This window comes from uncultured Mucilaginibacter sp. (assembly GCF_937859865.1).
Lineage (GTDB): Bacteria > Bacteroidota > Bacteroidia > Sphingobacteriales > Sphingobacteriaceae > Mucilaginibacter_A.
On the sequence record NZ_CALMAT010000033.1, the window covers coordinates 2,789 to 53,930 of the forward strand.

General features: G+C 39.7%; 45 protein-coding genes and 1 pseudogene (1 of these 46 only partly in view). 17 read left to right on the top strand and 29 right to left on the bottom strand.

Going from position 1 to position 51,142, the window contains the following annotated elements:
• A pseudogene (asnS, locus tag Q0192_RS03810) lies at window positions 1–673 on the top strand (asparagine--tRNA ligase); it begins 785 nt to the left of the window's first position.
• Between the two features lie 36 nt (window positions 674–709).
• The gene (locus tag Q0192_RS03815) at window positions 710–1,228 is read left to right on the top strand and encodes a GNAT family N-acetyltransferase (protein WP_299286315.1); all 519 of its coding nucleotides are present in this window, start codon (window positions 710–712) and stop codon (window positions 1,226–1,228) included.
• Window positions 1,229–1,232: 4 nt separating this feature from the next.
• Here Q0192_RS03815 and Q0192_RS03820 read toward each other — a convergent pair whose 3' ends face one another.
• The 4 genes from Q0192_RS03820 to secA form a co-directional block, all read right to left on the bottom strand.
• Window positions 1,233–2,177, bottom strand: coding sequence for a hypothetical protein (locus Q0192_RS03820; protein WP_299286318.1), 945 nt, complete (start codon window positions 2,175–2,177; stop codon window positions 1,233–1,235).
• Window positions 2,178–2,376: 199 nt separating this feature from the next.
• Window positions 2,377–3,561, bottom strand: coding sequence for a M20 family metallopeptidase (locus Q0192_RS03825; RefSeq protein ID WP_299286321.1), 1,185 nt, complete (start codon window positions 3,559–3,561; stop codon window positions 2,377–2,379).
• A complete protein-coding gene (locus Q0192_RS03830; RefSeq protein ID WP_299286324.1) occupies window positions 3,548–4,030 on the bottom strand; it encodes an SPOR domain-containing protein in 483 nt (160 codons plus the stop codon). The genes Q0192_RS03825 and Q0192_RS03830 overlap by 14 nt, the downstream gene beginning before the upstream one ends.
• A gap of 28 nt (window positions 4,031–4,058) precedes the next feature.
• The gene (secA, locus tag Q0192_RS03835; protein WP_299286327.1) at window positions 4,059–7,367 is read right to left on the bottom strand and encodes a preprotein translocase subunit SecA; all 3,309 of its coding nucleotides are present in this window, start codon (window positions 7,365–7,367) and stop codon (window positions 4,059–4,061) included.
• Between the two features lie 235 nt (window positions 7,368–7,602).
• On the opposite strand from secA, the gene Q0192_RS03840 reads away from it, so the two are divergent.
• Genes Q0192_RS03840 through purD form a run of 3 tightly spaced genes read left to right on the top strand, consistent with a single transcriptional unit; the run spans window position 7,603 to window position 9,492 of the window.
• A complete protein-coding gene (locus tag Q0192_RS03840; protein WP_299286330.1) occupies window positions 7,603–7,845 on the top strand; it encodes a DUF433 domain-containing protein in 243 nt (80 codons plus the stop codon).
• A complete protein-coding gene (locus Q0192_RS03845) occupies window positions 7,826–8,167 on the top strand; it encodes a DUF5615 family PIN-like protein (protein ID WP_299286333.1) in 342 nt (113 codons plus the stop codon). Before Q0192_RS03840 ends, Q0192_RS03845 begins: the two co-directional genes overlap by 20 nt.
• Before the next feature lie 50 nt (window positions 8,168–8,217).
• Window positions 8,218–9,492 carry a phosphoribosylamine--glycine ligase gene (purD, locus tag Q0192_RS03850; RefSeq protein WP_299286336.1) on the top strand — a complete coding sequence of 425 codons (1,275 nt, stop codon included), beginning with the start codon at window positions 8,218–8,220 and terminating at the stop codon, window positions 9,490–9,492.
• A gap of 91 nt (window positions 9,493–9,583) precedes the next feature.
• Here the strand turns inward: purD and Q0192_RS03855 are convergent, their stop codons facing one another.
• From Q0192_RS03855 to Q0192_RS03865, 3 genes are read right to left on the bottom strand one after another with little or no spacing between them, the layout of a single operon-like run.
• Entirely contained in the window at window positions 9,584–10,699 is a 1,116-nt protein-coding gene (locus Q0192_RS03855; protein WP_299286339.1) for a TlpA disulfide reductase family protein, read from the bottom strand.
• A 10-nt stretch (window positions 10,700–10,709) separates the two neighbouring features.
• On the bottom strand, window positions 10,710–10,850 hold the full coding sequence (locus Q0192_RS03860; RefSeq protein WP_299286342.1) for a hypothetical protein: 141 nt from the start codon (window positions 10,848–10,850) through the stop codon (window positions 10,710–10,712).
• Window positions 10,850–12,034 (bottom strand): formimidoylglutamase, encoded by a 1,185-nt coding sequence (locus Q0192_RS03865; RefSeq protein WP_299286345.1) that lies wholly within the window; start codon window positions 12,032–12,034, stop codon window positions 10,850–10,852. The genes Q0192_RS03860 and Q0192_RS03865 overlap by 1 nt, the downstream gene beginning before the upstream one ends.
• Before the next feature lie 127 nt (window positions 12,035–12,161).
• On the opposite strand from Q0192_RS03865, the gene Q0192_RS03870 reads away from it, so the two are divergent.
• Together Q0192_RS03870 and Q0192_RS03875 are read left to right on the top strand one after the other, a co-directional pair.
• On the top strand, window positions 12,162–13,133 hold the full coding sequence (locus Q0192_RS03870; RefSeq protein ID WP_299286348.1) for an NAD-dependent epimerase/dehydratase family protein: 972 nt from the start codon (window positions 12,162–12,164) through the stop codon (window positions 13,131–13,133).
• Window positions 13,134–13,335: 202 nt separating this feature from the next.
• Window positions 13,336–14,409, top strand: coding sequence for an acyltransferase (locus Q0192_RS03875; protein WP_299286352.1), 1,074 nt, complete (start codon window positions 13,336–13,338; stop codon window positions 14,407–14,409).
• A 102-nt stretch (window positions 14,410–14,511) separates the two neighbouring features.
• Here the strand turns inward: Q0192_RS03875 and Q0192_RS03880 are convergent, their stop codons facing one another.
• The 6 genes from Q0192_RS03880 to Q0192_RS03905 form a co-directional block, all read right to left on the bottom strand.
• Window positions 14,512–15,690, bottom strand: a complete 1,179-nt coding sequence (locus Q0192_RS03880; RefSeq protein ID WP_299286355.1) for an acyltransferase — start codon at window positions 15,688–15,690, stop codon at window positions 14,512–14,514.
• 206 nt (window positions 15,691–15,896) lie between these two features.
• Window positions 15,897–16,802, bottom strand: a complete 906-nt coding sequence (locus Q0192_RS03885; RefSeq protein ID WP_299286357.1) for a glycosyltransferase — start codon at window positions 16,800–16,802, stop codon at window positions 15,897–15,899.
• 3 nt (window positions 16,803–16,805) lie between these two features.
• A complete protein-coding gene (locus tag Q0192_RS03890; RefSeq protein WP_299286360.1) occupies window positions 16,806–18,092 on the bottom strand; it encodes a glycosyltransferase family 2 protein in 1,287 nt (428 codons plus the stop codon).
• Window positions 18,093–18,274: 182 nt separating this feature from the next.
• The gene (locus tag Q0192_RS03895; protein ID WP_299286460.1) at window positions 18,275–19,177 is read right to left on the bottom strand and encodes a glycosyltransferase; all 903 of its coding nucleotides are present in this window, start codon (window positions 19,175–19,177) and stop codon (window positions 18,275–18,277) included.
• Between the two features lie 113 nt (window positions 19,178–19,290).
• Entirely contained in the window at window positions 19,291–20,577 is a 1,287-nt protein-coding gene (locus tag Q0192_RS03900; RefSeq protein WP_299286364.1) for an ABC transporter ATP-binding protein, read from the bottom strand.
• A 106-nt stretch (window positions 20,578–20,683) separates the two neighbouring features.
• On the bottom strand, window positions 20,684–21,703 hold the full coding sequence (locus Q0192_RS03905; RefSeq protein WP_299286367.1) for a glycosyltransferase: 1,020 nt from the start codon (window positions 21,701–21,703) through the stop codon (window positions 20,684–20,686).
• Between the two features lie 387 nt (window positions 21,704–22,090).
• Between Q0192_RS03905 and Q0192_RS03910 the strand changes: the two genes are divergently transcribed.
• Complete coding sequence (locus Q0192_RS03910; protein WP_299286463.1) at window positions 22,091–22,477, top strand: acyl-CoA thioesterase; 387 nt, start codon at window positions 22,091–22,093, stop codon at window positions 22,475–22,477.
• Window positions 22,478–22,615: 138 nt separating this feature from the next.
• Complete coding sequence (locus Q0192_RS03915; RefSeq protein ID WP_299286370.1) at window positions 22,616–23,905, top strand: HAD-IB family phosphatase; 1,290 nt, start codon at window positions 22,616–22,618, stop codon at window positions 23,903–23,905.
• A gap of 135 nt (window positions 23,906–24,040) precedes the next feature.
• Here the strand turns inward: Q0192_RS03915 and Q0192_RS03920 are convergent, their stop codons facing one another.
• The 6 genes from Q0192_RS03920 to Q0192_RS03940 form a co-directional block, all read right to left on the bottom strand.
• Window positions 24,041–25,330 (bottom strand): MFS transporter, encoded by a 1,290-nt coding sequence (locus Q0192_RS03920; RefSeq protein ID WP_299286373.1) that lies wholly within the window; start codon window positions 25,328–25,330, stop codon window positions 24,041–24,043.
• Between the two features lie 52 nt (window positions 25,331–25,382).
• Complete coding sequence (locus Q0192_RS03925; protein ID WP_299286377.1) at window positions 25,383–26,768, bottom strand: M20/M25/M40 family metallo-hydrolase; 1,386 nt, start codon at window positions 26,766–26,768, stop codon at window positions 25,383–25,385.
• A gap of 52 nt (window positions 26,769–26,820) precedes the next feature.
• A complete protein-coding gene (gene recG / locus Q0192_RS03930) occupies window positions 26,821–28,926 on the bottom strand; it encodes an ATP-dependent DNA helicase RecG (RefSeq protein ID WP_299286380.1) in 2,106 nt (701 codons plus the stop codon).
• 56 nt (window positions 28,927–28,982) lie between these two features.
• Complete coding sequence (locus Q0192_RS03935; RefSeq protein ID WP_299286383.1) at window positions 28,983–29,366, bottom strand: RidA family protein; 384 nt, start codon at window positions 29,364–29,366, stop codon at window positions 28,983–28,985.
• Window positions 29,363–29,509: a DUF6728 family protein gene (locus tag Q0192_RS18725; protein WP_366518133.1), complete on the bottom strand. Its 147-nt coding sequence runs from the start codon at window positions 29,507–29,509 to the stop codon at window positions 29,363–29,365. The genes Q0192_RS03935 and Q0192_RS18725 overlap by 4 nt, the downstream gene beginning before the upstream one ends.
• 64 nt (window positions 29,510–29,573) lie before the next feature.
• Entirely contained in the window at window positions 29,574–30,950 is a 1,377-nt protein-coding gene (locus Q0192_RS03940; protein ID WP_299286385.1) for an OmpA family protein, read from the bottom strand.
• 150 nt (window positions 30,951–31,100) lie between these two features.
• On the opposite strand from Q0192_RS03940, the gene Q0192_RS03945 reads away from it, so the two are divergent.
• From Q0192_RS03945 to Q0192_RS03970, 6 genes are all read left to right on the top strand, one after another.
• Entirely contained in the window at window positions 31,101–32,390 is a 1,290-nt protein-coding gene (locus tag Q0192_RS03945) for an aminopeptidase P family protein (protein ID WP_299286387.1), read from the top strand.
• Between the two features lie 65 nt (window positions 32,391–32,455).
• The gene (locus tag Q0192_RS03950) at window positions 32,456–32,671 is read left to right on the top strand and encodes a hypothetical protein (protein ID WP_299286390.1); all 216 of its coding nucleotides are present in this window, start codon (window positions 32,456–32,458) and stop codon (window positions 32,669–32,671) included.
• Window positions 32,672–32,821: 150 nt separating this feature from the next.
• Window positions 32,822–32,986, top strand: a complete 165-nt coding sequence (locus Q0192_RS03955; protein WP_299286393.1) for a hypothetical protein — start codon at window positions 32,822–32,824, stop codon at window positions 32,984–32,986.
• 172 nt (window positions 32,987–33,158) lie between these two features.
• Window positions 33,159–34,976 (top strand): ABC transporter ATP-binding protein, encoded by a 1,818-nt coding sequence (locus Q0192_RS03960; protein WP_299286395.1) that lies wholly within the window; start codon window positions 33,159–33,161, stop codon window positions 34,974–34,976.
• A gap of 104 nt (window positions 34,977–35,080) precedes the next feature.
• Window positions 35,081–36,007, top strand: a complete 927-nt coding sequence (locus Q0192_RS03965) for a glycosyltransferase family 2 protein (protein ID WP_299286398.1) — start codon at window positions 35,081–35,083, stop codon at window positions 36,005–36,007.
• A 393-nt stretch (window positions 36,008–36,400) separates the two neighbouring features.
• On the top strand, window positions 36,401–37,366 hold the full coding sequence (locus Q0192_RS03970) for a glycosyltransferase (protein ID WP_366518134.1): 966 nt from the start codon (window positions 36,401–36,403) through the stop codon (window positions 37,364–37,366).
• Window positions 37,367–37,605: 239 nt separating this feature from the next.
• Here the strand turns inward: Q0192_RS03970 and Q0192_RS03975 are convergent, their stop codons facing one another.
• Window positions 37,606–39,054, bottom strand: coding sequence for an MAC/perforin domain-containing protein (locus tag Q0192_RS03975; protein WP_299286402.1), 1,449 nt, complete (start codon window positions 39,052–39,054; stop codon window positions 37,606–37,608).
• A 247-nt stretch (window positions 39,055–39,301) separates the two neighbouring features.
• On the opposite strand from Q0192_RS03975, the gene Q0192_RS03980 reads away from it, so the two are divergent.
• Complete coding sequence (locus Q0192_RS03980) at window positions 39,302–40,408, top strand: glycosyltransferase (protein ID WP_299286404.1); 1,107 nt, start codon at window positions 39,302–39,304, stop codon at window positions 40,406–40,408.
• On the opposite strand, the gene Q0192_RS03985 is transcribed toward Q0192_RS03980, so the two are convergent.
• The 6 genes from Q0192_RS03985 to rimP all read right to left on the bottom strand — a co-directional run bounded on the left by Q0192_RS03985 (window position 40,405) and on the right by rimP (window position 48,011).
• Window positions 40,405–41,202 (bottom strand): glycosyltransferase family 2 protein, encoded by a 798-nt coding sequence (locus Q0192_RS03985; RefSeq protein WP_299286407.1) that lies wholly within the window; start codon window positions 41,200–41,202, stop codon window positions 40,405–40,407. The two genes, Q0192_RS03980 and Q0192_RS03985, sit on opposite strands and share 4 nt — an antisense overlap.
• 207 nt (window positions 41,203–41,409) lie before the next feature.
• Complete coding sequence (locus tag Q0192_RS03990; protein WP_299286410.1) at window positions 41,410–42,498, bottom strand: acyltransferase; 1,089 nt, start codon at window positions 42,496–42,498, stop codon at window positions 41,410–41,412.
• Window positions 42,499–42,832: 334 nt separating this feature from the next.
• Window positions 42,833–43,030 (bottom strand): hypothetical protein, encoded by a 198-nt coding sequence (locus Q0192_RS03995; protein WP_299286413.1) that lies wholly within the window; start codon window positions 43,028–43,030, stop codon window positions 42,833–42,835.
• Window positions 43,031–43,066: 36 nt separating this feature from the next.
• On the bottom strand, window positions 43,067–46,171 hold the full coding sequence (gene infB, locus Q0192_RS04000) for a translation initiation factor IF-2 (RefSeq protein WP_299286416.1): 3,105 nt from the start codon (window positions 46,169–46,171) through the stop codon (window positions 43,067–43,069).
• Between the two features lie 59 nt (window positions 46,172–46,230).
• Window positions 46,231–47,466 (bottom strand): transcription termination factor NusA, encoded by a 1,236-nt coding sequence (gene nusA / locus Q0192_RS04005; protein ID WP_299286419.1) that lies wholly within the window; start codon window positions 47,464–47,466, stop codon window positions 46,231–46,233.
• An 80-nt stretch (window positions 47,467–47,546) separates the two neighbouring features.
• The gene (gene rimP / locus Q0192_RS04010) at window positions 47,547–48,011 is read right to left on the bottom strand and encodes a ribosome assembly cofactor RimP (RefSeq protein ID WP_299286422.1); all 465 of its coding nucleotides are present in this window, start codon (window positions 48,009–48,011) and stop codon (window positions 47,547–47,549) included.
• A gap of 209 nt (window positions 48,012–48,220) precedes the next feature.
• Between rimP and Q0192_RS04015 the strand changes: the two genes are divergently transcribed.
• Complete coding sequence (locus tag Q0192_RS04015; protein WP_299286466.1) at window positions 48,221–48,553, top strand: phage holin family protein; 333 nt, start codon at window positions 48,221–48,223, stop codon at window positions 48,551–48,553.
• 311 nt (window positions 48,554–48,864) lie between these two features.
• Here the strand turns inward: Q0192_RS04015 and Q0192_RS04020 are convergent, their stop codons facing one another.
• The 3 genes from Q0192_RS04020 to panD form a co-directional block, all read right to left on the bottom strand.
• Entirely contained in the window at window positions 48,865–50,109 is a 1,245-nt protein-coding gene (locus Q0192_RS04020) for a TlpA disulfide reductase family protein (RefSeq protein WP_299286425.1), read from the bottom strand.
• A gap of 64 nt (window positions 50,110–50,173) precedes the next feature.
• Window positions 50,174–50,671 carry a D-glycero-beta-D-manno-heptose 1-phosphate adenylyltransferase gene (gene rfaE2, locus Q0192_RS04025; RefSeq protein ID WP_299286428.1) on the bottom strand — a complete coding sequence of 166 codons (498 nt, stop codon included), beginning with the start codon at window positions 50,669–50,671 and terminating at the stop codon, window positions 50,174–50,176.
• 3 nt (window positions 50,672–50,674) lie between these two features.
• Complete coding sequence (gene panD, locus Q0192_RS04030) at window positions 50,675–51,022, bottom strand: aspartate 1-decarboxylase (protein ID WP_299286430.1); 348 nt, start codon at window positions 51,020–51,022, stop codon at window positions 50,675–50,677.
• Window positions 51,023–51,142: the final 120 nt, after the last annotated feature.

Here is a 51,142-nt window from a genome sequence, read left to right on the forward strand (position 1 = left end):
GGCCGAGGACCTGTTAAAATACGTGATAAAAGAAGCATTGGCCAAAAACGCCGACGATCTGGAGTTTTTAGCGCAGCGTTTGGCCGAAGAAGAAAAGCAAAAACCGCAGCAGGAACGCCAGGAATTGGGCTTGCTGGAAAAACTGAACTTTTGTTTGGAAAATGATTTTGAACGTTTGACTTACACCGAAGCGATTGAGATTTTAAAAGAATCAACCCCGAACAAAAAGAAGAAATTTACTTATTTGATTGAAGGCTGGGGCGCGGACCTGCAATCGGAACACGAACGTTTTTTGGTAGAAAAGCATTTTAAAAAACCGGTTATTTTAACGGATTATCCGGCGGCAATCAAAGCATTTTACATGCGCCAAAACGAACCGGATGTCGAAGGACGAAAAACAGTTAGGGCGATGGATATTTTATTTCCGGGCATTGGCGAAATGGTTGGCGGAAGCCAGCGGGAAGAACGTTTGGACAAATTAACACAGCGCATGGACGAAATGAACATCTCAAAAGAAGAATTGGATTGGTATTTGGATACACGCCGTTTTGGTGCCTGCGAACATGCCGGTTTTGGTTTAGGTTTCGAGCGTTTGGTGCTTTTTGTAACCGGTATGACAAACATTCGTGATGTAATTCCTTTTCCAAGGTTTCCAAAAAACGCGGAGTTTTAGGCGAGGTGAAAGGTTGAGGGTAGAAAAAGCGGTAGAATGAATCCAGAAATCAGCATTCGAAGAATAGAACCGGAAGAAGCGGCGCACTTCGCTAAGTTTAGCTCCGAGTTGTTTGCTGAAACTTTTGCTGAATTTAACGATCCGCAGGATATGGAAACTTATTTGACGGAAGCTTTCAACCTAAAAAAAATCGAGGAAGAATTAAGCACTTCGAACATATACTGTTTTTATGCCATTAAAAACAGTATGCCGGTTGGTTGTATCAAAGTGATTATTGCTGATGCTTCTTTTACCGGCATAAAATTGGTAGAAATTTCGCGTTTGTATGTTTCAAAAGCATATCACAGTCAAAAAATTGGCGCGGCTTTAATGGCTTTTGCTGTTGATTTCGCCGTAAAAAACCAGGCTCAAAAATTGTGGCTGGGCGTTTGGGAACACAACCAAAAAGCCATTGATTTTTATTTAAAATGGGGATTTGCAAAAACCGGTGCCCATGATTTTAAGTTGGGAAACGATGTGCAGCAAGACTGGCTGATGGAGAAAACTTTGAGTTGAAAAATTACTTTTCTTCTTTGTAATCTTTGTGCAGCACCAAAAAACTGGCGCGTTCTTCTTTGTGAAAAGGCACGTCCCAATTTCCCTGGTAACTAATTTTGGTTGGCAACAATTCTCCACCAAAATGGTTGAGTTCGATGTCCATTTGCACGTTAAAATCCATCACAAAGTTTTTGAATTTCATGTCCACGTACCGGCCTAAAATCTGGAAATCGCGCCGGTCAAAAATCGTGGTCAGTTCCTTAATCATCACTTCATCTTTCTGGTCGTCTCTCAGGTTTGCCTTTTGGATGATTTTGAAACGGTAAACCGGGATCGAATCCAAATAAGTGCCGCGTGCAAACTCGTAGCGGTAATAAGGCTTCATTTCGGGCGAAAAGATTTCGGTTTTTTTGCTGATAAAAGGGATGCCGCTTACCGGCCTTCCCGGACTAAAAATCAACGTTTTTAGCTTACTTTTATACGATTCATTTTTCCCGCCAGCGTTTTGCGAATCGCCGCCTTTTACAAAATCGGTGTTGTAGGCATTCATAAAAATGTAATCAAACATTTCTGTGGTGTACAACTCGTATTTGCCGTTGCGCTTGTATATTTTACCACTGTCGGCCTTGGCCAAATATTGGATTTTGTGTCCCGAAGTTGTATTGCTGTGCTTCAGTTTCCGGTAGATTTTACCTTCAACCTTGTCATTTTTATCATACGTGTAAACTCGGTTTTCGGCGGTAAAAGCATACTTTTTCATGTTGCGGAAAGCTTCATAAAAGCTGGTATCGCGCAAAATCTGGTCAATAAAATCCTGCACATACAAACCGCCTCTTGCCCGGATATTTGCAACGGCCGAATCTACCACAACCGTTTGTAAACTATCGGGGTTAAACCTGTTGATCTTTTGGGAGAACGAGCCTGAAAAGCACAACGACAGCAGCAACAGCACAAAAGCTTTTTTCATCTTCAATTCAATAGTGGCTGTAAAAGTAAAGGATTTAAACAGAAATAGGGTTCGACAAGGCTCAAGAAGACAAGTGGTATTGTCATTTCGAAACGTAGTGAGAAATCTTCTTCAAAGCGATTAAGCTTGTAAACTTGGAAAGAAGATTTCTCCCTTCGGTCGAAAGGACAATACCAATTTTATGCCGGTAAAAGAAGCATCAGTTGCCCAGTTCTTTCAAAGCCATATACGCCATCAAACCTGTGCTTAATTCTAAGGCACTTTCGTCCACATCAAAAGTTGGTGTGTGGACGGAAGAAGTGATGCCGCGTTCTTCATTCCGCGTTCCTAAACGATAAAAGCAGGCATCGGCAACTTGCGAATAATAGGCGAAATCTTCGGCAGCCATCCAGATATCCAAATCCAAAACGTTTTCTTTTCCCAAATAATCTTCGGCAAAACCACGTATACGGGCCGTCAGTTTTTCTTCGTTGATTAAAAATGGATAACCTTTCCTGATCTCAAAATCACAGCTTCCGCCCATGCTTTCGGCCATGCCTTCGGCCATTTTTTTCATTTTGATATGTGCTTCTTCACGCCATTTTTCATCCATGGTTCGGAAAGTCCCTTCCAGGTAAACTTCGTTCGGGATAACGTTTGTTGCACCGTTTGCAATTACTTTCCCAAAAGATAAAACCGAAGGCGATTTCGGATCGGCAAAACGGCTAACCACTTGTTGCAAAGCGGTTAAAATATGTGCGGTAATAATGACAGGATCAATATTTTGCTGCGGCTGCGCACCGTGTCCGCCTTTTCCTTTCACGGTAACATACAATTCATCGGTAGAAGCCATGTATTTTCCGGAACGAAAACCTACTTTTCCGGCATCAATCAAAGGCATTACATGCTGCCCGATAACGGCTTGTGGTTTCGGGTTTTCCAGCACGCCTTCTTTAATCATCAAACTGGCACCGCCGGGCAATTTTTCTTCCGCAGGCTGAAAAATAAACTTGACCGTTCCGCCAAATTCACTTTTGATTTGGTTTAAAATTTGTGCCGTTCCCAATAATGACGACGTATGCACATCGTGTCCGCAAGCATGCATTACGCCCGGGTTTTGCGATTTATAAGGAACATCGTTTGCTTCAACAATGGGCAAAGCATCCATATCGCCGCGCAAAGCAACTACTTTTTCAGAAGGTTTTTCGCCTTTTAACAAAGCAACTAAACCGTTTCCAGCCATTCTTTCAAAAGAAATCCCAAGCTTTTTTAATTTAGAAGCAACAAACTGATAAGTATTTTCTTCGTGAAAAGACAGCTCAGGATTTTGGTGCAAATGCCTGCGGTTAGCAATTACTTCCTGATGAATATTTTGGGCAAGTTCCTGTATTTTAATTTTTATCATCGGGCGTGGTATCCAGTTTTAGCGGGTTGATTTTTTCGGAAACCAGAAACAAAGTTGGAAACTGTGTCCGCAAATCGTGCATCAGTTTTTGTGCCTCTAACCTCGAACGGAAATCGCCGGCCTTGATCTTATAATTTGGTTCCTGGTAAACGATATAAGTCCTTAAATCAGGGTACATTTGATTAAAAGCCGCTTGTTTAGCGTAGATTTCGTTCCGGTCAGAACTGATAAAAAACTGAACGCGGAAACCATAAGCAGCACCATTTACCGTTTTTCCTGCGGGAGATTTCGTAGCCAGCAAACGGTGCGCAATCAAGGTATCAATCCGCGGGTCTTTAATCACTTCAACCTCACCGCGTGTTTGTGTTTGTGCCGAAGAAATTTCAGCACAAAAAAGTACCGATAAAAAAAGCATCCAGGCCAATAACAGCCGGATGCTTTTTTTAGCACATAAATTTAAGTGAGCCATGTGTGGTTAGGTTTTGTTTGGAAAGCCATTAGGCCATGCCAACACCATGACAATTTTTATATTTTTTGCCGCTTCCGCAAGGGCAAGGATCGTTACGGCCAATCTTTTGCTCTACTTTAACCGGCGTTGGTTTTTGCAGTTCGCGCGTGTCTTCGTCCGGCACGCCGTTGGTTTCGTGAACCAATTGCGGTTTGGTGGTACGCATTTGGCGCAAATCCAATTTTGGTTCCGGCCTTGCTTCGCGGATTTCTTCCGGTTGTTGCTGAACCGGAATGCCTCCCTTAAACAAGAAACTTACAATTTCTTTGTTAACGTTAGAAAGCATCTGACGGAACAACTCAAACGCTTCAAACTTGTAAACCAACAACGGGTCTTTTTGCTCGTAAACTGCGTTTTGTACCGATTGCTTCAGCTCGTCCATTTCGCGCAAATGCTCTTTCCAAGCATCGTCAATAAAGGTTAAAACCACGTTTTTCTCGAACGATTTAACCACTTCATGCCCTTCATTTTCCACCGCTTTTTGCAATGGAACGGCGATTTGGATACCGTGAACGCCATCAGTAAACGGAACAATGATATTTTCGATCATGTTACCGCGCGTATCGTAAACGTCTTTTAAAACCGGATAAGCTTGTTTGGCTATCGCTTCTGATTTGCGTTTGTAATATTCGTTAATTTCGTGGAAAGCAGTTTCTACCAAAACAGGCGTTGTTTTAGCTGCGAAATCATCATGGGTGATTGCAGTATCTACCGAAAACAAACGAATCATTTCCAGTTGGAAACCTTCGTAGTTGTTCGCGTCTTTAAATTCGGTAACTACATCTTCTGTTACATCAAAAATGGTATTGTTTAAATCCACATCCAACCGTTCGCCAAACAAAGCATTTTTACGGCGTGTATAAATGACGGTACGCTGCGAGTTCATCACGTCATCGTATTCCAACAAACGCTTACGGATGCCAAAGTTGTTCTCTTCTACTTTTTTCTGCGCACGTTCAATGGATTTAGTGATCATGGAATGCTGAATTACTTCACCATCTTCAATTCCCATCCGAACCATCAGGCCAGAAATTCGCTCTGAACCGAATAAACGCATCAAATCATCTTCCAGCGATACAAAAAACTGGGAAGAACCCGGATCGCCCTGACGACCGGAACGACCGCGCAATTGCCTGTCAACCCGGCGGGATTCATGGCGTTCTGTACCCACAATGGCCAAACCGCCAACTTCTTTTACGCCTTCGCCCAGTTTAATATCCGTACCGCGGCCAGCCATGTTGGTGGCAATCGTAACGGTGCTTCTTTTACCTGCCTCGGCTACAATTTCCGCTTCCCGTTGGTGCATTTTTGCGTTCAAAACATTGTGTTTGATACCGCGCAGTTTCAACATCCGGCTTAACAATTCAGAAATTTCTACCGAAGTTGTACCCACCAAAACCGGCCTTCCAGCTTGAGTTAAATTCACAATTTCATCAGCAACGGCGTTGTATTTTTCGCGCATCGTGCGATACACCAAATCCTGACGGTCTTCCCGACTTGCAGGTGTATTGGTAGGAATTTCAACTACATCCAACTTGTAAATTTCCCAGAATTCACCAGCTTCTGTAACGGCAGTACCCGTCATACCGCACAATTTGTGGTACATCCGGAAGTAGTTTTGCAGCGTAACGGTAGCAAAAGTTTGCGAAGCATCTTCCACTTTCACGTTTTCTTTGGCTTCGATAGCTTGGTGCAAACCATCCGAATAACGACGGCCATCCAGCACACGGCCGGTTTGCTCATCTACAATTTTTACTTTGCCATCGTCCAGAATGTATTCGGTATCACGCTCAAACAAAGTATAAGCTTTAAGCAATTGATTGACCGAATGGATACGTTCTGATTTGATGGAGAAATCTCGCATCAGCTCATCTTTTTTCGCTACTTTTTCTTCGCCGGATAAGCTTGATTTTTCGATTTCGGCAACTTCTGTCCCTACGTCCGGCATCACAAAAAAGTGTGGGTCTTCGCCGGAAGTGGTAATCAGTTCGATACCTTTTTCCGTCAGTTCTACCTGGTTGTTTTTCTCGTCAATTACAAAAAACAGCTCGGTATCTACATGCGGCATTTCTTTATTCTGGTCCTGCATGTAGTAGTTTTCGGTTTTGTTAAGCACTGTTTTAATGCCTTGCTCACTCAAAAACTTAATCAACGCTTTGCTTTTTGGCAAACCACGATGGGCGCGCAACAAGGCCAAACCACCTTCGTCCACACCGGTTTTGCCTTCGGCAATTTGCTTTTTAGCTTCGTTTAATTTAGTATTTACCAGGCTTTTTTGTGCATTTACCAAACGTTCAATGCGAGGTTTCAGCTCATAAAATTCGTGTTCGTCGCCACGCGGAATCGGGCCGGAAATAATCAACGGCGTACGGGCATCATCAATCAAAACCGAATCCACCTCATCCACCATGGCATAATGCAATTTGCGCTGCACCAATTCTTCCGGGCTGCGTGTCATATTGTCACGCAAATAGTCAAAACCAAACTCATTGTTTGTACCGAAGGTAATATCGGCCAGGTAAGCATTGCGGCGTTCTTCCGAATTCGGTTCGTGCCGGTCAATACAATCTACCGATAAACCATGAAACTCGTACAACGGCCCCATCCATTCGCTATCGCGGCGAGCCAGGTAATCGTTTACCGTTACAATATGTACACCTTGTCCGGCCAATGCGTTTAAGTAAGCCGGCAAGGTAGCAACTAAGGTTTTACCCTCACCTGTTGCCATTTCGGCAATTTTTCCCTCATGTAAAACGATACCGCCAATCAATTGCACATCGTAATGTACCATATTCCAGGTAACTTCATTTCCGGCGGCCATCCAGGTATTATGGTGGATTGCTTTATTGCCCGAAACCACAACATTCTTTTTAAAAGCCGCCAGTTCCTGGTCAAAATCTGTTGCGGTAACTTCCAGTGTTTTGTTGTTGGCCAGGCGGCGCGCGGTTTCTTTTACCACGGCAAAAGCTTCCGGCAAAATTTCCATCAAAACCACTTCCAGTTCTTTGTTACGGTCTTTTTCCAGCTTGTCAATCTCTGTGTAAAGTTCTACTTTGCGGTTCACTTCTAAAGACAGATCGTTTTCTGCTTCGTCTTTAGCGGCTTTTATTTGCGCGTCTGTTTTTTCTAGGGCAGATGCAATGCGTGCTTTAAAATCTAAAGTTTTGGCGCGCAGTTCATCATTGCTGATCTGTTCCAGCTTTGCAAACTCTGCTTTTATTTTTTCTACTAAAGGCTGTACACCTTTAACATCTCTTTCCGATTTATTGCCGAAAAGTTTACTGATAAATCCCAACATGCTGTAATCTTTCTAAGATAAAAAACTCCATTTGCAACAATTACGCCAGCGGTAACCGAAGCCATAATGGCAGGTAAAATTACGGATTTTGATTGAAAAACCGTATGCTTCAACAGAATAGCCTGGTACGAATTGTAAATGCTTCTTTTACCACTATTTTTTTTGCTTTAAGCCGGCTGCGGCGCGATTAGTATAAAGACGAATCTTTGCTGAACATATTATTATATTTGTAACTATGGAGAAGCTTTCAGATTTTATCAATGTTGATCCAAACATCCAATTTGGAAAACCAGTGTTTAAAGGAACGCGTGTACCTGTGCAAAGCTTGTTTTGGCATCTGAAAGAAGGAATTTCTATTAATGAATTTTTAGAAGATTTTCCAAGTGTAAGTTTGGAACAGGCAGAAGGTGTGATTGCCTGGGGCGCCAGTCATTTTGAATTTCCGGAGAGCATTTTAGATGAAACTATTATTAGATGAAAACTTGCCCACAAAGCTAAAATATCGGTTTATTGATCGTGGCTTTGATACCAGGACGATCAGAGATATGCAGTGGCTGGGCAAGCAAAATGGGGAATTGCTGAAGCTAATGCTCGATCACAATTTTGCTGCTTTAATTACGATTGATAATAATTTATCTTCTCAGCAAAACTTTAAAAATTATCCCTTAAAAGTTGTTGTACTTGTTGCGCCTACTAACACTTATCCCAGAATCATGGATTTTTTTGATGCAATAGTTGATAAAATCCATGAAGATTTTACTGGCCCGCAAAGTGTTGTTCATCCAAAGTATAAATTGTAACACCAACAAAACCATCAACATTTCTACAATCAAATTCTATCTTTGGCTTTATGAATATCCTGCTCCTTGGTTCTGGCGGAAGAGAAAGTGCTTTTGCCTGGAAGTTATCGCAAAGCCCAAAATGCGAACGCTTGTTTATTGCGCCCGGCAATGCTGGGACCGGAATTTATGGCCAAAATGTCAACATTAGTGTAAATGATTTTGAAGCGGTCAAAAATTTAGTGCATAAAAACAGTATCACCTTGGTTTTGGTTGGGCCGGAAGAACCTTTGGTAAACGGTATCCACGATTTTTTTCTGGCAGATGAATCGCTTAAAAATATTCCGATAATCGGTCCGCAAAAGCAAGCCGCGCAGTTAGAAGGCAGCAAAGATTTTTCTAAAGAATTTATGTTTAAAAACAGCATCCCGACCGCTGCATCTAAAACATTTACGTTAGAAACTTTAGAAGAAGGCCGCGCTTATCTCGCTACGCATGGTTTGCCCATCGTTTTAAAAGCCGACGGACTGGCAGCCGGAAAAGGCGTTTTAATTTGTACCCGTTGGGAAGAAGCGGAACAGGAATTTACCTCGATGCTCCGCGATGCCAAGTTTGGTCAAGCAAGCGCTAAAGTGGTGGTCGAACAGTTTTTGCAAGGCATCGAACTTTCCGTTTTCGTATTGACCGACGGAAAAAATTACAAAATTTTGCCCGAAGCCAAAGATTACAAACGCATTGGCGAAGGCGATATCGGTTTAAATACCGGCGGAATGGGTTCTGTTTCTCCGGTTCCGTTTGCTAATGCTGCTTTTATGGCTAAAGTTAAGGAACGCATCGTTATTCCAACTATTGAAGGTTTAAAGCGAGAAAACATCCCGTACAAAGGTTTTATTTTTATTGGTTTGATGAATTGCGGCGGCGAACCGTACGTGATCGAGTACAACTGCCGCATGGGCGACCCGGAAACGGAAAGCGTTTTGCCCCGGATTGAAAACGATTTGGTAGAAATTTTACAAGCCGTTGCCGAAGAAAGACTGGACGAAATCAACTTAAAAATTTCCGATCAGGTTGCGGCAACGGTAATGTGTGTTGCTGCCGGTTATCCGGGCGATTATGTAAAAGATAAAACCATCACTGGAATCGAAAATGTACGCGGCTCCTTTGTTTTTCATGCCGGAACGAAGCTGGAGAATGAGGAAGTTAAAACTGCTGGCGGACGGGTTTTGGCGATAACCAGTTTGCAAAACACGTTGTTTGAAGCCGTACAACAAGCAACTTTAGATGCTGCCCGCATTTATTGGGACGGCCGGGTTTTTCGGAAAGATATTGGCTTTGATTTGTTATGATGATTTTTACCGGGTAAAAAAAGCATCAATATAAAAAAGAAGCATCCAAATTTATTCAAAACCTGATGCTTCTTTTATCCCTATATTTTTATTACTTCAGCAGTTTCGCCAAGGTTTGTTCCAACTCTTCGCCGCGTAAATCCCGGGCAACAATCTTTCCGGTTGGGTCAATCAAAAAATTTCCGGGGATAGAACGAACGCCGTAAAGCGCAGCCACTTGGTTGTTCCAAAATTGCAGATCGGAAACGTGGTTCCAGGTTAAACCATCGTCTTTAATGGCTTTTAACCAGGCATCTTTTCCGTTCGGCCGATCTAAAGAAACGCCCAAAACCGTAAAGTTTTTGGTTTTATATTGATTGTAAACTTTAACCACATTCGGGTTTTCCTGGCGGCAAGGCTGGCACCACGAAGCCCAAAAATCCAGCAATACGTATTTTCCTTTAAAGGAAGACAAAGAAACTGGTTTGCCGTCAGGATCGTTTTGCGTAAAATCCGGCGCGATAGAACCAACAGCAGTGGCTTTTAATTGATCTAAAGCCGCTTTATAGGCTGTTCCGTTTTCTGAATTTTGAATAGCGGGTGTCAAAGTGTTAAACAAAGGCATTACTTCACTATAATCCGGAGCCGGGCCAGCAAAAGAGCGCAAAGCATCCAGACTTACAAAAGAAGCCGGGTTTTGCTGGATAAACTTTTTTAGCACTGCTTTTTGTTCGTTTTGCAGCACTGTGTATTTTTCAACCAGTTTCGGTCGGTCAGCTTCCGGTGTTTTTTGGTATTCATTGTTCAACACCACGGCTTTATCCAACACTGGTTTTGTAGCTGCGGCCAGTTTTGCATTGTCATCATTTAATTTTGATCCGCTGATTTTGGCTGTTTTTGCAGAATCTGTTCCGGCAACCAAGATATTACCACTTTCAAGATACAAATTCATTACATCAGCATCGCGCCCTAAGCTGTTAATGCCAATTCCGGTATGGTCGAGCAATAAAAGCGCTTGTGTTGGCAGGTTTGTATTTCCCTTAAACTCGAAAGCACCATTTGCCAAAACAGCAGAATCGGTTACATTTTTATCTTTCTCCCGATGCAATAAATAAACCTTTGCAGGCGCACTTAGCTTACCAATTTTACCTTTTACATCGTAATTGCCGGTTTGCGCATTGGCCAGAAAAGGCGAAGCGGCCAGCATAAAAAACAAAACTTTTTTCATTTAATAATTTTTAGGTGATAAAAGAAGCATCATTATAAAGTTGGAAAGACCGAAAGTAAAACCGCTTAAAAAAATACCTTTCAACTTTCGGGTTAAAACTCTTCACTAATTTTTGGGTGATAAAAGAAGCATCTTCATATTGTAAAACCATTACACTAATTTTTGATAAGTGCGCCACCACAAATCGGGCATTTCGCCGGAAACGGCCAGCAAATAATCATCATAATGGCAAGGCACCAAATGGAACCGCTCGTTTTTTGAACCAGCCGTTGGATATGGGATTTGCATCCACCAACGGTCAGACTTTTTACTTTTTACAAAAACCAACTCGTGTTCTTTATGCTTTAAACTCGTTTTATAGATCAAATATTGTGATTTGGGGTGAAGCGGGAAATCTTTTTTGCGGTTGTAAAAGCCGTCAATAAAATACCAGATCATCTGCGAAAGCAACATCGCCGTTTGTCCGTTGCTATCATAAGCCGGGTTAAATTCGTAAAAACCGATCGAACTTAGCTTATCGTTAAAACCCGCATAACGGCAAATCTGGCAGGCTTCTTCTCCATAAAAACCGTTTGGAACGGCGTTAAAATTGGCCCCGGCATCCGAAGAACGAATGGCGCCGACATCAAAACTAATCATGCTGGCATTGCGGATAATAGGTTCTGTAGATTGGATTTTTCCGCTTAAATTACCTAAACGGTGCGTATCAAAAAACAGCTTGTCCATCATTTGCAAGCGTTCCTGGTTTACCAAATACGTTTGGTAGCCCAGGTTGCTGAAGTTGAACAACATGTCCGGCTCGTGCATCAAAATTTTGTTGAGGTAAGAAGCAGAAGTCGTTTCAATTTGATCCGGAAAAGGATCGTCTTCCATATCCAAATGTGCATCAACAATTACCAAATCAACCTTTTGCTCCAACGCTTCGTAAGCCAAATACTGCGCGTAAGTTAAATCCTGGCTGCCGCCGATGATGATCGGTAAAATGTCTATTTTAATTAATTCGGTAACAACTGTTTTGAGGGCGATGTACGTATCCGTTACCTTTTCGCCGCGCCGGATATTGCCCAAATCGGCAATTTTGGTTTTGTATCCGCCTTCATACAATTGGTACAGCTTTTCGCGGATGTAATCCGGCCCAAGCGCACAACCAATGTTGCCATCAGCGTTGCGGTCTTCCTGTACGCCAATCAAAGCCAGATCAGGCTTCTGCGTATCAAAATCAGGAAAATGTTCAGTAAAAATTTGGATGCAAGTACCCAAACGGCCTTTTATAACAGCACTTTCGGGCAACAAGCGACTTGCCTCAACAGGCGTAAAAAAATCAATTAAAGACATTCGGTAGCATTATTCGCGGCCAAATATCTGGTATTTTTAAGAAAGAAGAGGAAATTAATCAAGCTTAAATCCCTAATCAAACACGAATAGTTAAGTTTGCTTGCAAATAAAATTTCAAAACACTTCTATGGTTTTAGTTACCGGTGCAACAGGTTTTCTCGGGTCGGAAGTTTGCCGGCAACTAATTTTAGCCGGTAAAAACAGTATCCGCTGTACCAAAAGGGCAAGTTCGGTTGTGCCGGAAATACTGCTTCCTTTTCAATCTAAAATTGATTGGGTGGAAGCTGATTTATTGGAAATTGATACGCTAAACGAAGCATTGCAAGGCGTTACACAGGTTTACCATTGCGCTGCGTTGGTTTCTTTTGATCCTTCCCTCAAAAAAAAACTCATCCAAAATAACGTGGAAGGCACGGCCAATTTGGTTAACCTTTGTATGGAAAAAGGGATCCGGCTGTTACATGTCAGTTCGATTGCTGCCGTTGGCGAAGGAAAACCCGGCGAATTGATCAACGAAAACCATCACTTAGAAGAAACGCCAAAAGACAACGCTTACGCCATATCCAAGTACGAAAGCGAGATGGAAGTTTGGCGCGGCATGGCTGAAGGTTTGGATGCGGTAATTGTAAATCCATCTCTAATTATCGGCAAAAATGCTGGTACAGCAGGCACCGGACAAATTTTTGAAACCGTACGCCAGGGTTTAAAATTTTACACTTCCGGTAGTTGTGGTTTGGTGGATGTGGAAGACGTGGCCAAAACAATGATCCTTTTGATGGAAAGCAAGATCAGCAACGAACGCTTTATCATCAACGCCGAAAATTGGAGCTATAAAAGTTTATTTGAGGAAACGACCCATTATTTCGGCATCAAACCTCCAGCTTTTGAAGCCAAACCCTGGATGCTGGAACTGGCCTGGCGCGCCTCGGCTTTAGGTACTCTTTTTACCGGCAAAAAAATGGGCGTTGATAAAATTTCGGCCCAATCGGCCAGCCGCATTCAGGATTATGATAATTGTAAGGTAAAAGAAGCAATTGGTTTTGAATTTAAGCCAGTAAAGGAAACGCTCAAAGCGATTTGTGAAGTATTGAAAGGTTAAAATAATTACTCAAAAACCTTTTAAATACCAATTTCTATTTTGATTTTAAAAAATACTTTCAATGTAATGCCTAATCAAAAATAATGTTGCGACATAAACTGCGGACAGTAGCTTAAAATAATTTGCAAGGATTTAAATGCTTGCATAATTGCTATTTACACAAAACATTTACATTTTTACAATTAAACTTAAAATAAGCCTGATGGGATATATTAAACAATTAGATAGTGTTCGGGCAATTGCTGTTTTATTGGTAATAATATGGCATTGGATTCCTAAAGAAAGCTTTATCAATAAATTTCAAACAGGCCCTTTTGGGGTAAACATTTTTTTTGTTTTAAGTGGATTTCTTATCACCCAGATTTTATTAAAGAATCGAAACGAGGTTGAAGAAAGCTTAGTCAAAGCAAAAACAACTATTCTTAAAAGTTACTATATAAGAAGGGTATTAAGAATTTTCCCTATCTATTATTTAACTATTTTTTTGATGGTTGTTTTACGCCATAAGTTAAATTTAAGTATTACAACCGGTGAGTTAATTTCAAACATCACTTATACCAGTAACTTTTTTATTTATTCAACAAAATCTTGGCCAACAGCCAGTCCTCATTTTTGGTCTTTGGCCGTAGAAGAGCAATTTTATTTGTTTTGGCCTTTGTTGATGTTGTATTTTCCCTCAAAATATTTAATTCACTGTATCCTTTTTTTCATTATCGCAGGTATTGTCAGTCAGTCGTTTATTAAAGATTATAATTTTGGATATTTACCACTAAATACTTGTTTTGATTGTTTAGGAATGGGTGCCTTACTTGCATGGATTGTGGTATATAAACCAGTCTTTTTACCTAAGTTCTACATGATAATTAATGTATCAGCAATATTAAGCGTAGGTATTATTATATTTAACCTTTTAAAAATATCACATATTGTTCAAATCAGGTTTTTCCACTCAATTCTTGGTGTGTGGATCATCACTTATATTCTAAATTTTAGAAACAAAAAAACAATACTTCTTTCGATTTTAGATAACCGATTTCTTATAAATATCGGAAAAGTAAGTTATGGTATTTACTTGTATCATATTCTATATTCTGATTTAGCATTTCATATTTGGAATAAATTTTTATTTAAGTTTTCAATAACCCTTAGCGATAGCTATTATCATTGGCTATTTTTTGTTGTAAACTTTTGGATCCTGCTTTTCATTTGCCGGTTATCTTGGAAGTATGTTGAAAAGCCAATTTTAACCTTAAAGGAAAACTTTAAATATCAATAATTACATAATCAAAATAAGACAACTTATATTAGACTACAAAAGATCAATAATAGCTGTAAGTAACCAAAATCGCTTTAAGTAACTTCTGTTTGATTAAAGCTTTTAAGGATTAGTCAATACAACTTCGGGATATTTGTGCGTTGCCCTTGGTTTCAAAAAATATTTCTCCAAACAATGCCAACTCAAGAATGCTGTAAAATAAACCGCTGGAAAAACACAAAAAAATAACCGGTACGGATCTAAATGCCTTCCTAAAAAATACATAAATAACTGCTGTATCGGCCATGCATAAAGATACATGCCATAAGAAAAATCTCCGTTTTTGGCAAAGTTTGTAAAGCAAATGTTTGGATGATAAGTGATATAAAAAAACAAGTAACTTCCGGCAATTGGCAATGTTAAATTAATAAAAGGCACACCGATACAAGAAACAACAATTGCAATTGCAGCTAATACAACCAATGTTTTTTTTCGCAGAATTTGTTTTCGAAACAGGTAAAAACAAGCACCAGAAAAAAAGTAAACAAAAAGCCTGGGTAAAATATAAGAATCAAGGATTTCAGAAAAAAAATTAATTGGATAGCGGTAAAATATGCTTGTATAAAGCCCTAAGGAAAATTCGGGATATTTCAATTGTAAAAAGAATACAATATAACTTAATAAGAATAAAAATAAGGCTATCCATTTCTTTTTAAAAACGCTTGCCATGGCTGCCAAGGGCACAATTAAATAGCAAACAAACTCATATTGAATAGACCATAACGGTTCATTCATCATTCCAGGCAAAGGATTTAGGGTGAAGGTATTTTGCAAGGGAGGTTTTCGCAGTGTTAAAATATTTATAATAGTTTGCTTTTTATATTGCAAGTTTAAAAAATATTTAGTCCATGATCCAATTATATGATGACGATCAGTTGCGCCCAACATCCCAAAAAACAAAACACTTAAAATAAAGGCAATAAAAAAAGCAGGGCAAATTCTGCGTATTCTTTTTTTCAAATATGATGCGAATGTACTGCTGTATTCAAAACTTCTAAATATTAAAAAACCACTGGTTACAAAGAAAAAATCTACCGCAATTCCACCTAAATCCATTTGATTTCTTGTAAAAATCATTCCGGGTTCTGTGTCAATTACTTTAGCGTAGCAAAGCACATAGCAATGACTGTAAATAACTATGGTGGCCAATAAAAATCTTAAAATATCAAAGTTGTTTTCTTTAATATTTTCAGCAATTAGCAATTCCTTTCTGTTATAAATTTTTGTTGTAAGATTATCCAATTTTAAAAAGTTGTTTATATTGAAAGCCTGTTTAAAATTTACTAACAGGATATCAATGCTTCTTTTATCACCTAAAAATGGGCAAACATTTGATTTTGGGTTTATTTAAATTAATGCGGACACCAATTTTTATACGGTAAAAGAAGCATTGGTAATTTTTTTTGTATAAGTTTAGACAGGCTTTGAGATAACAAATTATTTGTAAGTTATGATTCTGTAATAATATCTACACCATCATTAAACTTGCTTTCGGCAATAAATTTAAAATACAGTTCTTGGTCGTTTTCCTTTAATGCTTCAAGCTCTTCTTTATTAACTTGTAAGTTTGAATCATATAATTGAAAGAGAAGATTATTGTAAATTTTTTCTGAATAATAAGCTTTCCAATTGTTTAAACCCTTTTGCAAACATGCTTCTTCTGATTCATTTAAAATAAAATTTTTCTGTTTATTCAATACCAATAAAGCATATTTCAGCATTTCTACCAGGTTTGAGGAAACACTATCTTCATGAAAATTGTAAACCGCAATCAACTCGGTATGATGAACAACCGGATACTTGCGTGCAATTTGCAAACATAAATCATAGTCTTCGCAATAGTGCAAATTGGTATCAAATTGAAATTCATTAAAAACCCATCTTTGGTACATTCCTACAGCAGGCATACCCATATAATTCCCTTCCAACAAATGGCAATAATGATTTTCGGTTACTTCTTTTTGAACTACCCAGGTTTTGTTTTCGCGCTGATAAAATAATTCGTGGCCGCCAGACACAAAAGCAGCTTCTGGATTTTGTGTTAAGTAATTTATATTGATAAAAAGAGCATCAGGTAAAAGCCAGTCGTCCGCATCCAAAAACACAATCAATTCTCCAATACTATTTTTTATTCCATTATTTCGGGCGGCAGAAACGCCACAATTGGATTGATATATGTACTTTACCGGATGATACTTTTGTACAATTTCTTTTGTTTGATCTGTTGATCCATCATCTACAACAATAATTTCAATATGCCGGTAACTTTGTGATAATACACTTTCTATAGCTTTTCCAAGGTACTTGCCATAATTATAGCATGGAATAATTACAGAAACAAGTTGCTGAAGCATACTTTAAAGTTGGATTGATTTATCATTAATAACTGGCAGCTTTTTTTTGTTTTTGTGATAAAATCTCAATCCTGATATGATCCCTTTAGACTCGCTTAACAAGGTACGAAAACGATGAGAATAAAATGGAAAACCACTTTTAAAAAGGCGTAAGTAATATATGGGCAAACCTTTATATAAATATTTGAGATATCCTGCTTCAGAATTTTGGGTTTGCTGTATTAAAACGGCAACAACATGCCCACGCATGTAGCTAAATAATTGCTTGTTTAAACTGCTTAATTCTCTTCTGTGTTTGTGATATACAATACAGCGAGGATTGTATTGAATAGTAAATCTTTTATCGGCTATTATTCTATACCACATTTCCGAGTCTTCACTACAACCAGAAGCCCCTGCCCCTAAAAGCTCGTTAAAATCCCCTTTTTCTTTAAAAACAGATGCCCTAAAAGCCATATTTGCACCTGCACCAATATCTGATGCCTTAGGCCCAAATGGCAATGTATTATGATAAAACAAACTATCATAGAAATGGTCTTGATAACCGCGGTTAAAGCTCCAGAATTTTTCAAAAATTTGCTGGCTTTCTGTATCCAAACTTGAAGCAATAACTAAACCTGTCATTGCGGTTATGCTGGGTGTCAAAAAAGTTTCCCAAACCCTGTAGGCCCATAGCGGATGTACCTGGACATCATCATCTACCCAGGCAATAATAGGATATTGTGCTTTTTGTATCCCTGTATTGCGTGCTATACTTAAACCCGGTTTTGGCTCTTTACAGTAGGTAACTCCTTTAAATTTTTCTACTACTTTTAAGGTGCTATCATCTGTAGGTGCATTATCAACTATAATAATTTCTTTAGGAATACAAATTTGTTTAAACAAACTTTCTAAACATACTTGCAAATCTGTACTTCTATTGCGCGTGCAGATTATGACTGAAATATCAAGTTTATTTTCAGCAATGATTTTTTCGGACGAATATGTTCCAAATATTTCGTCCATTGTTTTAGTAAAACCAACATAATCTTTTTCCAGAAAAGCCCTTCTGTAAACATCAGTCAGTTCAGGCTTTGCATTATAAAAATTAACGGTAGACGCAATTACAGTCAAGATTTTATAATCGGCATCGCTATTGTTAAAAACTTTATGATGCTCAACAAATAAATGCCCTAATGGAATTTGGCGCCACCAAAAAAAATAGTAACTACTTCCGTCAAGCTTAGAAATGATATTTTTTTCACTAAGTTGATCTAACTGAATATGCTTGATAGTATAAGGTAGTACCATGATGTTAAATTAACAAAATATAATAGCCTGTTTAAATTTATACAAAAGAAAATGTTAATGCTTCTTTTACTTTATAAAAATTCGTGCTTGTATCAATTTAAATAAATGAAAACTAAATGTTCGCCAATTTTTAGGTGATAAAAGAAGCATGGAGAACTTATCAAGTAAATTTTAAATAGGTTTTAATTTTCTTTTAATATCCGCAAACTTAGTTTAATTATTTTTTTAATAACAGTTTCATCTACATAAACTTTTATTATTTCCCTAATTTGGTTATAAACCAATCTTTTATTTCTGGTAAGGTGCCAAAGTTCTACGGTATGATCTAATGCCCAATGAATATAATACTTCCTGGCCAATGTGTTTAACCTTTTCTGATCTTGTTTTGGCAGATAGCTGCTAATTATAGAAATTACTTTTGCCGTATCCCGAATATTTTTACCACTTATAAAGCTATTCCTGGAGATCGAACTATCATGCTCCCGATATTCTGCAAATATTTCGGGTGTGTATGCTGTAGGATAATACTTAGCAATTCTAGCCCACATTTCCCAGTCTTCTCCGTACGTAACAGCATAAAAGCTGCCTAATTTCTCATAAACTTCTCGCTTTACAGATATGGTAACATATTGAAGTCTGCCGTGCTCTGCCAACTTGTATAACCAATCTTTTAAAATCCCGGGTTCTTGTGCTTCTGTTCTGGATGGTCTTAAAATAGTACCATTATTATCAATATAATCCCACGCACTATACGCTGCCCCAGCTTCAGGATAGCGGTCAAACAGTTCTTTTATCCGTTTGTAATAGCCTTTTTTTACACGGTCGTCTCCATGTAACAAATGGATATGATAACCTTTTGCACGATTGATACAAGTTTCAAAATTGCGAAGGCTGCCTACATTTTTTTCTTGCCGATAATACAATACACGCCCTTTGCCAATACTTTTTACCAACGCTTCAACATCGGCATCTGTGCTGCAATCGTCAACAACTTCTATTTGCATCATGCTTTCCCCCGGGTCTTGAACTAACACACTTTGTATGGCATCCAGCAAAAAAACAGAACAATTGTAGGCAGGTATCATTACAGACCAAAAAGGCCGTGTTAAATCTCCCGAAAGAGGTGCAATTTGAGGCGGTGAATCAGGAATTCTTTGCACAAGTTGTTAGTTATGGTTTTTAATACAGAATTATTGCCTTACAAGTCAATAGGTATGTTAGCGGGCTTTAATACGAACGGCAAAACCGGGCGGACAAACCCCGGCCATTTATAAAGCCTATTGTCGTTTTCGCGGTAATCGGCCACTTCAAAGAAAAGACATGCATCAAATTTGTATAGAAAATGAGAAGTATTTTCCATAAAAAAAAGCGAAATAAAATAGGAGCCGTCGTTAAGAAAGTTTGCAGGAATAGTGCATTCCCCTTCGATGACCCCTTTATCAGATAATACAGGTTGTGTTGGAATACTAAAAATACATTCTCCTAATAAAGTATAAAGCGTTAAGTCTGTTGATAAATTGATCTGATCACTAAAATTATAAAATTTAAATTTAACAGTAAGGGCAGTACGAACGGTGATAGGTTCTAAAGGACTTAGCAAATCTGGCACCAGTTCGACCGAAAGGACTTTAATCAACTCGTTTCCGGGTGCTTCTTTTACCGTATCATATTTGTATTTATTTATCGAGTTTTTTTGAAATGCGCCCAGGTAATGGTTAACTACTTCTTTTACGTCGCCTTGCGCATATACCCTTCCTTTATCCAACCAGATTGCTTTTGAACAAAGTTTATTGATTGCATTTATGTTATGGCTAACGAACAGGATTGTACGTCCTTCTTCGGTTGAAACCTGCCCCATCTTGCCCAAACATTTTTTCTGGAACTCGATATCCCCAACCGCCAAAACTTCATCAATAATCATAATGTCTGTTTCTAAATGCGCGGCAACAGCAAACGCCAAACGGACGTACATGCCTGATGAGTATCGCTTTACGGGTGTATCTATATAACGTTCTACACCTGCAAAATCTACGATTTCATCAAAACGTTTTGTAATTTCTTTTTTGCGCATCCCCAAAATTGCGCCGTTTAAGTATATGTTTTCCCTTCCGGTCAATTCAGGGTGAAAGCCCGTACCAACTTCCAGTAAGCTGGCAATTTTACCTTTTATTTTAACATTACCGGATGTTGGAGTGGTTACCCTGCTTAATATTTTTAACAAAGTACTTTTTCCGGCACCGTTGCCGCCAATAATCCCAACTGCTTCGCCATGTTTAATCTCAAAACTTACGTCCTTTAAGCTCCAAACCACATCGCTGCTGCCTTTTTTGGTCCTGTCGTTTACTTCTCCTACCGTTAAAAAAGGGTCTTCTTTGCCACGTACTTTTGCAAACCATCGTTCCAGGTCACGTGAAATCGTACCTGTTCCGACCTCGCCTAAACGGTAAACTTTTGAAAGATTTTCAACTTTAATTACTGTAGACATGTTTTTTTAAATTATGAAGTAGTTTTATCCTGCAAGCATCAAAACTACTTGTACGGCTGAATAGAAATTGTGTATCAAATTTATACACAAGAAACGGCAAAATGAATCAGATACTTGACTTAACCAGTTTTTGTACCTGCTTAAACTTTAATAAATGCATGAGGTAAAAGCGGTACATCCAATAATAAGTCCTTAAATTTTTATGCATTCTAAAAGCCCCTTCTGCCTGCAAAAAAGCAGCCTCTTTATTAGTCAACAATAAACTGTTTGCCACTTTGATACAAAATATAGCATAATATATAAGCGCTTCTTTTTTAAGCTTTCCTTGGTGTGATACCGGAAGGTAACCTTGGATGATATCAACTACTTTAACAATATCATGGATATTTTGGCCGCTTAAAAACGAGCCATGGCTAATCCCCGAGTTGTAAGCAACGCGGTAATGAGCCAAATTTTTGGGCGAGTAAGCTACCGGAAAACGGGATGCAATCCTGGCCCACATTTCCCAATCTTCGCCGTAATGTACGGCATAAAAACTGCCAATAGTTTCGTAAACGCTTCTTTTTACTACAATTGCAGGAGGCTGTATCAACTGACGGCCAGCTATTTTAAACAGAAAATCTTTGATTATTCCCGGCTTTTTTAACAAGATAGGATTATCAATATCTAATTTATTGCTTTGCCCGTCAATAAAAGAAAAGTTGGTAAAAGCAGCGCCCGCATCGGGATTTGCCAAAAACAAATTTTCTATTTCCTGGTAAAAACCCTGTTCTACATTGTCGTCTCCATGCAGCAGATGCACCCAATGCCCGTTTGCCCGGTTTAAACAGGTTTCAAAATTCCGTAAACTGCCCCTGTTTTGTTTTTGCTTAAAACATTTTATCCTTCCTTTTCCCAATGCTTCAACCAAAGCAGCAACATTGCCGTCGGTGCTGCAATCGTCCACCACCTCTATCTGCATTTTCGCCTCGCCGGGGTCTTGAGAAAGCACACTTTTTATCGTATCGCCTAAAAATGCAATACAATTGTAAGTCGGTATCATGACTGACCATTGCGGACGCGCTAACTCATCAATAGCAGTTACCGGCAATATTACAGGTGGAGCGTCAGGAATCCGATCATTCATAGTATGTTTTGCAAAACAGGTATCGTTAGTAACAATTAAAAAAATTATACTACAATATTATCAACAATAATAATATTAACAAATGTAATTGGTTAGTAAACAGCTACAATTAGGGCAATGGAGATCGGGCATTTAAAAAACAATACAATAATAATATTTTTTAATAACGTTTATGTGCTTCTTCAAATTTTATTCGATGTGGTTTGCATACTTCTTTTACGCCCAAAAAAACAGCAAAGTTTCTACACTTTTAAACATTGTAAAAACAAACTTAAAAAATATAGGCATAAAAGAAGCATTAAAAAAATGCGGTTACTTGTTTAATTGTATTTTTTGAACGATCAATCCGAAAAAACACAAACTCAACTATTAAATTTACTTTTGCGGATGACTTTGGACGAACGCATCGAAAATTCTGTAACGCGTGTTTTTAAAACCGTATTTCCCAACACCACCAACCATTACGATACGCTTTTTGGCGGCACGGCCATGATGATGATGGACGAAGTAGCTTTCATAACGGCCACGCGTTTCAGCCGCAAAAGGCTGGTTACGGTTTCTTCGGATAAAATCAATTTCACCGTCCCGATTCCGGCTGGGACGATTATGGAACTAGTTGGCCGCGTAATTTATATTGGCCGCACAAGCATGAAAGTAATGGTCGAAATTTTTGTCGAGCAGATGTACGAAGATGTGCGTTACCGCGCCATTCACGGCGAGTTTACTTTCGTAGCTGTTGATGAGCACAAAAAACCGACACCAATTTTAGGCTGATAAAAGAAGCATGATGGCAAATAGTTTATTGCTGATAGTTCATAGTTCATTGCTGATAGTTCATGGTTTAAGGCAGAAGCTGATTGCCGAAAGCCGAAAGCTGATAGCTAATTTCCAAAACCCCAAACCTCCTACCTTATGCCCCAGTATTTTATCATTGATTTCGACAGTACTTTTACCCAAGTTGAAGCACTTGACGAACTTGCCCGTATTTCGTTAAAAGACCATCCCGACCGGGAAAAAATATACAAACAGATTGAAGATTTGACCAATGCAGCGATGGAAGGCCGCCTGTCGTTTACGGAAAGTCTGGCCAGACGCGTAAAGCTGTTGCAGGCCAACCGCGCTCATTTAGATTTATTGGTGAAGCATTTGCGCAAAAAAGTGTCGGCTTCTTTTTCGCGCAACCGCAACTTTTTTAAAGAACACCGCGATGAAGTTTTAATCGTTTCGGGCGGCTTTAAAGAATTTATCACGCCGGTGGTAACCAAATATTTTATCAAAACCGAAAATATTTATGCCAATACTTTTGTGTTTGATGAACGCGGAAACATCATTGGCTACGATCCAGAAAACCCGCTTTCGCAGGAAGGCGGCAAGGTTAAGCTGCTGCGCGAACTTAATTTGCCGGGCGAACTGTTTGGCATCGGCGACGGGCATTCGGATTTTCAATTGAAAGAATTTGGGCTGATTAAAAAGTTTTTTGCATTTACGGAGAACATCGAACGCAAAACGATTGTAGAAAAAGCCGATTACGTTACGCCCAATTTTGATGAGTTTTTGTACATCAACAAGTTTTCGCGCGCTATTTCTTATCCCAAAAACCGCATTAAATGTTTGGTTGTTGGCGATGTTGCCGACGAAGCCGTAATACAATTGGGAAAAGAAGGCTATAACATCCGCATCCGCCCAAAAATTGAAGACAAATATTTGCAGGAAGCCGGGATTTTGTTTTGCGATGAAGACACGCAGCCAACGGAACAGCAATTAGAAAAAGCCGGACGCCTGAAAGTGATCGGTTGTTTTGGCAAAGCAAACCGCAACATCTGCGATTTTGCCTGCGAAAAAGGCATCATCATTTTTGATGACATCAAACACAACCCGCGCAACAGCGATTTTATCCCGAAACGGGTGATGGATTTTATGAACGAAGGCAAAACGCATACAAGTGTCAACTTTCCAGATCTGCAGCCGCCGCGTGTGAATAATGCGCATCGGTTAATCCATATCCATAAAAACGTTCCGGGAATTTTGGCCAAAATCAATGCTATTTTTGCCCGCCATGAAATCAATATCGTTGGCGAATTTTTGGTAACCAACCCGCGCATTGGTTATGTAATTACCGATGTAAATGCAGGTTACGATCCGCAGGTTTTAACAGAACTTAAAGGGATTGAGCACACGATTAAATTTAGGTTGCTGTATTGATTGGCTACGCTGTCATCTCAAAACGAAGTGAAGGTCTTCTTTTAAACAAGAACAATAAATTTAGGTGGTAAAAGAAGCATGGCACCTTTTGCATTGCAGAAGATTCCTTCCTTCGTTTCAGAATGACAAAACTCATTAAGCTTTTGCTACTTCCGGTGCATTTATTTCGCTCAATTGCATCGGCACTAATTTTTTTGTCCTAAAAAAAGTAGTCAAAACCACAATCAAAGTCATGGTTCCGCCAAAAATAACCGAAGTAACTGTTCCCATCAAACGTGCCGTAACGCCGGATTCGAAAGCACCGATTTCGTTAGAAGAACCGATGAACATGGAATTTACGGCAGAAACCCGGCCACGCATCTGATCCGGAGTGAGCAACTGCATAATGGTTGAGCGAATTAAAACACTCACGCTATCAAAAGCACCCAGCATAAACAGGCAAAAAAGCGACAAGTAAAAGTTTTTTGAAAGCCCGAAACAGATAATCGAAATACCAAAACCGGTAACGGCAACCAACAAATTTCGCCACGGTTTTCCCATGGGAGAAATGCGTGTCATCGCCAGCATGGTTAAAACAGCGCCAACAGAATCGGCGGCACGCATCAACCCAAAACCTTCTGCGCCTACTTTCAAAATATCGTTGGCAAAAATCGGCAGTAAAGCCACGGCCCCGCCAAAAAATACGGAGAACAGGTCTAAACTTAATGCGCCCAGCAGCATTCGGTTTCCAAAAACAAAACTAATGCCTTCGGACAGACTTTTGTAAATGCTTTCTTTAGGCACAAATTCTGGTTGATGGCGTTTTAAAGTAATAATGGCAATAATAGCAGTCGTAATAAAAACCACCACAAAAGAAAAAGTAACCGAGATACCTAAATGATCAAACAGCAAACCTCCAGCCAGCGGACCTAAAACAGAGGCAGTTTGATAAGCCGAACTGTTCCAGGTAGAAGAATTGGGATACAATTCGCGTGGGATGATTCTCGTCATTACAGAAAAAGCCGTTGGTCCGTAAAAACCACGCGCCAAGCCGATAAAAAAGATCATGGCATAAATGACGACTACAATATGTTGGGCACTCAAATAAGTTCGTGCAGTAGGCAGTGTTACGAGCAGCATAATGCCGGAGCAAACCCACATCACCGAAAAGATCATCAGCAACAAACCTTTTTTCTCCGATTTATCGGCCACATAACCGCCATACAAAGCAATACCGATGGAAGGAATGGCTTCGGCCAAACCGATCATCCCTAAAGCCAAAGCGCTTTTTGTTAACTGGTAAATGTAGTAGCCAACAATAACGGCCTGCATTTGGTAGGCAAACGTTAAAAAGAAACGCATGGCGAGGTAAGAACGGAACTCCTTAAAACGGAGCGCGGCAAATGGATCGGGTTTGGTTACGGGTTGGTGATCTTCGTCGGACACAGACACTAAATTTTATGTGGTAAAAGAAGCATCGTTGCTTCGGTTTTGTTTTTTAAAATGTTAAACCATGCTGGTCAATCAGGTAAATTAAAGCTGCAATAGAGGCTGCGCCTAACTCCAGTTCGCGCTTGTTTACGTTCTCGAAAACGTCTTTAGCGGTGTGGTGTATATCAAAATAACGCTGCGAATCCGGCCGAAAACCAATTAAAGTGATGCTTGGCCTAGTTTCTTTTAACGGTTCGATATCCGTTCCGGCACCGCCTTTGGTCAAGCGTTCTACTTCATAAGGTTCCAATAACGGTTTCCAGTTTTTAATCATTCCTTGTAAAACGTTTGACTGAATACCGCTGAAAGAAAAACCGCGTGGCGTAAACCCACCTTCGTCTGTTTCGATGGCCGCCAAATGTTTTTCGTTGTTTTTTTGCGCCAGCTCGGCATATTTTAAACCGCCTTTGTGGCCATTTTCCTCATTCATAAATAGCACGGCGCGAATAGAATGTTTAGGCCGATAACCTAAAGCTTTAAAAATCCGCAGCACTTCTACCGATTGCATCACGCCGGTCCCGTCGTCGTGTGCGCCTTCGGCCAAATCCCAGGAATCCAAATGTCCGCCAACGGTGATGAATTCGTTCGGGTTTTCCGTTCCTTTCATTTCGCCAACAACATTATAAGAAAGCACATCGGGCAAAGTCTGGCAGTTTTGTTTAAGGTAAAACTGAAGGCCTTTTTGCTGCTTTAACATTAAACTCAACAAATTTGCACCTTTGGTAGAAATGGCCGCTGCCGGGATTTTGTTTCCGCCTTCTTCGTAAGCCGTTGCGCCGGTATGCGGATAATCGTCTATCATTTCTGTCATCGAACGGACGATCACGCCAATTGCGCCGTATTTGGCTGCTTCTGCCGGGCCTCGAAAACGCTGGTCGCTTGCTGCACCGTAAGCGGCGCCCGTTTCAATAAAACGCGGATCGAACGGACGGTTGTAAAAAACGATTTTGCCTTTTATTGCTTTTTCGCCCAAAGTTTTTAATTCCTGGATGCCTTGCACTTCAATCACTTCCGCTTTTAAACCTTCTTTTGGCGTGGCTACCGATCCGCCAAGCGCAACTACCGAAACTGAAACTTGCTGGTTGCCCGATACTATTTTTGCCTGCTCTTTTTCGCCCCGAACCCAATGTGGCACCATCACTTCCTGCAAAAAAACGCGGTCGAAACCGTATTGCTGCATCAATTTTTTTGTCCAGTCAACCGCTTTTTGTGCGTTTGCAGATCCGCTTAAACGCGGCCCAATTTGCTTGCATAAATATTGCAAGTTTTGGTAAGGTTGGCCGTTGACCAACTCTTCATCAAAAATTTTTCTGAGATAAACCGAATCCGGGTTTTGGGCAGATGCGGCCAATGTACTGCCAAGCAAAAAAGAAAGTAGAAATTTGAACTTCATAAAAACAGCTTTATCAGCAAAGTTAAAATTTGTGTAGGTTTTGTAAAACGGCTCAGGAAATTTTGTTCCAGCTTAAACCTTCGTTTTTTTGCGCGAAATGTTGCTGCAGCAATTGGTTTTTAGGCAGCAACAATTGCGGGTCTTCTTCAAAAATTGCTTCAACCGCTTGCCGTGCTTTGAGCAAAATTGGCTGGTCTTCCACCAGATTCGCTATTTTTAAATCCAGCACACCGCTTTGCTGCTTGCCTTCGATATTGCCCGGGCCACGCAGTTGTAAATCAATTTCTGCTATTTCAAAACCATCGTTTGTACGCACCATCGTTTCCAACCGTGTCCGCCCATCTTTGGATAATTTCTCGCTGCTCATCAAAATACAGTACGATTGTTCGGCACCACGGCCAACCCTGCCGCGTAGTTGGTGCAGTTGCGACAGGCCAAACCGCTCTGCATTTTCAATAATCATCACCGAAGCATTTGGCACGTTTACGCCAACTTCGATTACTGTTGTGGCAACCATAATTTGCGTTTCGCCTTTTACAAAACGCTGCATTTCAAACGCTTTGTCTGCTGCCGAAAGCTGGCCATGGACAATGCTGATCCGGTATTCTGGCAAAGGAAATTCTCTCGACATCACTTCAATGCCATCCATCAAATTTTTTAAATCCAGCTTTTCACTTTCTTTAATCAGCGGATAAACCACGTAAACCTGCCTTCCTTTGGCAATTTCTTGCTTCATAAAACCAAAAACACGCAAGCGACTGTTTTCATAAAAGTGTTTTGTTTCAATCGGTTTTCTTCCGGCCGGCAATTCATCAATGATGGAAATATCCAAATCGCCATACAAAGTCATGGCCAAAGTACGTGGGATTGGCGTGGCCGTCATCACCAAAATATGCGGCGGGATACTGTTTTTACGCCATAATTTTGCGCGTTGCTCTACACCGAAACGGTGTTGCTCATCAATTACCACAAAGCCAAGGTTTTTAAACTGCACTTTGTCTTCGATCAAAGCATGTGTACCAATCAGAATATGCAGTTTGCCGCTTTCCAGATTTTCATGGATCACCCGCCTTTCTTTTTTGGAAGTCGAGCCAGTTAGCAAGGCAAATTCCACAAAACCTTCGCCCAACAATTGTTTTAAAGATTGATAATGCTGATTAGCTAAAATTTCAGTCGGCGCCATCATACAAGCCTGAAAACCGTTATCAATCGCCAGTAAAATACTCATCAAAGCAACCACCGTTTTGCCGCTGCCCACATCGCCTTGCAGCAAACGGTTCATTTGAATGCCTTTTTGTGTATCAAAACGAATTTCTTTCAGCGTTCTTTTTTGTGCCGAAGTTAATGCAAAAGGCAGTTTGTGTTTGTAAAACTCGTTGAAGAAATAGCCAACGTTGCCAAAAACATTGCCTTTAAACTGCTGCGTCCTGAAGATTTTGTTTTTGAGCAATTTAAGCTGAAGGAAGAAAAGCTCTTCAAACTTCAAACGTTTGGATGCTTCTTTTAGCTGCATAAAATCAGCAGGAAAATGAATTTGCTGAAAAGCTTTTGCCCGGTCAATCAAATGGTTTGTTTGCCGCAAATATTCAGGCAAATTCTCGGTGATGTTTCTGCCGTATTGTTCCAGCAAAGCAGCAACCAGTTTTTGGATTCCTTTAGAATCCAACAAAAACTTCTTTAGTTTTTCCGTCGAATTGTAAGCTGGTTGCAAAGCCTGGCTCCCACTGCTTTTAGTTGGGTTTGCGCTGTAAAGTTCTGTTTCCGGGTGCGCAATTTGAAGTTTGTTATTAAAGAAACCCGGTTTCCCAAAGAAAACATAAACTTTGCCAACCACCAAATTCTCAAAAACACGGGCAATTCCTTGAAACCAAACCAATTCTATCGGTCCGGTATCATCCTGCGCAGCAGCAACCAAACGCCGCGCAGCTTTTTCGCCAATGATTTCTTTATGCGTTAGCCGGGCCAGAATTTGCACATATGGCATTTCTGCCGATGCTTCTTTTACCTTATAAAAACGGGTGCGGTCAATGTATTTAAAGGGGAAATATTGCAGCAGATCGCCGTAAGCAGCTATCCCCAATTCCTTTTTTAAAGCTGTGGCACGTGCTGCGCCAACACCTTTTAAATATTCAACCGGGGTTTCAAAAAATTTGTTCAAAAAAAATTGAATTATTACATACTGTTTTTATGCCGGTAAAAACAGTATCAACAGTTTTAGGAAGCTTTAATTGCAATGGCCGAAATTTCTACATTCACATTTTTTGGCAACACGGATACTTCAACCGTTTCCCGCGCCGGAAAATTTCCGGAGAAATACGAGCCGTAGATTTCGTTCACCAAAGCAAAGTTATCCATGTCCGAAAGAAAAATGGTGGTTTTAACGATGTGGTCAAAACTTAAACCGGCTTCGGTTAAAATGGCTTTTAAGTTTTTAAGAACGGTGTGGGTTTCTGTGGCAATATCGTCTGTCATCATTTTTCCTGATTGGGCGTCAATCGCAATCTGACCAGAAATAAACAGGAAACCACCGGCAGCAACAGCCTGGTTGTAAGGGCCAATGGGTTGCGGTGCATCTTTGGTATTGATAATCGTTTTCATTTTCTTTTCAATATAAACCAATCAATCAGTTTCCAGATTATGCCCAGCAAAAATATAATGATGGCCATTTTATTGATGAAATGCATTGCCCTCAGGTTAAAATTATCAGGCCTGTTTTTATCCTTTTTTCTGAAAAAATACATCGTACAAATATAAAAAAAGGGGTTCAGAAAAATCTGAACCCCTTTGTAAGAATTAATTGATTAATTACATACCAGACATTGCTGATTTGAATTCAACACGACGGTTTAACACACGTCCTTGTTCGGTTGAGTTATCAGAAATTGGATTAGTTTCACCGTAAGCTTTGATTTTTAAGCGCTTAGCATCCACACCAGAGTTAACCAAGTAAGTTTTAACAGAATTTGCCCTGTCTTTAGATAAGCGCATGTTGTGTGCGGCAGAACCTTCAGAAGAAGCGTAACCGTCTAACTCGATGGTCATGTTTGGATTGCTTCTTAAATCGGCAGAAGCTTTATCTAAGGTTGGGTAAGCAGACGTCCGCAATACAGAACTGTCAAACTCAAACTGAATGTTAGAATAAGTGCCTGGGGTAGAAGCAGCAGCAGCGGTAGTATCTGGTTTAGGGAATTTGATTTCGCAACCAGAACCATCAACAATAGTACCGGCTGGCGTACCAGGGCATTTGTCAAACTGATCAGAAACACCATCGCCATCAGAATCTTTTTTCAGGTCGTCCACTGATTTTTCAACATTGGATACACGGCCTTTTAAAGCTTCTACTTCCTGGCGCAATGTAGGATCTTTCAACTCGTCATACATCAGGGCAACTGGGTTAACCCAATCTAAGTTTGGTTTTGCCGGATTGCCTAAAGTAAATTCTAAACCACCATAGCCATAAGAAAATTTATCTTTTGTAGGGTATCTAACGTCAGCACCATCTAAATTATCGCCATCAACAAAGTTGGCTGTGTAGCCTAAGTTTAAAGCAATACCGTCTGTCAGCCTAACTTTTACACCTGCACCAACCGGGATAACTAATTCGTGGATATATTTATGTCCGTCGGCTGCATTGTTTTTGTAATCAACAACAGTACCGTTGGCAAGGGTAACTTTAGGGGCATAACCGGCATAACCGGCACCAGCCGTAACGAAGAAATTAATTACATTTTTTCTGTGGAGGTAATTGATATTACCTACATTAACCTTGCCCATCAGGTTGGCATAGTAAGCCAATTCTGTTTTAAAGGCACTAAAACCATCGCGGCTGCCATTTTGTGCACCGGAAATATTCCTGCTGTTGTCGCCGGAGATGGTACCGCGCATTACATTTAATTCCAGGCCAAAGGCATGTGCCAATTGCTCTCTTAACGAAATACCGTAACCCAATTCATAATTGTTTTTGGTAAAATCATTAGAACCGAAAAAAAGCGTTGGCGATAAAACACCAGCGTTTGCACCGATACTAAATGTTCTGTACTGGGCCTTTCCACCAAATACCTTTGCTGAACCAGGGGCGACGGTTGTAGTCGAGTCTGAAGAGGTTTGTGCATGTGCTGCAACAACTCCCATCAAAGACGCAATCGACAGTACGACTGTTTTCTTTAATGTAGAATAATTCATAGTTTTAAGATTAACGATTTTAATTGTGATTTTTTTTCCAAAAATAGTTATTAAGTTTGATTCGTTGTACCAAACTCCGTTCCATTTTATATTTAATTTTTTAAATTAACATATAAGATACCCATTCCTAACATAAGCTTTTGTTTTTCAATGAAATATGAACCTATAATTAATGATGTTTTCTATACGAACAGAAAGCGTTTTTGTTTGAAATTACAACCAAATTCATTAATCCTGCTTAATTCTAACGATGAGTTTCCGCGTAGCGGCGACCAAAACCACAGCTTTAAACAAAACGCCGACCTGTTTTATTTAACCGGGATAGACCAGGAACAGAGCATTTTGCTGCTTTTTCCCGATTGTCCCAATCCACTATACAAAGAAGTACTTTTTTTAAGACAGACCAACGAGCTGATTGCCGTTTGGGAAGGCCATAAATATACCAAAGAAGAGGCCGAAAAAGCATCAGGCATAACAACGGTTTTTTGGCTGCATGAATTTGACCAGATTTTGGCCTCGATTGTTTTTTATGCAGAAAACATCTACCTCAACACTAACGAAAACGACCGCTACCAGCATGAAGTGCCTTACCGCGACTTGCGTTTTATCCAAAAAATTAAGGAACAATTCCCGCTGCACCAGTATTACCGGACAGCGCCAATTTTCAGGGAACTGCGGGCGGTAAAATCGCAGGCCGAAGTTGAACTGATTGGCAAAGCCTGCCAGATTACCCGCGATGCTTTTTTTAGGGTGTTAAAATTTGTGAAGCCCGGCGTTGCAGAATACGAGATTGAAGCCGAAATCATCCATGAATTTATTCGGCAGCGCGGCAGCGGCCATGCCTACAACCCGATTATTGCTTCCGGCATCAACGCAACTGTTCTTCATTACAACGACAACAACCAGTTGTGTCGCTCCGGCGATGTGATTTTGATGGATTTTGGCGCCGAGTATGCCAACTACAATGCCGATTGCACACGCTCCATTCCGGTTAACGGCCGATTTACTGCAAGGCAAAAAGAAGTTTACCAATCGGTATTAACGGTGATGAAAGAAGCCACGCAGCTTTTAAAGCCCGGAACGGTTTGGAATACCTATCACGAAGAAGTGGGCAAAATCATGACTTCGGAACTGATTAAATTAGGTTTGCTAAACAAGCACGACGTGGAAAAACAAAACCCGGCCATGCCTTTGTACAAGCAATATTTTATGCACGGCACGTCGCACCATTTGGGTTTGGATGTGCATGATTTTGCGGGAAGGTACACGCCTTTTGCTGCCGGAAACGTGCTGACCGTTGAACCGGGCATTTATATCCCGGCCGAAGGTTTGGGCATTCGCTTGGAAAACAACATCCTGATTACCGAAAACGGCACTGTGGATTTGATGGCGGATATTCCGTTGGAAGCCGGGCATATTGAGGAGTTGATGAACCCTTAATTTATGCCGGTAAAAGAAGCATTTAATATGATGAGCGTTAAATTAGCCTGAACAAACTAAATAACATGAGACAAGTAACCGTATATACAACTGACAAAGATTACAACCACTTTGTGCAACTGGCCAAAAACCTGAGTTATGTTAAAAAAATAGAAACAGACGACGAGCCAACAAAAGAAGAAATCATCGAAAATATCAAAGCTGGATTGGAGGAAGTTCGTCTTTTTGAAAAAGGCGAATTAAAAACCACACCTGCAAAAGAGTTTTTGAATGAACTATAAAGTCGAACTCTCTTCAAACTTTAAAAAAGAAGCCAAAAAACTAACTAAAAATACGTTTCTTTAAAGGCAGAATTAGATTTATTATTTACGGAGCTGGAAGACAATCCAATTTTAGGTACCCCTCTTGGCAATCATATTTATAAAATCCGTTTGGCTATTGCCTCAAAAAACAAAGGTAAATCCGGTGGTGCAAGGGTAATGTCTTTTGTTAAGGTTACAAAAACTACGGTACTGCTGTTTTCAATTTATGATAAAGGAGAAAAAGACACGCTATCCGATCAGGAAATTGCAGTGCTTCTAAAAGGTTTTTTGTAAACCAATCAGGATTCGATATTAATCTAAGCAATCTACACTTAATTTATGCCGGTAAAAGAAGCATTTGAAAAGATGAGCGTTAAATTAATTGATTGTGAAGGTAAACCGGCATCTGAAGCAGCTTTCTGCCAACCTCCAATATTTTCTTAATTTTGCAGGCTTAACGTTTTGAATGAAAACCTATTTCCGCCTGCTTTCTTTTGCCAAACCGATCGAAAAATTTGCTATTCCTTATGTTATCGCTACTATTCTTTCGGTTATTTTCAACACGCTCAACCTTGCACTTTTAGCACCGTTATTAAATACTTTATTCAACAAAAACACCCAACATATAGTTGCGAAGCCTGCAAGCTGGCTTTCTGTAATCGATACTTTTAATTATTACGCTTACCGCGCCACGGTGGATTATGGCATTGATGGCGCCTTAAAGTTTGTTTGCATCACCATTGTTGTTTCTGTTTTTTTAAGCAACCTGTTTCGGTATTTATCACAGCGCATTATGGAGAACCTGCGCATCCATACTTTGCTAAACCTGCGTAAAGCTGTTTTTAATAATGTAATGGATTTGCATTTGGGCTACTTCAGCAACGAGCGAAAAGGCGATATCATTTCCAAGATTGCTTCGGATGTGCAAGTGGTGCAATTTTCTGTTACGGGCACTTTGCAAGTGGTTTTTAAAGAACCGTTTCAACTGATTGCCTACATCGTGATGCTGTTTTTAATCAGCTATAAACTTACCTTGTTTTCATTGCTGGTGATCCCGATTTCGGCTTTCATTATTTCACGGATTGTTAAAAGTTTGAAACAACAGGCCACCGAGTCGCAGCAATCTTACGGCAACATGATCAGCTATCTGGACGAAGCATTATCTGGCATCAAAATCATCAAAGCCTTTAACGCTACTGCTTTTATCAAGCAAAAGTTTAGCAACGAAAACAACAATTATTCCCGGATCATCCGCAACATGGCACGTCGGCAACAGTTAGCTTCGCCCGTTTCCGAGTTTTTGGGCGTTTCGATGGTTGCCGGAATCGTTTTGTACGGCGGTTCGCTCATCATTGCCGGGACTTCCTCTTTAAAAGCAGCCGATTTTATCGTTTATATTGCTTTGTTTTCTCAGGTAATGCGGCCGGCAAAAGCCATTTCTGATGCTTTCAGTAATATCCATTCGGGCATTGCGGCCGGCGAACGTGTTTTGGATTTGATTGATGAAAAGCCAAAAATCAACGATGCGCCCGATGCTGTTTTTATCGGTACTTTTTCAGATTCCATTCGTTTAGAAAACGTCTCCTTCGCCTACAATGAAAAAGAGGTGCTAAAAGAAGTATCGCTTACCATACAAAAAGGAAAAAATATTGCACTGGTCGGCCCTTCCGGCGGTGGGAAATCTACACTGATGGACTTGTTGCCGCGGTTTATCGAACCAACCAAAGGACGGATTTTGATGGATGGCAAAGATATTCAACATATTCAAACGGATTCGTTACGTGCTTTGATGGGTGTTGTAAACCAGGAATCTGTACTGTTTAACGACACCATTTTTAACAACATCGCTTTTGCAAAACCTGATGCCACGCAAGCTCAAGTTGAAGCCGCTGCCAAAATTGCCAATGCCCACGAGTTTATTTTGAACACCGAAAACGGCTACCAAACTAATATCGGCGACCGTGGTTCTAAACTTTCGGGCGGACAAAAACAACGGATCAGCATTGCGCGCGCCGTTTTAAGCAACCCGCCAATTATGTTGCTGGACGAAGCTACTTCGGCTTTGGATACCGAATCGGAAAAATTAGTGCAGGATGCCTTGAACAACCTCACCAAAAACCGTACTTCTTTAATTATTGCGCACCGTTTAAGCACCATCCAAAATGCGGACGAAATTGTAGTTTTAGAAAACGGGCAAATTGTAGAGCAAGGCAACCATCAGGCTTTGATTGATAAAAATGGTTTGTACAAAAGGCTGATTGATATGCAAACTTTTGATAAGTAAAATGCAAAGCAAACATATGGCACAGCTTTTTTTACAACAAAAGCATTGTAAAAAGGGCTTATCATTATTATATATTTAGATAATTACAATCAATCTTAATCCAAGTGATAGAAGTTTCTGTTATCATACCCAACTACAATCATGCCCCGTTTTTGAGACAAAGGATAGACACTGTGCTCAATCAAACTTTTCAAGATTTTGAGTTGATTATTTTAGATGATTGTTCTACAGACAACAGTAAAGAAATAATAGCACTTTACGCCGAAAACCCAAAGATTAGCCATATTGTATTCAACAGTACCAATAGCGGAAGCCCGTTTTTGCAATGGGAAAAAGGCATTAACCTTGCAAAAGGAAAGTATGTTTGGATTGCTGAAAGTGACGACTGGTGCGAACCTTCGCTTTTAGAAACCTTGGTTGAAGGCGTGAGAAAGGACGACCAGTGTGTAATCAGTTATTGCCAAATGTCTTGCATCAATGGGCATAATGATATAAAATGGCAATCTACCCATCGTTGTTTGGCCGAAATGGTAGAAAGCAAGGTATTTATCCAGGATTACCTGGCTATAAAAGTGGCCATTTACAATGCAAGTATGGCTATTTTTAAAAGAGAAACATTTAAGTATGTATCACCGGAATTTACAACCTACAAATTTTCCGGCGACCGCCTTTTTTGGAGCCAGATTGCAAAGCAAGGCAAAACCCATATTAGTGGAAAAGTATTGAGCTATTTCAGGAAACACGATCAAGACGTAAGTGGCAATGCGTACAAAAGCGGGTTAAATTTTATAGAAGAGCTAAATATCATCAATTGGATGTACAGGGAAAATTTGATTGATGACGTGATCTATACCAAGGCATTTAAAAAGCAATACAAGCAATATTGGATGGTGAGAAATTCTATTGACCGTAATAATAAAAGTACAATTACCGCTTTATTAAACCATCCGCTTTCAAAAAAAACCAATACGATAACTATTTTGTCGTCGGCCATTTGGAGTGCTTACAAAAAGAAAGACAAACAGCAATAAAATTGGTACAGGTATTTATTATTGGCACGTTTAAGAGCCGGTTTCAATTTATACAAGAAAAAATATTGATGCTTCTTTTACCCTATAAAAATTGGTGTTTGCATCAACCCAAAAAATAAAAACTTTGTACACACCAATTTTTAGCCGATAAAAGAAGCATTGGAACCTTGATAAGTAAATTTTAAACAGGCCCGAACATGAAGGTTGTAATTATTTAATTTTGTAGAAACACAGCGTATGCCTACCAGTATTGATGTCATTATTCCTTCTTTTCGTTTAATTCCGGAGACCCTGTTGCCTATCCTTAAGCTTCAAAAGCCGGCCAATGCAACCCTCCATTTTTATCTTATTGCCGATAACCCGGACATCGTTATTGATAGTTCTATACAAAACTTGGTAGATAATAATACTGTTACTTTATTAATTAACCAACAAAATATGGGTGCCTCGGCTACCCGTAACCGGGGCATAGAAGCCGGGCATGGTGAATGGATTTTGTTTTTAGATGATGATATAGAAGTTGCACCCGATATTTTACTTACTTATGCCCAAGCTGCCGAAAAATACCCGGATGAAATAGGTTTTATCGGCTTGGTAGATATGCCGCCGCCGCCAACTTCCTTTGCCAAAGCCGTTGATGCTGATGGCTCTATGAGTATTTTTAGTGCAGCGCGCAACTACGAATCTTACCCGTGGGGCGCCACTGCCAATATCATGATTAAACGCAGCGCGGTAGGCAATGTCCGCTTTTCATCTGCTTATCCTAAAAAAGGCGGAGGCGAAGAGGTTGATTTCTTTTTAAGGGTAAGGCAGTTAAACGGGTCAAAAAATTATAAATGTTTGCCCGTTGCGCAGGTAGAACATCCCTGGTGGAAAAATGGGCAAACAGATTATACACGCTTTTACCGATTAGGTATTGGGAACAGCTATCTTACTGAACACAATCCACAGTATAAATGGTATGATCTCTTAAATACATCCGAAATATTACTGATTACTTTACTGGTAGCTTTAGCAGCTATGGCAGTAAATTTTACCTTAATTATATATATATTGTATTTTGCCTTAATTACAATTATAACTGAGTTTATAGTGAATATAGTAAGGCTATACCGTAAAATCCATAAAGTAGAATTGATTACAGCATTTAATGTAATGCTAATACGTAATACTTGTGAGTTTGGAATTTTAGCAGGCAATATGCTTCGTTTTAGATTGGCTGGCATAGGCGAACGCTTCAACTATGACGGTACTATTACTAAAAAATCTAAGCTTTTCAGACTTAACCGATATAAAATTATCAAGCTACTAATTTATACTACTGTTATAGTATTAGTTCGATATTTTAAAAAATTATAAATTTATATCGAAAATTTTGTAATGCTTCTTTTAGCACTAAAAAGTTGTTGCTTACAATAAATTTAGAGCTTGTTTAAATTTATATAAGAAAAAATACCAATGCTTCTTTTATCCTGTAAAAATTGGTGCCTGTACCAGCCTAAACAAAACAAATGCGAAGCACTTACCAATTTTTAGGCGATAAAAGAAGCATGGTGTAAAGCAAAAAAGAATAAGCTTAAAACAATCTCTGTTATTATTCAGGGTACATAAAAAGCAATTCCATAATTTCCGTAAGTGCCATCACCTATTGATGGTTGATTTTTTGTTGATAAGTAGTGATCATAGTAGTTTTGACTATAATACATGTACACAGGTACTCTGCCTGGACCAGGGGTTGAATATGCATAAAAGATAATTCCAGAATTTTGGAAGTAGCCATTGCCTACTGTTGGTTGATTATCCATCGACCAGTAGTGATCACTGCTTCCTTGACTATAATAAACATAAATTGGAACTTTATCCGGTCCTGGCTGCGAGAAGGCATAAAAGCTAATCCCTGCATTTAAAAACCAGCCATTTACAAGAGATGGTTGATTCTCAGTGGTAAAATAATGATCTCCTCCGTGATATTGATTATTATAACAGTAAACTGGCACATCTCCCAATGTTCTAACTTGATTAGCATTCAAATACTGGGTTATATAGTCTTTTACAGCAGCGCTTTTGCCAGGATCTTCAATTAGGTCATAAAGTGGGATTAGTCCATCTGTACCTATTTGTATCAAAGTCGCATTATCAAGAGTACAGCTACTTTTCCAATCGGCGATGGTTATCGGTACCTTAGGTGCTTCTGTATCAAAAACAAAATTTCCGATCAAACCTTTAGTACCATCTCCTCCTACTGTTCTATAAGATAAATATTGATCGAAATTAGAGTTCGCAGAAGATGCTGTATAGTCTAAGTTGCCAGTCATGTTAAAAAGCCCATACAGCCCATTAAGACCTATACCCGCTTTTACAGCTTCCGTTCTATTTGAATTATTAGTTTGAGTTCGATAGAAAACATCAAGTTTAGCACCTAATATTATGTTAGAAAGAACATGTGTTCCGTATGTTGAAACTAATTGCTGAGGAGACATGGTATTGACATCCGACTTAAATGTTTGAGATAAATACTTAGATTTTATTAACTCTTTTGTTGCATTGAAGGAAATTGCTTTTTGCTTTGTAATACTAGAAAAACTTGCATACGCATATTTCGATGAAGATGAAGTTTTTTCATTAAATGATGCATTAAACGTTCCCTTAAATAATTTATATCCATAACTTTCTGTATATTGTAAGGATAAATCGCTAGAATAAGTTTCTGAATTTCCGCCTGAATGAAATTCAGGGTATTCACTCGTCCCTATCTGGGTATTTACCCTAGCAGGCTCATCTTTAGCTAAGTTTTCAACGTCTATTACTTTATATCTTGATGAACTTATATTAGCATATTCGCCAGTTATATCGTAACCATAACCAAGTAAATCCAAGTATTTATCCCCGGCAGAGAAAATTTTAATTTTATCTTTAATTGTATCATTAGTTTTAATTGCAACTTTTGATTTAGGAAGGTTTGTAATTTCCTTTTGACAACTTGTGACACATATTGTCACAAGAATAACTAACTTACTTAATAAGCTTTTTTGTGTAGATTTTTTCATAATGTTTTATATGTTTTTAAGTAGTGCAAGCTAATCAACAAATATTGATTCATTGTAAAAAAAATGCGAATATTAATAAATTAAATGATTTCAAACAATAAAGGCTGTTAATGCCTGTTATAATAGGTTGAAATAAATATTTGTTGGTTGATAATATCCTATTATATAACATTTATATAACTTCTTTCACGATTTTTTTGACTTGTAATAGGTAAAAACCGGTTATAATAAAAATACTTTTACAACAATGGCGGTAAGCATTGATATCGTAATTCCCTCCTTTAGGCTGCATGAACAATACTTGATACCAATATTAAATTTAAATACACCTCAAGGCTTTATTATTAATTATTATATTGTTGCAGATAACCCAAGCATACAAATTCCAGCTTCTATTCAGCAGCTTAGTGAACGTAATAATGTAAATCTACTCATTAATACTGTTAACCTTGGCTTTTCAAAAACCCGTAATAAAGGTATAGATGCCGGACAGGGGCAATGGATATTATTATTAGATGATGATGTCCTTCCCGATGCCAATCTATTATCTGCTTATGCCAGGCAGATTTTACTTAAACCAGATGTTTTAGGCTTTGTTGGTGTAACTGATTTTCCACCGGCTATTAATTCAGTAACCAAAGCGCTACAAATTACAGGAGTATCCACCCATTTCCAATTGGCTAGGCGCGAGGCGGAAATGTATTGGTCGGCAACAGCTAACATATTACTTAATCGTAGCCTGCTCGGTAGTCGCCGCTTTTTACCTGAACTTACCAAAAGCACTGAAGACATGGAACTACTGTTTAGGAACGCATTTGAAAACCATTTGAAAAAATATCAAGCAGTACCTGATGCAATAGTTAAACATCCATGGTGGGAAAAAGGCTCGGTGCAAACCCGGAGACTATTTTTATATGGAGAAGGAGCCTCAGAAGTTGCCCGGCTTCATCCCGTTAATTTGTACACCTACTACGACTTTACCAATACTATTGAAACGCTGTTATTAATTCTGATAGTAACGATTTGCGCTATTATTTTTTCGGCATCGGTAAAATGGTTGTTTCTATTAGCCTTTGCACAAATTTCGGCTGAATTACTTACAAATTATTACCGCACCATTAAAATTGGCAAATCTTTAAGCCTTATTGTAGCTTGGCAGGTAACCTGGCACAAAAATATTCTGGAAGCAGGTAGGCTATGGGGCAATATAACACATGCTTATTTAAAAGGATTTGCTTTACGCATAGATGGTAGTTTTTACAAACAGCACCCATACCCTTTCCGGCTTAACAGATATAAAATTATCAAACTTGTAATTTTCACCATAATAATGTTACTGCTCTGCCTACTTTAAACCTCATGATAGCCGCTGTTGCAATACGACAGGTTTTCTGCTATTGTTTTCTGATAGATCAGTTCGTTAGGCAAAAAGTTTTCACGGTGGTGCTGCGGATGGAAAATATGGTAGCTGATGGCTGCCATTTTTAAGCGTTTTTTTAAAATGCCGGCATTAATCAGGCGGGCGGCAAACTCGTAATCTTCCCAGCCCCAGCCTTCAAAATTATTATAATAACCGTTCACCCGGATATAATCATCACGCCAAAAAGCCAGGTTACACCCTTTTACATTCCAGGAGCTGCGCGGATTTGGATTAAAAAAAACAGACAACAACGGGGCACGGACAGCATTAAATCGGCTATACACTCCGTTGGACAACAAGTGAAAGTTGATTTGTTTGGTTTTGAATATTTCTATGGTTTTTGCCTCGGTAAGCATTGCCCGGCTTCCTTGCACAAAGTACCCTTTGGATGCAGCGCGTGCATGATCGGCAATAAATTTAGGGTTTACAATAATATCGCCGTCAATCTCAATGATGTATTTGGCTTCTGATAATTTAACCGCTTTGTTTAAAATCAGGCATTTCCTAAAGCCTTTGTCCTCCTGCCAGGCATGTTTTATAGGAATAGGAAACAAGCTTCGGTAATAATCTATTAATGCTTTGGTATCCGGCCCAGAGCCATCGTCAGCAATTAGTATTTCGTCCGGCAAACGGGTTTGCTTTAATAAGCTTAGCAGTACTAAATTTAATGCTTCGGGCCAGTTATAGGTAGAAATCAGTACTGCTATCGTTAACTTTTCCGCGTTCATTTAAATAGCGCCTGTTTAAACTTTGTCCAATTTATTTCCATGCTTCTTTTATCACCTAAAAATTAGCAAACAGGTAGTTTTTGATTTATTTAAATTGATGCCAACACCAATTTTTATATGGTAAAAGAAGCATGGCCGTTTTTACTTATATAAATTTAAACAGGCTCTAAAATGCTATTCTTTATACTGCCGAACATCCAATAACTGCTACTGCCCTACTACCCATTTCATCCTGGTTTTGCCGATCCCTACCGTTAAAAAGAAACTTAACACATAAACTATTACAAAACGTACCAGTGTAAAAATGATATTGCCGCTTGCATCAAACGTCGTGTTTTTGATTTTTAAAGGGGTAAAAATCAACGGCAGTACATTGACAATCAATACTTGATGAACCAGGTAAATCCCAAAAGTTGTTTGCCTTGGGTTTAATTTGCTTTGTATGATGTTTATGCCTCCTATTTTTAACAAAGCAGCAAACATGCTTAAAGAATAAAGAATATTTGTAAACTTTAAGGTATCAAACGAATCCCCCGAACCTAAGCGGTTTAAGTAAATCCCTTCTGCCACGCTTAAAACAAAGAAGATGATATTTATCAGAATTAACTTGTTCCAGGCTGTTTTATTGATAAAAGCCATTACTTTATCGAAATGTTTATTCATCACCACGCCTAGCCACAGATAAAATACAAACCCGAACAAAGCGGTAGAATGTTCGGTAGGAACCCAGGTTCCATATAAATTTACACTATAAAAAACAGACAAGGCGCCTAAAAACACACCGAACCAAACATTGTACAGGTACTTTTTAAAAATGAGGAGCAAAGCAATACAAATTAAAAAATTGGGAATAAACCAATAGGAAGTATAAAACAAAATATGCCCTGTCTCTCCAAGCAAGTATGTTGGTAAATTATCAAAAGCGTCATTACTGCCATACCGAAAGTAAACGGTTAATTGGCCAACTACGTCTAAAACGAAGAACACAACTACCCAAAACAACCAGGGCCTGACTGTATTTTTAAACCTGTTTTTTAAATAATGCCCTGCACTGTATTCGTTAAATTTATGGTTGATCAAAAACCCGCCAATTAAAAAAAACGCAATGGTAGAAAATTTTAAAATTTGCATTACTGCCGTTTCAATCAACGTTTCCGAGAAACTTTTATATTTTATTCCCCAAAAAACAGAACAGTGCAGGAATACAATGCCCATCATGGAAATACAACGGATGGTATCAACAAAACTATAATTTACAGTACCGGAAGGTTTTTTAGCACGAATAGATTGATCCATATAGATTGACTTATACTATTTCTGGATAGGAAATATTTATATCCAAATAACTTTGAGGGCCTGTTTAAATTTTATCTGATTTAATTTCCATGCTTCTTTTACCACCTAAAAATCATGGTTGTTTTGTACCAATATTATTTCCACAGACAGAATTTATAGGCATAAAAGAAGCATGGTTGATTTTTATGATAGCAATTTAAACAGGCCCGATACCATTAACTTTATTTAAAAAATATACAATTTAACCCGGTAAAAGAAGCATCACAAAAAAAGAGCCTTGCTATTCAAAATAGTAAGGCCCAATATATTTTAAACTTTTGTATAAATGAAAGAGCTATTGCATAAATTTAACAATTGCCAATACACCTCCTAAAATTGCAATTAACTGTACAACACCCGTAATAAATATTGCTTTGTAAACGTCTAATTTACTATCTTTTATTTCGCCTCTTAAAGTCATTTCAAGTTTCAAAACATCTTCACGAATTGCACTTTTGTAATTACTTCCTGATTGTTTAATGTAGTTTCCCATTTTATCTATAAATAAACAATTAAGATAAGTTTCCTACTAAGCCAGCTTCCGTTTCACTTCCACATTTTCATAAGCTTCTACAATGTCGCCTACTTCAATATTGTTAAAGTTGTTGATGTTTAAACCGCATTCGTAACCAGTTGCTACTTCTTTTACGTCATCTTTATAACGTTTTAAGGAAGCCAATTCGCCGGTGTAAACGACCACACCATCACGCACAATCCGTATTTTGCTGTTGCGGGTAATTTTTCCATCCAATACCATACAACCGGCAATGGTGCCCACTTTGCTGATTTTAAACGTTTCGCGGATTTCTACGTTGGCCACAATTTTCTCTTCAAAAGTTGGTGCCAGCATACCTTCCATGGCTGCCTTAATTTCGTTGATGGCATCGTAAATGATGGAGTACAAACGGATGTCAATCTGTTCCTGCTCGGCCAATTTACGCGCACTTCCCGAAGGACGGACTTGGAAACCGATGATGATCGCATCCGAAGCAGAAGCCAGCAACACATCAGATTCTGAAATCTGGCCAACTGCTTTTCCGATAATATTCACCTGTATTTGTTCGGTTGAAAGTTTCAGCAACGAATCAGAAAGTGCTTCGATAGAACCATCCACATCACCTTTTACAATGATGTTGAGTTCTTTAAAGTTTCCGATTGCCAAACGACGGCCAATTTCATCCAGCGTAATGTGTTTCTGTGTGCGCAAGCCTTGTTCGCGTTGCAACTGCAAACGTTTGTTTGCAATTTCGCGTGCTTCCACTTCGCTTTCCATCGCGTTAAATTTATCACCTGCGGTAGGCGCACCTTGCATACCTAAAACCTGCACCGGTGTTGATGGGCCGGCTTCTTCCACACGTTGTCCGCGTTCGTTGGTCAAAGCTTTTACACGTCCGCTGTAACAACCAGCTAAAATTGGGTCGCCTACACGCAGTTTTCCTGATTGTACCAAAACAGTGGTTACAATACCGCGGCCTTTATCCAAAGCAGCTTCAATTACTGTTCCTACCGCACGTTTGTTTGGGTTGGCGGTTAGTTCGAGCAATTCTGCTTCTAATAATATTTTTTCGAGCAATAAATCAATATTCAAACCGGTTTTGGCTGAAATTTCCTGTGCCTGGTATTTTCCGCCCCAGTCTTCCACCAAAATATTCATAGCAGCCAACTGCTCGCGTATCTTGTTGGCATTAGCTCCCGGACGGTCAATTTTGTTAAAGGCAAAAATAATTGGCGCACCGGCAGCTTGCGCATGGTTAATGGCTTCACGCGTTTGCGGCATAATGCTGTCATCCGCAGCAATCACAATGATAACAATATCTGTTACTTGGGCACCACGGGCACGCATGGCGGTAAACGCTTCGTGGCCAGGTGTGTCCAAGAAGGTAATTTTCTTTTTATTTTCTAAGGTAACTTCGTAAGCACCAATATGCTGGGTAATTCCGCCTGCTTCACCAGCAATCACGTTGGTTTTACGGATAAAATCCAGCAACGATGTTTTACCATGATCTACGTGGCCCATGATCGTTACGATTGGTGCACGCGGAACTAAAGTATCGGCTGCATCCGCTTCATCCAAACTGCTTTCTTCATCCTGCGGTTTAACAAACTCCACTTCGTAACCAAACTCGTCGGCCACAATAGTCAAAGTTTCTGCATCCAAACGCTGATTGATGGAAACAAACATGCCCAAACTCATACAAGTGGAAATGATCTGGGTTACAGAGACATCCATCATCGAAGCCAGCTCGTTTGCCGTAACAAACTCGGTAACTTTTAATACTTTGGACTGCAGTTGCTGCTCCATTGCTGCCTCTTCTGCCGAAGATGCATAATCATCCCGTTTCTGGCGGCGCAGTTTAGAACGTTGGGCGAACTTACCAGATTTCCCGGCACCGCTTAAACGTGCTAAAGTAGCTTTGATCTGATCCTGTATTTCCTTTTCTGTAGGTTCTTCTTTTGGCCCGGTAGCAGGTGCCGGGCGGTTATTGCCATGTGTATTTCGGTTATCAGGACGCCCGCTATTGTTGTTGTTGTTTCTGTTAAATGGTGGACGGTTTCCCTGACCTTGCGGCGGACGCTGGCCATTATTATTGTTATTATTTTGACCAGGCGGATGAGAGCCTTGAGTATTTGGAGCCTGACCGGTATGAGGCGGCTGCCCGGGGGCATTTTCTTTACGTTTGCGCTTCCTTTTCTGATCAGCGGCACTGCTATTATTTGCCGTATTTGAAGAAGAAGCTACGGGCTGGTTACCACGTTTTGGCTGGTTAACGGGCAAAGTAATCCGTCCGACTACGTTCGGGCCAGTCAACCGGTCTGCACGTGCCCTGATCACTTCTGATTCTGCAGGTGCTTCTTCTGCCGGTGCAGCTTCTGCAACAGGAGCAGGAGCTACGGGCGGAATAACAGCAACCGGCACTTTAACTTCCGGCACTTTGGCAGCAACCGGTGCCTCAACTATTGGTGCTGGTTTAGAAGCCTCTGCCTTTGGTGCTTCTTTTACCACCTCTTTTTCGGTAACTTCCGGTTGTTTTGCAACCACCGGTGCTGGTGCAACAGGTTCAGGTTGTTTTTGCACAACGGGTTCTGCCTGGGCAACAGGTTTTGGCGCTTCCGGGGTTTTTATTTCCGGTGCTTTTGCTTCCGGAGCTTTTACTTCAACCGGTTTTACCTCTGGTTTCGGTGCTTCTTTTACAACAGGTTTTTCCTGATGGCCCCTGCCGTTCAGGTCGTTGAGGTTGATTTTGCCTACAACTTTTACACCAGGCAAATGTCCGTCTGCATGGTTTTGTACCTGGGCAGCAGGTTTTGAACTATCGTAAGAATTACCTGGGTTTTTTGTCAGCACATCATGCTGGCCATTTTCCCTGCCATGGAAAGCAGCCGGTTTTTCGGCTACAGGCACGGCCTCTTCTTTTCTGATCTTGCCAATGCTGATCTGCTTGGCTTCTTCTTTTATATTTTTATCGCCCTGAAATTCTTTTAACAGAGCTTCATACATATCGGCACTTAACTGGGTTGTGGGCTTGTTTTCTATCTTGAAACCTTTGCCACCAAGAAAACCAACTATAGTACCGGTGCCTATATTCAGTTCTTTTGCTGCTTTAAATAATTTTATAGATTTGTCTTCTGACATTTATTATTGCTTTCTGCGCTTTTATACAAAAGTACATTTTTTTAATTTGTTATTACATTTTATTCAAATTCTGATTGTAAAATTGACAAAACTTCTTTTACTGTTTCTTCCTCCAAATCAGTACGTTTAACCAGCTCGTCAACGCTTAGGTTTAAAATGGATTTAGCCGTATCTAAACCAATTCGTTTAAATTCATCCAGAATCCAGCCATCAATTTCGTCAGAAAATTCTTCGATATCAACGTCTTCTTCGTGCTCGTCCACTTCACGGTAAACGTCTATTTCATAACCCGTCAATTTACCTGCCAATTTTATGTTATGGCCGCCCCTGCCGATAGCTAAAGAAACCTGGTCGGGCTTTAAATAAACTGCCGCTGTCTTTTTGTCATCGTCCAACTTGATAGAAGTAATTTTTGCGGGAGATAAAGCACGTTGCACATACAACGATAAATTGTTGGTGTAGTTGATCACATCAATGTTTTCGTTCTTCAACTCGCGCACAATGCCGTGGATACGCGAACCTTTCATTCCAACGCAAGCACCAACCGGGTCAATGCGGTCATCGTAAGATTCTACCGCTACTTTTGCCCTTTCGCCCGGTTCGCGGACAATTTTTTTGATCGTGATCAATCCGTCAAAAATCTCCGGGACTTCTATTTCAAACAAACGCTGCAAAAACTCCGGCGCAGTACGCGAAATGATAATTTTCGGGTTGCTGTTCATCATATCCACTTTATGGATTACGGCACGTACAGAATCGCCTTTTTTAAAGTAATCGGCCGGGATTTGCTCTGTTTTCGGGAGCAGCAATTCGTTGCCTTCGTCATCCAAAATCAAGGCTTCTTTTTTCCAAACCTGGTAAACTTCGCCGGTTACAATTTCGCCAACGCGGTCTTTATATTTTTTGTAGATCTCATCTTTCTCTAACTCTAAAACCTTGGAAACCAAAGTTTGTCGGGCAGCCAGAATTGCACGGCGGCCAAAACTTTCCAGCGTAACCAGTTCGATGTGTTCGTCGCCAACTTCTAAATCAGCATCGAGCAATTTTGCTTCTGCTAGTTCAATTTCCAAATCATCGTCTTCCGAAAAACCATCTTCCATCACCATCCGTGTGCGCCAGATTTCCAAATCGCCGTTGTCCGTGTTTACAATAATGTCGCAATTTTCATCGGTGCCGTATTTTTTTCTGATCATACTGCGCAGCACATCTTCCATCACGCTCATCATCGTTGGCCGATCAATGTTTTTGAAATCTTTAAATTCCTGAAAAGAATCAATTAAATTTAAGTTGCTCATTTTTTAATTCAGCTATTTTATTCCTTTTATCCAAACCTGTTTTCACCAATTTTTAGGCGGTAAAAACAGTATGTAAATTTCTATTTGAAAGACACCAAAACGATTGCTTCTGCAATTTCACCATAAGTTAACCGTGCTTCTGCAAACGTTGCTTTTTTGCCTTTTACCGTTACTTTTTCTTCTATCGAGATGCCTTCTTCATCGGCAGCCAGCAATTTGCCTTCTTTTTTACTGCCGTCGGCCAGTTTGAGTTGTAAGTTGCGGCCAATATTTTTTTGAAATTGCCGCAGTGATTTCAAAGGAAAATCTACGCCCGGCGAAGAAACCTCCAGGTTGTAAGCCTGCTCGATCACGTTGTCTTCTTCCAAACGAAAACCTACAAACCGACTAATTGCCGCACAATCTGCAATGCCAATTCCCTGATCGCCATCTACCAGCACAATTAATCTTCCGTTGATGTGCATTTTTACATCCACTAAAAACAAATCCGGCCGGTCGCTAATCTTCTCTTCTACCAGGTTTTTTACCCGCTCTTCAATAGTCATATTTCAAAATTAACGGTTAAAAGAAAAGAGGGAACATTGTCCCCTCTTTCAATTATTGTTGCAAACATAAATAAAATATTTAACAGTCAAGCTTTTAATGTAATTTGCAATAAGGTTTTCTGCTTTAGGCCGAACAACGGATACTGTTTTTACCACATAAAAATCAGTATTAAAACTTTATGGCCCGTAAAATTGTAATTGCAGATAAGATGAGGTTTATAATTGAAATTTTACTGACTGGTTTAGCTGTTTTTATCGCAGCAAATGTAATTCCGGGCGTTCACGTTAGCGGCTTTTTTGAAGCTGTGATAACCGGGATCGTCCTTGCTTTAGTTAACGCCACGATTGGTTTTATCCTGCGGATATTGACTTTCCCGATCACCATTTTAACGCTTGGCCTGTTTTCGTTTATCATTACCGTTTGTATGGTTTTGCTGGTTTCAAATTTACTAAACGGGTTTAAAGTTGACGGCTTTTTGCCGGCCGCTTTGTTTGCCATTGTTTTGGCTGTATTAAAGATGGTTTTCAGGGCTTTTGAATAACAGCTTATATAAATTTTATTTTTAAATATTTTGGCTAAAGCCGTTCCTGAAATTTCTTGACCACGGCCTAAAGACCGTGGCAATTCAAAGCTTACAACTGAATATATTTATAAAAAGTTATCTGCTCAAATAAAATTTTTAATCTGATGAACGCCAACTGCTGATTCTTCAATTGTCACGGCCTTCAGGCCGTGGATTAAGAAAACGAGCAATTGGCTTTAGCCAAAAAACTTAAATCACAAGACCTTAAATTTATTGGCATAAAAGAAGCATGAGCGGCTGGCAGAAATAAATTTAAACCAGCTCGATACTTATTTTTCGGCCAACAACTGCTGGATCAAAGTTTCAAATTCGTGCGTAAATTCGGTATAATAATCTCCGGTTCCCGGGCCGCTAAAACCGGTATGGATTTTTCGCACATCACCTTTTTTATCAATGATAATGGTGGTTGGAAAAGCCACAAAATTGGCCAATGCCGGTAAACTTTTGGCGGGTTCGCCTTTATTGTTGGTATAACCGGTAACCAGCAAATCATAAGGGATATTGAACCGGTTTTTTAACTGCTCCAGGTTTTTTCTGGAAGTTGCAAAATCAGTGGTACGCTCATAAGCCAGACCTAAAACATCTACTCCTTTTGGATGGTATTTTTTGTAGAAGTTGACCATGTAAGCCGTTTCGTCCATGCAATTTGGGCACCACGAACCCAATATTTGTAAAATAACCACCTTGTTTTTAAATTGATCAGCAGATAGAGAAACCGGCTTTTTATCTAAATCAGGAAAAGTAAAATCAACCTTTTTGTAACCGGGTTTTAAAACGGTGAGCGAATACGCATCAGGCAATTTGGCGTTTGCATCTTTTACGGCACTCCACAACTGTACGGAAGAAGCGCCAGAATAAAACTTTCCGTTGGTGATGGTTTTATCGTTGCTGATCTTCCCCATAAATAAAAAAGCATGCCCGCCATCAAAGCACGACAAATACAATTCATCGCCCGAAACCGTGCCTTGCAAAAAGCGGTAATCGCCGGTGGTGGTTAAAAAAGTCCCGGTAATGTCGTTTCCGTTTTGCTTAAATTCGCCAACGGTTACGTCTTTGTTTTGCAAATCTTCATCGGTAAAAGTAGCAGACCAACGGCCGGAAATATCAAATTTTGCTTTTTCGGGAGCAGCAAAAAAACGCCAGGAAACATCCGCTTGCGCCGAGAACGGGATCAGCACATCGCGATTGCCTAAATGCCGAACCCAGTTTCCGGTCAGCGTATTTCCATTTAAAGCTGTACGGATTTCACTATCGAACAAAGGCATTTTGATTAACATTGAATCGCCTTTTAAACTGATATTATTCACTTTAAAATGTTCTTTGCCGTTGATGATCGTCATCAGCTTTTTGCCGGCGCTGTCTTTCAACTCAAAATTAAACGGGATGTATTGGCCGGAAGTATTTTTGAGTTTAGCCAGCCAAATACCGTTTTTTACCGTTGGAATAGGGTTGAACGAACTTAGAAAAATGGCTAAGCAGCCAATAATTGAAGTATAAAATATTTTGATTTTCATGTTGAAATTTCTGATTGGTTTAACATAAAAGAATCCAGCAATGCTTCTTTTATGCCCTAAAAAACTATAAACTTTCTTTGATCTTTTTGATGATGTTGGTACTCGAACTGTTGTCCAAATAATTGATTAGTTCCACTTTTCCGCCATGGTTGATCACCCAATCAGCACCGGCAATATCTTCTACGCGGTAATCGCCGCCTTTAACCAAAACATCCGGACTGACTGCCCGGATCAGTTTTTCGGGCGTGTCTTCTTCAAAAATGATAACCGCATCAATAAAGTGCATGGATGCCAACAGCAAAGCACGGCCGTCTTCATTTTGTATCGGCCGGTTTGCGCCTTTTAACCTTCGAATAGAAGCATCCGAATTTACGCCGACAATTAAACGGTTGCCAAAAGAAGCGGCACCCGCCAAACTGATGACATGGCCGGCGTGCAAAATATCAAAACAACCATTGGTAAAAACAATTTTTTGCGACATGAGCCGCCAGGTAACCAACGCGTTTTGCAACTGATTAACATTCAGGATTTTTTTTTTGATAACGGCTAATTTGTCAAGCATTTTCTAAATCAATTTATTATCGGCGTCCGGGAAAACCAGGATTGGCTCGTAAACTTTCGCTTCTTCCATCGGCAAAAAACCGTACGACATGATGATCACAATATCGCCAACCTGCGCCAAACGCGCCGTTGCACCGTTCAAGCAAACCATGCCCGAGCCGCGTGCTCCTTTTATCGCATAAGTTTCAAAACGCGCACCATTGTTGTTGTTCACAATTTGCACACGCTCGTTGGCAATAATATTGGCCGCGTCCATCAAATCTTCATCAATGGTAATGCTGCCCACATAGTTAAGTTCGGCCTGCGTTATTTTTACCCGGTGAATTTTTGATTTTAATAGTTGAATAACCATACACAAAGGTAGTATTGATTTATGATTTATTGCGAATGCCGATTTTCAACCTAAAATCATATTATCAATCAACCGCGTTTGGCCAACTTTAGCTGCAACCAAGGCGATTGTTCCTTTTTC

Coding starts and splice junctions, on each gene's coding strand:
- Q0192_RS03815 (WP_299286315.1), top strand. CDS start 710: ATGAATCCAGAAATCAGCATTCGAAGAATAGAACCGGAAGAAGCGGCG.
- Q0192_RS03820 (WP_299286318.1), bottom strand. CDS start 2,177: ATGAAAAAAGCTTTTGTGCTGTTGCTGCTGTCGTTGTGCTTTTCAGGC.
- Q0192_RS03825 (WP_299286321.1), bottom strand. CDS start 3,561: ATGATAAAAATTAAAATACAGGAACTTGCCCAAAATATTCATCAGGAA.
- Q0192_RS03830 (WP_299286324.1), bottom strand. CDS start 4,030: ATGGCTCACTTAAATTTATGTGCTAAAAAAAGCATCCGGCTGTTATTG.
- secA (WP_299286327.1), bottom strand. CDS start 7,367: ATGTTGGGATTTATCAGTAAACTTTTCGGCAATAAATCGGAAAGAGAT.
- Q0192_RS03840 (WP_299286330.1), top strand. CDS start 7,603: ATGGAGAAGCTTTCAGATTTTATCAATGTTGATCCAAACATCCAATTT.
- Q0192_RS03845 (WP_299286333.1), top strand. CDS start 7,826: ATGAAACTATTATTAGATGAAAACTTGCCCACAAAGCTAAAATATCGG.
- purD (WP_299286336.1), top strand. CDS start 8,218: ATGAATATCCTGCTCCTTGGTTCTGGCGGAAGAGAAAGTGCTTTTGCC.
- Q0192_RS03855 (WP_299286339.1), bottom strand. CDS start 10,699: ATGAAAAAAGTTTTGTTTTTTATGCTGGCCGCTTCGCCTTTTCTGGCC.
- Q0192_RS03860 (WP_299286342.1), bottom strand. CDS start 10,850: ATGGTTTTACAATATGAAGATGCTTCTTTTATCACCCAAAAATTAGTG.
- Q0192_RS03865 (WP_299286345.1), bottom strand. CDS start 12,034: ATGTCTTTAATTGATTTTTTTACGCCTGTTGAGGCAAGTCGCTTGTTG.
- Q0192_RS03870 (WP_299286348.1), top strand. CDS start 12,162: ATGGTTTTAGTTACCGGTGCAACAGGTTTTCTCGGGTCGGAAGTTTGC.
- Q0192_RS03875 (WP_299286352.1), top strand. CDS start 13,336: ATGGGATATATTAAACAATTAGATAGTGTTCGGGCAATTGCTGTTTTA.
- Q0192_RS03885 (WP_299286357.1), bottom strand. CDS start 16,802: ATGCTTCAGCAACTTGTTTCTGTAATTATTCCATGCTATAATTATGGC.
- Q0192_RS03890 (WP_299286360.1), bottom strand. CDS start 18,092: ATGGTACTACCTTATACTATCAAGCATATTCAGTTAGATCAACTTAGT.
- Q0192_RS03895 (WP_299286460.1), bottom strand. CDS start 19,177: ATGATACCTGCCTACAATTGTTCTGTTTTTTTGCTGGATGCCATACAA.
- Q0192_RS03900 (WP_299286364.1), bottom strand. CDS start 20,577: ATGTCTACAGTAATTAAAGTTGAAAATCTTTCAAAAGTTTACCGTTTA.
- Q0192_RS03905 (WP_299286367.1), bottom strand. CDS start 21,703: ATGAATGATCGGATTCCTGACGCTCCACCTGTAATATTGCCGGTAACT.
- Q0192_RS03910 (WP_299286463.1), top strand. CDS start 22,091: ATGACTTTGGACGAACGCATCGAAAATTCTGTAACGCGTGTTTTTAAA.
- Q0192_RS03915 (WP_299286370.1), top strand. CDS start 22,616: ATGCCCCAGTATTTTATCATTGATTTCGACAGTACTTTTACCCAAGTT.
- Q0192_RS03925 (WP_299286377.1), bottom strand. CDS start 26,768: ATGAAGTTCAAATTTCTACTTTCTTTTTTGCTTGGCAGTACATTGGCC.
- Q0192_RS03935 (WP_299286383.1), bottom strand. CDS start 29,366: ATGAAAACGATTATCAATACCAAAGATGCACCGCAACCCATTGGCCCT.
- Q0192_RS18725 (WP_366518133.1), bottom strand. CDS start 29,509: ATGTATTTTTTCAGAAAAAAGGATAAAAACAGGCCTGATAATTTTAAC.
- Q0192_RS03940 (WP_299286385.1), bottom strand. CDS start 30,950: ATGAATTATTCTACATTAAAGAAAACAGTCGTACTGTCGATTGCGTCT.
- Q0192_RS03945 (WP_299286387.1), top strand. CDS start 31,101: ATGAAATATGAACCTATAATTAATGATGTTTTCTATACGAACAGAAAG.
- Q0192_RS03950 (WP_299286390.1), top strand. CDS start 32,456: ATGAGACAAGTAACCGTATATACAACTGACAAAGATTACAACCACTTT.
- Q0192_RS03960 (WP_299286395.1), top strand. CDS start 33,159: ATGAAAACCTATTTCCGCCTGCTTTCTTTTGCCAAACCGATCGAAAAA.
- Q0192_RS03975 (WP_299286402.1), bottom strand. CDS start 39,054: ATGAAAAAATCTACACAAAAAAGCTTATTAAGTAAGTTAGTTATTCTT.
- Q0192_RS03980 (WP_299286404.1), top strand. CDS start 39,302: ATGGCGGTAAGCATTGATATCGTAATTCCCTCCTTTAGGCTGCATGAA.
- Q0192_RS03985 (WP_299286407.1), bottom strand. CDS start 41,202: ATGAACGCGGAAAAGTTAACGATAGCAGTACTGATTTCTACCTATAAC.
- Q0192_RS03990 (WP_299286410.1), bottom strand. CDS start 42,498: ATGGATCAATCTATTCGTGCTAAAAAACCTTCCGGTACTGTAAATTAT.
- Q0192_RS03995 (WP_299286413.1), bottom strand. CDS start 43,030: ATGGGAAACTACATTAAACAATCAGGAAGTAATTACAAAAGTGCAATT.
- infB (WP_299286416.1), bottom strand. CDS start 46,171: ATGTCAGAAGACAAATCTATAAAATTATTTAAAGCAGCAAAAGAACTG.
- nusA (WP_299286419.1), bottom strand. CDS start 47,466: ATGAGCAACTTAAATTTAATTGATTCTTTTCAGGAATTTAAAGATTTC.
- rimP (WP_299286422.1), bottom strand. CDS start 48,011: ATGACTATTGAAGAGCGGGTAAAAAACCTGGTAGAAGAGAAGATTAGC.
- Q0192_RS04015 (WP_299286466.1), top strand. CDS start 48,221: ATGAGGTTTATAATTGAAATTTTACTGACTGGTTTAGCTGTTTTTATC.
- Q0192_RS04020 (WP_299286425.1), bottom strand. CDS start 50,109: ATGAAAATCAAAATATTTTATACTTCAATTATTGGCTGCTTAGCCATT.
- rfaE2 (WP_299286428.1), bottom strand. CDS start 50,671: ATGCTTGACAAATTAGCCGTTATCAAAAAAAAAATCCTGAATGTTAAT.
- panD (WP_299286430.1), bottom strand. CDS start 51,022: ATGGTTATTCAACTATTAAAATCAAAAATTCACCGGGTAAAAATAACG.